At 68.7% G+C, this 56,558-nt stretch carries 54 protein-coding genes and 1 riboswitch (2 of these 55 running past the window's edge); of the genes, 24 read left to right on the forward strand and 30 right to left on the reverse strand.

From position 1 onward, the window contains the following. From NS4_RS03250 to NS4_RS03260, 3 genes are all read left to right on the forward strand, one after another. On the forward strand, window positions 1-3,251 hold the 3' portion of the coding sequence (locus NS4_RS03250; RefSeq protein ID WP_169811718.1) for a cation-translocating P-type ATPase. It extends 1,378 nt beyond the left edge of the window; only the last 3,251 of its 4,629 coding nucleotides appear in the window; its start codon lies beyond the left edge, outside the window; the stop codon is at window positions 3,249-3,251. Window positions 3,252-3,339: 88 nt separating this feature from the next. Then, complete coding sequence (locus tag NS4_RS03255) at window positions 3,340-5,007, forward strand: NAD(P)/FAD-dependent oxidoreductase (protein WP_063057978.1); 1,668 nt, start codon at window positions 3,340-3,342, stop codon at window positions 5,005-5,007. 12 nt (window positions 5,008-5,019) lie between these two features. Continuing rightward, window positions 5,020-6,477, forward strand: a complete 1,458-nt coding sequence (locus tag NS4_RS03260; RefSeq protein WP_063057979.1) for an ATP-binding protein — start codon at window positions 5,020-5,022, stop codon at window positions 6,475-6,477. 159 nt (window positions 6,478-6,636) lie between these two features. Here the strand turns inward: NS4_RS03260 and NS4_RS03265 are convergent, their stop codons facing one another. Continuing rightward, entirely contained in the window at window positions 6,637-7,782 is a 1,146-nt protein-coding gene (locus NS4_RS03265) for an FAD-dependent oxidoreductase (RefSeq protein ID WP_063057980.1), read from the reverse strand. 95 nt (window positions 7,783-7,877) lie between these two features. On the opposite strand from NS4_RS03265, the gene NS4_RS03270 reads away from it, so the two are divergent. After that, entirely contained in the window at window positions 7,878-8,450 is a 573-nt protein-coding gene (locus tag NS4_RS03270) for a TetR/AcrR family transcriptional regulator (RefSeq protein WP_063057981.1), read from the forward strand. A gap of 42 nt (window positions 8,451-8,492) precedes the next feature. On the opposite strand, the gene NS4_RS03275 is transcribed toward NS4_RS03270, so the two are convergent. Then, window positions 8,493-9,659, reverse strand: a complete 1,167-nt coding sequence (locus tag NS4_RS03275; protein ID WP_063057982.1) for an alpha/beta fold hydrolase — start codon at window positions 9,657-9,659, stop codon at window positions 8,493-8,495. 73 nt (window positions 9,660-9,732) lie between these two features. Then, entirely contained in the window at window positions 9,733-10,398 is a 666-nt protein-coding gene (locus NS4_RS03280; RefSeq protein WP_063057983.1) for a TetR/AcrR family transcriptional regulator, read from the reverse strand. A gap of 40 nt (window positions 10,399-10,438) precedes the next feature. Here NS4_RS03280 and NS4_RS03285 point away from each other — a divergent pair, with 40 nt between their 5' ends. Further along, entirely contained in the window at window positions 10,439-11,929 is a 1,491-nt protein-coding gene (locus tag NS4_RS03285) for a flavin-containing monooxygenase (RefSeq protein WP_063057984.1), read from the forward strand. Between the two features lie 473 nt (window positions 11,930-12,402). Beyond that, entirely contained in the window at window positions 12,403-13,566 is a 1,164-nt protein-coding gene (locus NS4_RS03290; protein ID WP_439955758.1) for a lipase family protein, read from the forward strand. Between the two features lie 221 nt (window positions 13,567-13,787). Here NS4_RS03290 and NS4_RS03295 read toward each other — a convergent pair whose 3' ends face one another. From NS4_RS03295 to NS4_RS03305, 3 genes are all read right to left on the reverse strand, one after another. Beyond that, window positions 13,788-14,351, reverse strand: coding sequence for a gluconokinase (locus NS4_RS03295; protein ID WP_063057985.1), 564 nt, complete (start codon window positions 14,349-14,351; stop codon window positions 13,788-13,790). Beyond that, window positions 14,348-14,698 carry a hypothetical protein gene (locus NS4_RS03300; protein ID WP_063057986.1) on the reverse strand — a complete coding sequence of 117 codons (351 nt, stop codon included), beginning with the start codon at window positions 14,696-14,698 and terminating at the stop codon, window positions 14,348-14,350. Before NS4_RS03300 ends, NS4_RS03295 begins: the two co-directional genes overlap by 4 nt. Before the next feature lie 103 nt (window positions 14,699-14,801). Continuing rightward, entirely contained in the window at window positions 14,802-15,263 is a 462-nt protein-coding gene (locus NS4_RS03305) for a VOC family protein (RefSeq protein ID WP_063057987.1), read from the reverse strand. A 404-nt stretch (window positions 15,264-15,667) separates the two neighbouring features. On the opposite strand from NS4_RS03305, the gene NS4_RS03310 reads away from it, so the two are divergent. From NS4_RS03310 to NS4_RS03320, 3 genes are all read left to right on the forward strand, one after another. Continuing rightward, on the forward strand, window positions 15,668-16,264 hold the full coding sequence (locus NS4_RS03310; protein WP_157105871.1) for a hypothetical protein: 597 nt from the start codon (window positions 15,668-15,670) through the stop codon (window positions 16,262-16,264). Between the two features lie 264 nt (window positions 16,265-16,528). Next, complete coding sequence (locus NS4_RS03315; RefSeq protein ID WP_063057989.1) at window positions 16,529-17,857, forward strand: alpha/beta hydrolase; 1,329 nt, start codon at window positions 16,529-16,531, stop codon at window positions 17,855-17,857. After that, the gene (locus tag NS4_RS03320; RefSeq protein WP_439955754.1) at window positions 17,854-20,340 is read left to right on the forward strand and encodes a bifunctional lysylphosphatidylglycerol flippase/synthetase MprF; all 2,487 of its coding nucleotides are present in this window, start codon (window positions 17,854-17,856) and stop codon (window positions 20,338-20,340) included. Before NS4_RS03315 ends, NS4_RS03320 begins: the two co-directional genes overlap by 4 nt. A 34-nt stretch (window positions 20,341-20,374) precedes the next feature. On the opposite strand, the gene NS4_RS03325 is transcribed toward NS4_RS03320, so the two are convergent. After that, window positions 20,375-21,295: an RNA polymerase sigma-70 factor gene (locus NS4_RS03325; RefSeq protein WP_063057991.1), complete on the reverse strand. Its 921-nt coding sequence runs from the start codon at window positions 21,293-21,295 to the stop codon at window positions 20,375-20,377. 165 nt (window positions 21,296-21,460) lie between these two features. On the opposite strand from NS4_RS03325, the gene NS4_RS03330 reads away from it, so the two are divergent. Next, window positions 21,461-21,946: a carboxymuconolactone decarboxylase family protein gene (locus NS4_RS03330; protein WP_063058368.1), complete on the forward strand. Its 486-nt coding sequence runs from the start codon at window positions 21,461-21,463 to the stop codon at window positions 21,944-21,946. Here NS4_RS03330 and NS4_RS03335 read toward each other — a convergent pair. The 3 genes from NS4_RS03335 to NS4_RS03345 are packed head-to-tail and all read right to left on the reverse strand — an operon-like array spanning window position 21,910 to window position 24,503. Then, window positions 21,910-22,968 (reverse strand): quinone oxidoreductase family protein, encoded by a 1,059-nt coding sequence (locus NS4_RS03335; RefSeq protein WP_084486631.1) that lies wholly within the window; start codon window positions 22,966-22,968, stop codon window positions 21,910-21,912. The genes NS4_RS03330 and NS4_RS03335 overlap by 37 nt on opposite strands. A 39-nt stretch (window positions 22,969-23,007) precedes the next feature. Further along, window positions 23,008-23,886, reverse strand: coding sequence for a helix-turn-helix transcriptional regulator (locus NS4_RS03340; RefSeq protein WP_063057992.1), 879 nt, complete (start codon window positions 23,884-23,886; stop codon window positions 23,008-23,010). Next, the gene (locus NS4_RS03345) at window positions 23,883-24,503 is read right to left on the reverse strand and encodes a TetR/AcrR family transcriptional regulator (RefSeq protein WP_063057993.1); all 621 of its coding nucleotides are present in this window, start codon (window positions 24,501-24,503) and stop codon (window positions 23,883-23,885) included. The genes NS4_RS03340 and NS4_RS03345 overlap by 4 nt, the downstream gene beginning before the upstream one ends. An 89-nt stretch (window positions 24,504-24,592) precedes the next feature. Between NS4_RS03345 and NS4_RS03350 the strand changes: the two genes are divergently transcribed. Then, window positions 24,593-25,330 carry an SDR family NAD(P)-dependent oxidoreductase gene (locus NS4_RS03350; RefSeq protein ID WP_063057994.1) on the forward strand — a complete coding sequence of 246 codons (738 nt, stop codon included), beginning with the start codon at window positions 24,593-24,595 and terminating at the stop codon, window positions 25,328-25,330. Between the two features lie 3 nt (window positions 25,331-25,333). Here the strand turns inward: NS4_RS03350 and NS4_RS03355 are convergent, their stop codons facing one another. From NS4_RS03355 to NS4_RS03380, 6 genes are all read right to left on the reverse strand, one after another. Next, complete coding sequence (locus NS4_RS03355; RefSeq protein ID WP_157105872.1) at window positions 25,334-26,107, reverse strand: ABC transporter ATP-binding protein; 774 nt, start codon at window positions 26,105-26,107, stop codon at window positions 25,334-25,336. Window positions 26,108-26,138: 31 nt separating this feature from the next. Then, window positions 26,139-27,167 carry an ABC transporter substrate-binding protein gene (locus NS4_RS03360; RefSeq protein WP_063057995.1) on the reverse strand — a complete coding sequence of 343 codons (1,029 nt, stop codon included), beginning with the start codon at window positions 27,165-27,167 and terminating at the stop codon, window positions 26,139-26,141. Between the two features lie 244 nt (window positions 27,168-27,411). Further along, window positions 27,412-28,266, reverse strand: coding sequence for an ABC transporter permease (locus NS4_RS03365; protein ID WP_063058370.1), 855 nt, complete (start codon window positions 28,264-28,266; stop codon window positions 27,412-27,414). Window positions 28,267-28,279: 13 nt separating this feature from the next. Next, a complete protein-coding gene (locus tag NS4_RS03370; RefSeq protein WP_063058371.1) occupies window positions 28,280-29,707 on the reverse strand; it encodes an LLM class flavin-dependent oxidoreductase in 1,428 nt (475 codons plus the stop codon). A 2-nt stretch (window positions 29,708-29,709) separates the two neighbouring features. Beyond that, a complete protein-coding gene (locus tag NS4_RS03375) occupies window positions 29,710-31,170 on the reverse strand; it encodes an NtaA/DmoA family FMN-dependent monooxygenase (RefSeq protein ID WP_063057996.1) in 1,461 nt (486 codons plus the stop codon). A gap of 32 nt (window positions 31,171-31,202) precedes the next feature. Beyond that, the gene (locus tag NS4_RS03380; RefSeq protein ID WP_084486811.1) at window positions 31,203-32,264 is read right to left on the reverse strand and encodes an aldo/keto reductase; all 1,062 of its coding nucleotides are present in this window, start codon (window positions 32,262-32,264) and stop codon (window positions 31,203-31,205) included. Between the two features lie 285 nt (window positions 32,265-32,549). Here NS4_RS03380 and NS4_RS03385 point away from each other — a divergent pair, with 285 nt between their 5' ends. Further along, window positions 32,550-33,317: an IclR family transcriptional regulator gene (locus NS4_RS03385; RefSeq protein WP_063057997.1), complete on the forward strand. Its 768-nt coding sequence runs from the start codon at window positions 32,550-32,552 to the stop codon at window positions 33,315-33,317. A 67-nt stretch (window positions 33,318-33,384) separates the two neighbouring features. Here NS4_RS03385 and NS4_RS03390 read toward each other — a convergent pair whose 3' ends face one another. Beyond that, a complete protein-coding gene (locus tag NS4_RS03390; protein ID WP_063057998.1) occupies window positions 33,385-33,996 on the reverse strand; it encodes a TetR/AcrR family transcriptional regulator in 612 nt (203 codons plus the stop codon). Window positions 33,997-34,093: 97 nt separating this feature from the next. Here NS4_RS03390 and NS4_RS03395 point away from each other — a divergent pair, with 97 nt between their 5' ends. The 7 genes from NS4_RS03395 to fadD11 are packed head-to-tail and all read left to right on the forward strand — an operon-like array spanning window position 34,094 to window position 41,639. Beyond that, window positions 34,094-34,975, forward strand: a complete 882-nt coding sequence (locus tag NS4_RS03395; RefSeq protein ID WP_063057999.1) for a metal-dependent hydrolase — start codon at window positions 34,094-34,096, stop codon at window positions 34,973-34,975. Continuing rightward, window positions 34,972-36,000 carry a PDR/VanB family oxidoreductase gene (locus NS4_RS03400; protein WP_063058000.1) on the forward strand — a complete coding sequence of 343 codons (1,029 nt, stop codon included), beginning with the start codon at window positions 34,972-34,974 and terminating at the stop codon, window positions 35,998-36,000. Before NS4_RS03395 ends, NS4_RS03400 begins: the two co-directional genes overlap by 4 nt. Window positions 36,001-36,021: 21 nt before the next feature. After that, window positions 36,022-36,528 (forward strand): SRPBCC family protein, encoded by a 507-nt coding sequence (locus tag NS4_RS03405; RefSeq protein WP_063058001.1) that lies wholly within the window; start codon window positions 36,022-36,024, stop codon window positions 36,526-36,528. Continuing rightward, entirely contained in the window at window positions 36,525-37,991 is a 1,467-nt protein-coding gene (locus NS4_RS03410) for a flavin-containing monooxygenase (RefSeq protein ID WP_063058002.1), read from the forward strand. The genes NS4_RS03405 and NS4_RS03410 overlap by 4 nt, the downstream gene beginning before the upstream one ends. Before the next feature lie 5 nt (window positions 37,992-37,996). Then, complete coding sequence (locus tag NS4_RS03415) at window positions 37,997-38,866, forward strand: short-chain dehydrogenase/reductase (protein ID WP_063058373.1); 870 nt, start codon at window positions 37,997-37,999, stop codon at window positions 38,864-38,866. Next, on the forward strand, window positions 38,863-39,795 hold the full coding sequence (locus tag NS4_RS33200; protein ID WP_063058003.1) for an alpha/beta hydrolase: 933 nt from the start codon (window positions 38,863-38,865) through the stop codon (window positions 39,793-39,795). The genes NS4_RS03415 and NS4_RS33200 overlap by 4 nt, the downstream gene beginning before the upstream one ends. A 17-nt stretch (window positions 39,796-39,812) precedes the next feature. Then, a complete protein-coding gene (gene fadD11, locus NS4_RS03425) occupies window positions 39,813-41,639 on the forward strand; it encodes a fatty acid--CoA ligase FadD11 (protein WP_063058004.1) in 1,827 nt (608 codons plus the stop codon). Window positions 41,640-41,658: 19 nt separating this feature from the next. Here fadD11 and NS4_RS03430 read toward each other — a convergent pair whose 3' ends face one another. The 4 genes from NS4_RS03430 to NS4_RS03445 are packed head-to-tail and all read right to left on the reverse strand — an operon-like array spanning window position 41,659 to window position 43,700. Next, window positions 41,659-42,030 (reverse strand): hypothetical protein, encoded by a 372-nt coding sequence (locus tag NS4_RS03430; protein ID WP_063058005.1) that lies wholly within the window; start codon window positions 42,028-42,030, stop codon window positions 41,659-41,661. 26 nt (window positions 42,031-42,056) lie between these two features. Then, window positions 42,057-42,527, reverse strand: a complete 471-nt coding sequence (locus tag NS4_RS03435; protein ID WP_245665042.1) for a roadblock/LC7 domain-containing protein — start codon at window positions 42,525-42,527, stop codon at window positions 42,057-42,059. Next, a complete protein-coding gene (locus NS4_RS03440; protein ID WP_063058006.1) occupies window positions 42,524-43,318 on the reverse strand; it encodes a hypothetical protein in 795 nt (264 codons plus the stop codon). Before NS4_RS03440 ends, NS4_RS03435 begins: the two co-directional genes overlap by 4 nt. Next, window positions 43,308-43,700 (reverse strand): hypothetical protein, encoded by a 393-nt coding sequence (locus NS4_RS03445; RefSeq protein WP_030519775.1) that lies wholly within the window; start codon window positions 43,698-43,700, stop codon window positions 43,308-43,310. Before NS4_RS03445 ends, NS4_RS03440 begins: the two co-directional genes overlap by 11 nt. Window positions 43,701-43,968: 268 nt before the next feature. Between NS4_RS03445 and NS4_RS03450 the strand changes: the two genes are divergently transcribed. Then, a complete protein-coding gene (locus tag NS4_RS03450) occupies window positions 43,969-44,898 on the forward strand; it encodes a DMT family transporter (RefSeq protein WP_063058007.1) in 930 nt (309 codons plus the stop codon). Between the two features lie 7 nt (window positions 44,899-44,905). Continuing rightward, the gene (locus NS4_RS03455) at window positions 44,906-45,337 is read left to right on the forward strand and encodes an MTH1187 family thiamine-binding protein (protein ID WP_369690198.1); all 432 of its coding nucleotides are present in this window, start codon (window positions 44,906-44,908) and stop codon (window positions 45,335-45,337) included. A gap of 13 nt (window positions 45,338-45,350) precedes the next feature. On the opposite strand, the gene NS4_RS03460 is transcribed toward NS4_RS03455, so the two are convergent. Together NS4_RS03460 and NS4_RS03465 are read right to left on the reverse strand one after the other, a co-directional pair. Then, on the reverse strand, window positions 45,351-45,938 hold the full coding sequence (locus NS4_RS03460; RefSeq protein ID WP_063058375.1) for a YdcF family protein: 588 nt from the start codon (window positions 45,936-45,938) through the stop codon (window positions 45,351-45,353). Window positions 45,939-46,023: 85 nt separating this feature from the next. Beyond that, the gene (locus NS4_RS03465; RefSeq protein WP_063058009.1) at window positions 46,024-46,398 is read right to left on the reverse strand and encodes a MerR family transcriptional regulator; all 375 of its coding nucleotides are present in this window, start codon (window positions 46,396-46,398) and stop codon (window positions 46,024-46,026) included. A 62-nt stretch (window positions 46,399-46,460) separates the two neighbouring features. Here NS4_RS03465 and NS4_RS03470 point away from each other — a divergent pair, with 62 nt between their 5' ends. Then, window positions 46,461-47,348 carry a polysaccharide deacetylase family protein gene (locus NS4_RS03470; protein WP_063058010.1) on the forward strand — a complete coding sequence of 296 codons (888 nt, stop codon included), beginning with the start codon at window positions 46,461-46,463 and terminating at the stop codon, window positions 47,346-47,348. On the opposite strand, the gene NS4_RS03475 is transcribed toward NS4_RS03470, so the two are convergent. Both NS4_RS03475 and NS4_RS03480 read right to left on the reverse strand, forming a co-directional pair. Then, a complete protein-coding gene (locus tag NS4_RS03475) occupies window positions 47,329-48,525 on the reverse strand; it encodes a GNAT family N-acetyltransferase (RefSeq protein ID WP_063058011.1) in 1,197 nt (398 codons plus the stop codon). The genes NS4_RS03470 and NS4_RS03475 overlap by 20 nt on opposite strands. 99 nt (window positions 48,526-48,624) lie before the next feature. Then, window positions 48,625-49,938, reverse strand: coding sequence for an aminotransferase class V-fold PLP-dependent enzyme (locus NS4_RS03480; protein WP_063058012.1), 1,314 nt, complete (start codon window positions 49,936-49,938; stop codon window positions 48,625-48,627). Between the two features lie 45 nt (window positions 49,939-49,983). Then, window positions 49,984-50,097: riboswitch (SAM riboswitch) on the reverse strand. 299 nt (window positions 50,098-50,396) lie between these two features. Between NS4_RS03480 and NS4_RS03485 the strand changes: the two genes are divergently transcribed. Next, complete coding sequence (locus tag NS4_RS03485; RefSeq protein ID WP_063058013.1) at window positions 50,397-51,479, forward strand: LLM class flavin-dependent oxidoreductase; 1,083 nt, start codon at window positions 50,397-50,399, stop codon at window positions 51,477-51,479. A gap of 15 nt (window positions 51,480-51,494) precedes the next feature. Here NS4_RS03485 and NS4_RS03490 read toward each other — a convergent pair whose 3' ends face one another. From NS4_RS03490 to NS4_RS03510, 5 genes are all read right to left on the reverse strand, one after another. Continuing rightward, window positions 51,495-52,526, reverse strand: a complete 1,032-nt coding sequence (locus tag NS4_RS03490; RefSeq protein WP_063058014.1) for an aldo/keto reductase — start codon at window positions 52,524-52,526, stop codon at window positions 51,495-51,497. A 191-nt stretch (window positions 52,527-52,717) separates the two neighbouring features. After that, window positions 52,718-53,455: an SDR family oxidoreductase gene (locus NS4_RS03495; RefSeq protein WP_084486823.1), complete on the reverse strand. Its 738-nt coding sequence runs from the start codon at window positions 53,453-53,455 to the stop codon at window positions 52,718-52,720. 323 nt (window positions 53,456-53,778) lie between these two features. Next, entirely contained in the window at window positions 53,779-54,603 is an 825-nt protein-coding gene (locus tag NS4_RS03500; protein WP_063058015.1) for an NADPH-dependent oxidoreductase, read from the reverse strand. Window positions 54,604-54,690: 87 nt separating this feature from the next. After that, window positions 54,691-55,329: a carboxymuconolactone decarboxylase family protein gene (locus NS4_RS03505; RefSeq protein ID WP_063058016.1), complete on the reverse strand. Its 639-nt coding sequence runs from the start codon at window positions 55,327-55,329 to the stop codon at window positions 54,691-54,693. An 18-nt stretch (window positions 55,330-55,347) separates the two neighbouring features. Continuing rightward, window positions 55,348-55,914, reverse strand: coding sequence for a VOC family protein (locus NS4_RS03510; RefSeq protein ID WP_063058017.1), 567 nt, complete (start codon window positions 55,912-55,914; stop codon window positions 55,348-55,350). Between the two features lie 108 nt (window positions 55,915-56,022). On the opposite strand from NS4_RS03510, the gene NS4_RS03515 reads away from it, so the two are divergent. Then, on the forward strand, window positions 56,023-56,558 hold the 5' portion of the coding sequence (locus NS4_RS03515) for a TetR/AcrR family transcriptional regulator (protein ID WP_063058018.1). The gene runs 97 nt beyond the window's last position; only the first 536 of its 633 coding nucleotides appear in the window; the start codon lies at window positions 56,023-56,025; its stop codon lies off the right edge, out of view.

Genomic DNA, 56,558 nt, shown 5'->3' on the forward strand with positions numbered 1-56,558 from the left:
AACTGCGCGAGGGTGAGCGAATACTCGGCCGTGTGCTGATCGGGCGGGAGCTCGACCCCCGGGCGCACGATGTGCTCGGCACAGCGCGGCGCGCCGGGCTGCGGGTGGTGCTCGCCGGCCACCGCGACGCCGGCGAACTCCGCAGTCTCGCCGACGAATTCGTGAACGCCCAGGGCTCGATCAGCTCCCATGTGCACCGTCTCCAGAAGCAGGGGCATGTGGTCGCGGTGCTGGCCACCCGCGCGCACAAGGCACTGGACCACGCCGATGTCGCGGTCGGCATCGTCGGCTGTGAAGGCGGCGCCATCCATGTGCCCTGGTCGGCCGATCTGCTGTGCCGGGACCTGGGGCAGGTGCAGCGCACGCTCGCCGTGGTGGGGCCCGCCCGGCAGGTCAGCGAACGCGGCCGCACTCTGGCACTGTCGGCGTGCAGCCTGACCGGGTTGCTGCTCGCGGCCTCGCCCGCCTCCCGCTCCAGGACCGCGCCCATGATCGCCGCGAATTTCGCCGGCCTGCTCAACGGCGCGGTGGCCGGTGCGCGGGCGGTCCGAGGGCGACCGTCCGTCGAGCACGCACCCCAGCTGCCCTGGCACGCATTGGAACCGGACGAGGTGCTGGCCCGGCTACCCGAGCCGGTACCGGCGGCCGAACGCAGCACCGACGAACCCGCGGACCGCGGCGCAGTCGCGGCCCGGATCTCGTCGCTGACAGATTTTCTCGGTCATATGCGCCGGGAGCTGGCCGATCCGCTGACTCCGATACTCGGTGTCGGCGCCGCGGCGACGGCGATCCTCGGCTCTCCCTCGGACGCGGTACTGCTGTCCTCGGTGCTCACCGTCAACGCGATGATCTCCGCGCGCCAGCGCCAGGCCGCCGAGAACGAGTTGTTCGACCTCATCGAGGGCGAACGATTGGCCGGTCGGGTGATCGCTCGCGCCGATATCGACGCCGAGGATCCCGCCACCGAGGAGGTCCCGGCCGACTGCCTACAGGTCGGCGATGTGTTCGCGATCCGGGCCGGTGAGGTGGTCCCCGCCGACGCCCGCCTGCTCAGCGCCGAGGACCTGGAAATGGACGAGTCCGGGCTCACCGGGGAGTCGGTGACGGTACCCAAACAGGTCGAGGCGACGCCGGGTGCGGCGCTCGGCGATCGCGCCTGCCTTGTATTCGAGGGCACCACGGTGGTGAGCGGGTCCGCGGTGGCCGTGGTCGTCGCGGTCGGCGCCGATACCCAGGCCGGGCGCGCCACCGCGGGCGCGGTGCCGCCGGAGAAAGGCGGCGTCCAGGCGCAACTGCGTGCCCTGACCGATCGCGCGCTGCCGCTCACCCTCTCCGGCGGCGCGATCGTGACCGCGCTCGGCGGTCTCCGCGGCCGCACGCTGCGAGCGGCGATCGCCGACGGGGTCGGTGTCGCGGTCGCAGCGGTACCCGAAGGGTTGCCCCTGGTCGCCACCGTGGCGCAGCTCGCCGCGGCACGGCGGCTGTCCCGCTACGGCGTTCTGGTCCGCGCCAACCGAGCGGTCGAGGCCCTGGGCCGGGTGGACACTCTGTGCTTCGACAAAACCGGCACCCTCACCGAGGGCCGGTTGCGGCTGACCGCGCTCGCCGATCTGGACGAGCAGTGGGAGCCCGGCAGCGACAGCGATGCCGCCCGGCGGCTGCTGCGGGCCGCTGCCCGGGCCTGCCCCGACCCGGACAACGGGCCGGTCCTGCACGCCACGGACCGGGCCGTGCTGGACGCTGCCGCCGAGATCCTGGGCGAGGACGCGCACCGATGGGACCCGATCGAGGAGATACCGTTCGAATCCAACCGCGGGTACGCGGCGGCATTCGGCCGGACATCGCACAAACTTCGCCTGGTGGTCAAGGGTGCGCCCGAGGTCGTACTGCCCCGGTGCACCCGGGTCCGCGGCGGCGCGTCCGGTAAAACGGACCAGGGGTTCACCGACGGCCGGCGTGAACGGGCCGAGGCCGCCGTGCACGATCTCGCAGAACAGGGTCTTCGGGTGCTGGTGGTCGCCCGGCGCGACCTGTCCGATCCGCCCGACGATGTCGAGGACGTGGTCGAGGGGCTGACCCTGATGGGATTCCTCGGTATCGCCGATACGCCCCGACCGCAGACTCCGTATCTGGTGCGCGCGCTCGAGGACAACGGTGTCGGGGTCCGGATGATCACCGGCGACCACCCGGTCACGGCGGCGGCCGTCGCGCGCCGGCTGGGCATCACCGTCGACACCGTCACCACAGGGGCCGACCTCGACGAACTCGACGACACCGCGCAGACCGAACTCATCGAACGCAGCACCGTGTTCGCCCGTGTCGATCCCGAGCAGAAGGTACGTATCGTGTCCGCGCTGCGCCGGACCGGACATGTCGTGGGTATGACCGGCGACGGCAGCAACGACGCCGCGGCCATCCGCACCGCCGATATCGGGATCGGGATCGCCGCACACGGTTCGGCCGCCGCACGCAACGCCGCGGATCTGGTCCTCACCGAACCCGACCCGCGGGCCCTGCTGCACGCGCTGGTCGAGGGCCGGAGTATGTGGCAGCGGGTGGCCGACGCGGTGGCCGTCCTCGTGGGCGGTAACGCGGGAGAGGTCGCGTTCACGCTGTTCGGTACCGCTGTCGGCGGCCGAGCCCCGCTGGGGACCCGCCAGTTCCTGCTGGTGAACCTGCTCACCGATATGTTCCCCGCGCTCGCCCTCGCACTGGCCGGCGACCAGGAAACCCCAGAGCCCGACAACGACCCACACTGGGTCGAGCAGCGCGCGGATCAGCTCGCCGCGATACCCCCGGCCAGTCTCGGCGCCGACCTGCTGCGCACCATCGGGGTCCGCGGTATCGCCACGGCCACCGGTGCCTCGGTCGCCTGGATGGCCGGTCGCTACACCGGTACCCAGCGCCGCGCGGACACCATCGGTCTGGTGGCGTTGATCGGCACCCAGCTCGGTCAGACACTGGTGGCGGGCTACCGCAGCCCGCTGGTCTGGCTCACCACCGCCGCCAGTGGCGGGGTGCTGGGGGTGATCGTGATGACACCCGGTCTGGGCACGTACTTCGGCTGCACTCCGCTGGGGCCGGTCGGGTGGACGATCGCGAACACCTCGGCGCTGGCCGCGACCGCGGGAGCGACGGTACTGCCGCGACTGCTGCCCGGGGTGGAACAGAACGGGCAGGCCGACGCGCTCCCGGCTCCCCGCGAGCTCGAGAAGTCTCCGACGGGCGCGCGGACACCCCAGTACGCCTGAGGTCTCGTGGCGCCGGACCCGGATGGTTGTTGCCGGCCATCGACCGCGCGCCGACGACGGCCGCGCGCCGACCCGGCATACTCGTCAGGTGAGCTCCCCCGCTGTCAGCAAGCCCGCCATCCTCAGTGTCGACGACGACCCCGGGGTGTCCCGGGCCGTCGTCCGTGATCTGCGGCGCCGGTACGGCGCCGAGTACCGGATCTTGCGCGCCGAGTCCGGTCCGCAGGCGCTCGAGGTGCTGCGCGAGATGAAACTGCGCGGCCAGCCCGTCGCCATACTCATCGCCGATTTCCGGATGCCGGGTATGGACGGTATCGAGTTCCTCGAACAGGCGATGGACCTCGACCCCTATGCCCGCCGGGTGTTGCTCACCGCCTACGCCGATACCAACGCCGCCATCGATGCGATCAATGTCGTCGATCTCGATCACTACCTGCTCAAACCGTGGGACCCGCCGGAAGAGAAGCTGTACCCGGTGCTGGACGGCCTGCTGGATGCCTGGCGCAGCAGCGAGCACCGGCCGGTGCACGGTACCAAGGTCGTCGGCAACCGGTGGTCACCGCGATCGTCGCAGGTCAGGGAGTTTCTGGCTCGCAACCAGCTGCCCTACCGCTGGTTCCTGGCCGACGAACCGGAAGGCGCGCGCCTGCTCGAGGCCGCCGGTGCCGACCCGCGGCGCTGCCCGGTGGTGATCACCGAGGGCGGGCAGGCGCTGGTCCAGCCCAGCGACGGGGAGCTGGCCGCGGGTGTGGGGCTGAGCACAGAACCGGCCGGCGACTTCTACGATCTCATCGTCGTCGGCGGCGGGCCGGCCGGCCTCGGCGCCGCAGTGTACGGCGCCTCCGAAGGGCTGCGCACCGTACTGGTCGAACGCACGGCCACCGGCGGCCAGGCGGGACAGAGCTCGCGTATCGAGAACTACCTGGGATTCCCGGACGGATTGTCCGGGGCCCAGCTGGCCGACCGGGCGCGCCGCCAGGCGGCGAAATTCGGGGCCGAGGTCGTCACCACGCGCGAGGTCGTCGGGCTGGAGGTGAACGGGTCGGCCAGGACCGTGCGGTTCGCCGACGGCGGCGCCCTGTCCGCTCATACGGTCCTCATCGCGACCGGCGTGGACTACCGGCGCCATCCGGCGACCGGTGTCGACGAGTACACCGGACGGGGGGTCTATTACGGATCGGCCATGACCGAGGCCGCCGAATGCGCCGGACACGACGTCTATATCGTCGGCGGCGCGAATTCGGCCGGTCAGGCGGCGATGTTCCTGTCCCGCAACGCGCGCACGGTGCACCTGGTGGTGCGCGCAGACGCGCTGGAGAAGTCCATGTCGCACTATTTGATTCAGCAGATCGCCCAGGTTCCCAATATCCGGGTGCACACCGAGACCGAGGTCGTCGCGGTGGACGGCGACGACCATCTGGACACGCTGGTCCTGCGCGACAACCGATCCGGCGCCGAGGAGAAAGTGCCCGCCGAACGGCTGTTCCTGTTCATCGGCGCCGCCCCGCAAACCGATTGGCTCGACGGCGTGGTGCACCGCGACGCCGCGGGCTACGTCCTGGCGGGCCCGGATCTGCTGGTCGACGGTGACCGGCCCAAGGGATGGGAACTCTCACGGCCGCCGCACCATCTGGAGACCAGCGTGCCGGGAGTTTTCGTAGCCGGGGACGTCCACGCCGAATCCGCCAAGCGGGTGGCCTCCGCGGTCGGCGAGGGTGCCATGGCCGTCATGCTCGTGCACCGTTACCTGGCATAGAGGAGACCGAGAATGAGCATCTGCGATCCCGCCGAACTGCGGTCGCTGTTCCTGTTCGAGAAACTCGACGATCGGCAGCTCGACTGGTTGTGCGCCGACGGCCGCATCGAAACCGTCGAGCCGGGCCCGGTGTACCAGGAAGGCGATCCGGCGACCTGCTTCTATGTGCTCATGGACGGTGAGGTGCGGCTCACCAAACTGTCCGGGGGCCGGGAGATCGAGATGGTGCACACCGACCATCGCGGCTCCTACGCGGGAGCGTGGACGGCGTATCTCGGCGAGCGGGCCGACACCCATTACAGCAGCTCGCTCTATGTGACCCGTACGTCGCGGTTCTATGTGCTGGACGCGCAAATCTTCGCCCGGATGATGCATACCTGGTTCCCGATGGCGGTCCATCTGCTCGAGGGCGCGTTCTTCGGTAACCGCAACACCAACGCGCGGATAGCCCAGCGGGAGCGACTGCTCGCCCTCGGCTCGCTGTCTGCGGGGCTGACCCACGAACTGAACAATCCGGCCGCGGCCGCGGTCCGGGCGACGTCGGGCCTGCGCGACCGGATCGCGGGGATGCGGCACAAACTCGCCATGATGGCGCAGGGCAAATTCGATACCGCGGTCCTGGAAACCCTGGTCCGACTGCAGGAGGAGGCGGCCGCCCAGGTCGCCAAGGCACCTGAACTGTCGGCGCTCGAGGCCGCCGACCGGGAGGACCTGCTCGGCGAATGGCTCGAGGACCACGGAATCCGCGACGGCTGGGAACTGGCGCCTAACTATGTCCAGGCCGGCTTCGACACGGATTGGCTCGAGCGGGTGGCCGCCACCCTCGAGGGCTGTCCGCCCCCGGTCCTCGAGGGGGCGTTCCGCTGGCTGAACTACACCATCGAGACCGAACTACTGATGAACGAGATCGCCGATTCCACCACGCGTATCTCGACCTTGGTGGACGCGGCCAAACAGTACTCCCAGATGGACCGGGCCCCGTTCCAGGTGGTGGACCTGCACGAACTCCTCGACAGCACGCTGGTGATGCTCAGCCGCAAGATCGGTGACTCGATCGAGGTGGTCAAGGACTACGACCGCACCCTGCCCCAGGTACCCTGCTACGCCGCCGAACTCAATCAGGTGTGGACGAACCTGATCGACAACGCGGTGTACGCGATGGCGGGCCGCGGGAGGTTGACCCTGAGCACCCGCCTCGAGAACGACTGCGCGGTCGTCGTGGTCGCCGATACCGGGCCCGGTATTCCGGCCGAGGTGCAAAGTCGCATCTTCGAACCGTTCTTCACCACCAAACCGGTCGGTGAGGGCACCGGGCTCGGCCTCGATATCTCGTTCCGCATCGTCGTCGACAAGCACGACGGAGACATCCGGGTCGATTCGCGGCCCGGCGATACCCGTTTCACGGTGTGGCTTCCGCTCACCCGCGCCGAGGACGAGTCCTCGGAGACCGCCGACCCGGACGGCGAATGAACCCACGGCCCGTGGCTCGTGGTCGGCACCGAAGTCCGGTCGCCGGTCGCGGTGCGGGGACTTCGGTCGTTACGCCGACGCCGTGTTCTGTCCATGAGCGGTCCGCCGGGCCGTTCGGTGCGCCCGGCGGACGGATGTCTGGCCGAAAGAGCCCGCGGGTCAGCGACGGTCGAGACCGGACAACCGCCAGGCCAGCTTGTTACGCACCAGCGCCGTCCGGCCCGCGAGGCGCATGGCGATATTGCGGATCGGGCGCACCGCGGCCGGCAGCGTCGCCAGCGAGGTGAGCCGGCCGGCGATCGCGACCACCGACTCCGTATTGCGCCGCCGCTTCGCGGCGTGCTCGTCGAGCAGTTGCGGTGACTCGCCGCGCAGTACCCGGGAGAGGGTCGTCGCGGCGGTGACCGCGTCCTCGATCCCCAGATTCATCCCCTGTCCACCGGCCGGCGAGTGCACATGGGCGGCGTCGCCCGCCAGCAGAATGCGACCGTCGCGGAAACGATCGGCTATACGGTGGTGCACGCGGAAGCGTGAGCCCCAGACCACTTCCTCGACCACCGCCGGTTGCGCCTTCGGGCCGCGTTCGTCCAGTAGTCGTTGCACGAAGGCGACATCGGGCTCGTGCGGGGCCTCGTCCACGGTGGCCACGATCCGGTACATATCGTCCGGCAGCGGTGCCACGACGACCAGCCCGGCCGGGGAGAAGTACAGGATCACCTCGTCCTTGGGGACCCCACCGGAGGCCCGCACATCTGCCAGACTGAACGATTCGGCGTAACTGCCGCCGGTGAATCCGATACCGGCCTGTTCGCGCACCGTGCTGTGCATTCCGTCGGCGCCGATCAGGTAGCGGGCGCGGATCTGCTCTCCGCCGGAGAGGGTGGCCGTCACCAGGTCGGTGTCCTGTACCACCGTGGTCACCTCGACGGGGCGCCGCACCGGTACGCCGAGCGCGGTCAGCCGTTGCAGGATGAATTCCTCGGTATCGGCCTGGGAGATCATCAGCGTGTAGGGATAGGCGGTGGGGAGTCCGTCGAAGGGTACAGCGATAAGCACCTGGTCCCGGTCCCGGATGGTGAAGTCGGGGGTGTGCAGACCGCGATCGACCAACGGCCGCGTCACCCCGTAGGGCTCCAGCAGCTCGAGGGTGCGGGAGTGGACCACCGCCGCCCGGGAGGTGTTCGCGCCTTCGGCCTGGCTGTCGACGATCACCACCTCGTGCCCGAGCCGGGTCAGTACGACGGCGGCGGTCAGACCGACCGGGCCCGCGCCGACAATCAGGACATCTGCGATTTCGGTGGTCATCGTTCTACCTGCTCTCGGTAGGTCAACACTTGTTGGCATCGAGACTATGCCCGGGCCACACCCTTGTCAACAACCGTTGGCCTACACTTGTTGACATGAAGAGGTCCTCGGAAGAGACGAAAGCGGTCATCCTCACCGCGGCCCGCGAACGCTTCGCCGCCGACGGGTACGACCGGGCGACGATCCGGGCGATCGCCGCCGACGCCGGAATCGACCCGGCCATGGTGATGCGGTACTTCGGCAACAAGGAACGACTGTTCGCGGCGGCGGCCGAATTCGACCTGGAACTACCGAATCTGACAGATGTGCCACGCGAGCGGATCGGCCCCGCCCTGGTGGCCCACTTCCTGGACCGCTGGGAGCGTGACGAAACCCTGCTGATCCTGTTACGGGCCGGAGTCACCAATCCGGCAGCGGCCGACCGGATGCGCTCGATCTTCGCGACGCAGCTGGGTCCGGTGATCGCGAAAGCAGGCGACGACCCCCAAGAGGCACCCACCCGCGCGGGTCTGGCGGCGTCCCAGATCCTCGGCATGGCACTGTGCCGTTTCGTCCTCGCGTTTCCGCCGGTGGCCGCCATGACCGAACGGGAGGTCACCGCATGGCTGGGTCCGACGATCCAGCGTTACCTGACCGGGCCGGTCCCGGAAACCGTGCCGGTGCGGTGAGCACCGGTCGCGTCCGGACGAGTGACCGGTACCGCCCGAGCGTTACCGGTGCCAGGCCGGTACCGCACCGGCGACACTGTTGATCTGCGCCTGGTATCGCTCCACAAACGGCAGCACCTGCTGCGCGATCACCTTGTTGTATTCGGCGGGGCGCTGCCGCGGATTCGCGTGCCCGGTGCCCCGCGGTTTGACCACCAGCAAGTTCCCGTCCACTCCCCCGACCTTGTCGATCAGGACCTGCTGGGTGCGCGCGACATCCACCACTCGATCCCGGCTCCCGTCGTGCGGGCGGATGAAAACGATGGCCGGCCGCGGTTTGCCGTGCGCCGGCTTCGACACCGCGCGCAGATCGTCGGTCGCGCCACCGGCCACGATTGCCAGGAACTGGGCCTCGATCAGGCCGTTGCTGGCGGCGTCGGCGTTGAATATCTTATCCCGCAGCACCTGTCCCACCGCTTTCCGGAACTCTGCGAAGCGGATGCCCGGGACACCACCGTGGTCGAGGAAACTCTCCCGGCGCGCATAGGTTTCCACCGCGGTGCGCAATCCCCGGCTCTCCCGGGCGCCGGGGAGCCAGCCCATCCAGCGCACCATGTCCTCACCCAGGCCGCGGCTCTCCGGGCGGACCGCGTCGAGGTCCAGCGGTGTGCAGTCCAGCAGTACACCCACCAATCTCCGGTCGCTACCGAGATGGATGTGCTCGGCGACCTCGAGTGCGATCACCCCACCCATACTGTGCCCGGTCAGCACGATATTGCGCACTCCCGACATGACCGCGGCCCGGATGATCAAATCGGCGATCACTTCCGTGTCGATACCGCGGTTGTCGTAGCGGATCGCCCAGACCGCCCCCATCGCGCGTAGCGCGGGCAGCGCGGCGGCCGTATCGCTGGCATTGAGATTGCCGAGTCCCACGAGATCCACCACGGCGGTATCGCGTTTGCCCGGGTCCGCCGGTTCGGCGATCGGTAACAGTGCGGGTTCGGTCAGCGCGAGACGCATGCGCTCCGGCTCGATATCGTGCTCCCAGTACTGCGCGAACACGACCCCGACGATCATCAGCAGTGCGGCTACCCGAAACAACGCCAGTCTGGTGCGGCGCAACGTCTTCCATCCGTGACCCGGCCGTGTCTCGCGCAATCTGGCCCGGCGACGTTCGTCACTCCAGTCCGCGACGGTGGACGGATGCCATTCGTCCAACGGCGACATGTTTCCACTGTATGTGCCCGCGCGCCGGCTCTCCGGGCGGCGCCGCGGTGAGAATCACCGCACCGCCGCGATATCAGTCCTTGCGGACACCGTCGACCAGCAGTCGCCGGATCGCCCGGGTCAACGCGGCGATGGCCGCCTCGTCCGGATCGCGCAGCCCGTGCACCACCCCGGCGAGCAGCATCCCCGTCACCGCCCGGGCGGTATTGACCGTGTCGAGATCCGCGCGCAGATAGCCCAGTTCGACGCCGTGGTCGAGATATCCGGCGGTCAGCGTGTCGGCGGTGTCGAGCAACCCGTAGAGACGCTGGGTGAGTTCGTCGTCGATGCCGGTGGCGTGGAACAGCAGCAGCTGTGCGACGCGCCGATCCTCCAGGAGGATGCGGCTCAGCGCGGCACCGATCCGGTCGATCTGCTCCCGGTACTGATCCAGGGTGGCCGCGGCGTCGGGCGCGTTGTCGGTCCCCAGCGCGTCGATGATCCGGGCCGCCAGATCATCGATCACATGGTCGATGATGTCGCGCTTGTTGCTGAAGTAGCGGTAGAAGGTGCCGTGGCCGATACCCAGCGCGGTCGCGATATCGGCGATCCCGGTCGCGTGGTAGCCCTTCTCGGCGAAACAGACGAAGGCGGTATCGATGATCTCCTGGCGCAGCTCGGCCTTGCGGCGTTCTGCCCTCGTGGATGGCTTCGTCACGCTCCCGATGATACTGTCATCACAAGCGGAATGATGCGTCATTCTGTGATAGACCGTTCAGCAGAGCAGCAGGAGGTTCGGCGTGGCACCTCGATACGACGCCGTGGTGGTCGGCGCGGGGTTCGGTGGTATGGGGGCCGGAATCCAGCTCGACCGCCTCGGCCTGCACAATTACGTGATCCTCGAACGGGAGTCCGATCTCGGTGGCACCTGGCACGTCAACCGGTACCCCGGTCTGGCCGTCGATATCGCCTCGGTGACCTACTCCTACTCCTTCGAACCCAACCCGAACTGGTCGCGCCTGTTCGCACCGGGCACGGAACTGAAGAAGTACGCCGAACACGTCGCCGACAAATACGGCCTGCGCCAGCGGATGCGTTTCGGTACCTCCGTCGACAGCGCCCGCTGGGACGCCGAGCACCAGTTCTGGGTGGTCACCGTCGCCGGTGGCGAAACACTGACCGCGCGCTACCTGCTGACCGCCACCGGTTTCCTGTCCCAGCCCTACACCCCGCCGTTCCCGGGTATCGACACCTTCGCCGGCAAGGTCATCCACACGACGGCCTGGGACGATACCTACGACCTCACCGACCGCCGGGTCGCGATCGTGGGCACCGGCGCCACCAGCGTGCAACTCGTCCCCGAGGTCGCGGACCGGGCGCGCGAACTCACCGTGTTCCAGCGCACCCCGATCTGGGTGGTGCCCAAGGTCGATATGCCGATCCCGTCCGCGGTACAGCGCCTGTTCGCCCGGGTCCCGGCCACCCAGAAGGTCGCGCGGCTGGCCAATACCACCGCGCTGGAAGCGCTGATGGTGATCGGAGTCCTGCACTACAAGCAGGCCAAACCCCTCAACAAGGCGGCGGCCCTGCTGGCCAAGGCACATCTGCGCGCCCAGGTCCACGACAAGCGGACACGGGATCAGCTCACCCCCGACTACGATTTCGGCTGTAAACGTCCGACCTTTTCCAACCGCTACTTCGCCACCTTCAACGAACCGCACGTCCGGCTGGAGACCAGCGGTATAGAACGAATCGAACCGGACGGGATCGTCACCGCCGCGGGCACGAGAACCGAGATCGACACCCTAGTGCTGGCCACCGGATTCAACCTCTGGGATGTGAACTTCCCGGCCATCGAGATCATCGGCCGCGACGGGGTCGACCTCGGTAAATTCTGGCGGGACAACCGGTTCCAGGCCTACGAGGGCATCACCGTGCCGAAGTTCCCGAATTTCCTCAGCCTCAACAGCCCCTACTCCTACAGCGGCCTGTCCTACTTCACCACCATCGAGGCACAGATGAAACATATGGCCAGGCTCTTCGGGGAGCTGGCCCGCCGCGGCGAGACCACCTTCGAGGTCACCGAACGCGCCAACGCCGAATTCCTCGACCGGGTAACCGGCAAACTCGGATCATCGGTGTTCTACGGCGGCGACTGCGCCACCGCACGCAGTTACTACTTCAACCAGCACGGCGAGGCCGCGCTACTGCGCCCGACCAGTACGGTCAACGCGCACCGCGAGGCGGTGCGATTCCCGCTCGACGACTACCGTTACGGCCACACAGCCTGAACCACGACGATTGCGCGGTGGGACGCGCCGCGATCCGCACTGTGCGCACGCGCACGCCCGAGCAGCCACGGGCCGCCGATTCCTACCACATGCCTCGATCGTGAACACCGCGAATCATCAGCCCGGCCGCTGTGACGGCTCCAGTAGCAGCCGGCATTCGTTATGAGTTCACGCAGAATCTCGCGTGTTCATTGCACGAGATCACACTTTTCGCCCGCGGACGTCGTATTGTTGCTCGTCGAGCCGAACTCGGATGCGGTCACAAGCCGGAGCAGACGTTCGTTCGAGCGATCGATCCGCCCGCGCGGGTCGTCGCCGCGGTACACCTGTACGACAGCGACCGGAGCCGTTCGCTGCCACACCGCGCACCCTCCACACGGCGACGGCCGCCGCGGCATCACCAATGCCGGGCCGGGCGCCGGTTGATTCCCGCTGTCCGAAAGAAGAACGTGTCCAGAGTTTCCACCCGCGTCCTGGTCCTGCTGTTGACCCTCGTATCGGTCGGGATTCTCGGCGGTGGCGCCAACGCCGAACCGCTCTACCCGCAACCGGATCCGGACCCCTTCTACACCGCGCCCCCAGAACTCGCCGAGCTGCAGCCGGGCGAGGTGGTGCGCACCCGCAAGATCGATACCGGAATGTACGTGGGCACCGAAGGCTGGCAGGTAGCCTTCCGCTCCACCAACTCCCTCGGTAACCCGATCATGGGTGTGACCACGGTGCTGCTGCCCGCCGGCGTGAAGAACCCGCCGCTGGTCTCCTATCAGGCTCTGATCAATTCGCTCGGCACCCGATGCAATCCGTCGCGATCGCTGTTCAACGGTGAACTGCAGGACGCGGTCGGCGCGATGCTGCCGATCGGACGCGGCTGGGCCATCTCGGTGCCCGACTATCTGGGACCGAATGTCGCCTATGCCGCCGGGCGGCTCAGTGGAATGGTCACCCTCGACAGTGTCCGCGCCGTACAGCGGGTCACCGAACTCGGCCTCGCGGCCTCCCCTGTCGCCCTGGCCGGTTATTCCGGGGGTGGGCTGGCCACCGGATGGGCCGCGGCCCTGCAACCTTCCTACGCGCCCGAGCTGAAGATCGCCGGTATCGCCGCGGGCGGTATCCCGGCCGATCTGGAACAGATGGCGCTGGGCCTCGGTTTCGCCCCGCACCCGGGTTTCGGCCTGGCCTTCGCCGCGGCCATGGGCCTCGAGCGGGAGTACCCGGACCGGCTGCCGATCTCCGACCAGCTCAACGAGAACGGTCTGTGGTTCCGGGAGTTCACCCATGACGCCTGCCGACGGTTCTTGCTATTCCACGGCGCTTTCCGCAGCGCGGAACAGATGGCCGCGTCCAAGAGCCTGATGGACAGCCCCGAAGCGCACCAGGTCCTGCGGGAGAACAGCCTGCGCTACTTCGACGGGGTGCCGACCGCGCCGACCTACCTGTGGCACGGCCGCTTCGACGAGCTCACCCCCTATGACGGGGTGGCCGAGTTCGCCGATCGTTACTGCCGCGCGGGCGCGCCGGTGAAACTGACCACCTACGACATCGCCGAACATATGACCGCCGCCGCCGCGGGGTTCGCCGACGCCTGGAATTTCGTAGAGGCCAGGTTTCGTGGTGAACCGATGGCCAAGGGCTGCTGACCAGCGACCACGCCGGTGATATGCGGCCCGTCCGGTGAGCCCACCGGACGGGCCGCACCGGTACGGGGGCCGGCAGGCAGCGATTCGGATGCCGCCGGTGCAGCCGTCCGCGTTCCACCAGCCGTGGACGGGTCGGGGTGATCGGCGAATCGCATACTGTGTCCCGAGCCGCCGTTGCGTTGTCCTGCCCGGCCGGCGACCGGCTCGAGTGGAACCGCGGCTCATCGGTCCGGACGGTGCCGCGCGGCGTGCTCCCGCAGCGACCGCATCACCACCTCCACCGCGTGCTGAGCATTGCGGCTGCCGTGCAGGGCGACACCCTGTTCCCCCGGCTGCAAGGGTTCGAGAGTGGCGAGCTGGGAATCCAGCAGCGCCGCAGGCATGAAATGTCCGGTCCGACCCGTTATCCGTGCCAGTAGCTCCTCGCGGTCCGCGGTCAGGAGCAGGAAGTATGCACCGGGCGCCCCTGTCCTCAGCAGGTCGCGATAGCGGCGTTTGAGGGCCGAGCAGGCCATTACGCCGCCGGTCCCCTCGGCGGCGCGTGCCCGCAACCAGTCGGCGACCGCGGCGAGCCACGGCTCCCGGTCGCTGTCGTCGAGCGGGAGCCCGGACGCCATCTTGTCGATGTTGGCCCGGGGGTGCAGATCATCCGCGTCGGCGAAGGGCACTGCGAGTCGCCGGGCCAACAGCCGGGCCGTGGTGGTCTTTCCGGTCCCCGAAACCCCCATCACCACGACGCACGGGGCGTGGGAAATGGGCAGTTGTGTCGATTCCACGACCGTCATCGATCCCTGTCGATCCCGGGCGGCCCGAGCGAAACCGCCGGGTACTGTTCCAGCGGAACGAGGTCGCGCGCCCAACTACCGCTGCGCAATACGAACGAGGCACCCGGCCATCGCCAGTTGCCGAGGGCCGATTCGATCTCGGCGAAAATTTCGATCCGCCGCTGCGGCTCCACCCCGGCTTCGTCTACACAGGACGGCACCGCCCGCTGCCCGACGGTTCCCGCGCAGTACCGTCCCCGCCTGATGCGCAACGGTATATCGGCATCGGCCAGGGAACGCACCGACCGCGGCACATCGACCTTGCGATCGCGCAGGTCGCGTTCGGAGAGACTGATCGGAGGTTCCATCGGTTTCAACGTAACAGCAGGTCCGGTGACCGTGCGGGACCGCGGCCGGGAGGCATGCGGTCCCGACGAGCCGCGACGGTCCCTACTCTGAGCACGCGGCCGGTCAATCCAGGCAGAACTCATTGCCTTCGGGGTCTGCCATCACGATGAAGCCGGTCTCCAACGGGGGCGCGGGCTCGTGGCGACGGATCCGGGTTCCGCCCAGCGCCAGGAGCCGGTCGCATTCGGCCTCGAGCGCGGCCATGCGTTCCGGCCCCTCGAGCCCCGGCGCCACCCGGACATCGAGATGGACGCGGTTCTTGACGACCTTGCCCTCGGGCACCCGCTGGAAAAACAATCGTGGGCCGTTCCCGTCCGGGTCCTCGAGGGCCGACATCGAATTGCGCTGCTGCTCCGGGACGCCGATTCCGGCGAGAAAGTCGTCCCACGCGGCAATCGGATCGGCGCCCGCCGGCAACTCGGCCCCCGGCGGACCGGGGTGGATGTAGCCCAGAACCGCACGCCAGAACGACGACAGCGCCTGCGGGTCGTGGGCATCGAAAGTGACCTGGACACCGCGGCTCATCGGACTTCTCCGTTCGCAGAGATATGAGTGTGCACCATGGGCCCAGTCTGGCAGGACGGGCGGACAGAATCGGTCCGAAATACCGTACGGCCCGGGCGCCGGACGTGACGGATTTTTCCGGTCCGGCCCCCGGCCGGACAGGTCCGCAGCTGCTCGGGCCACCACAGCGACCCTGGTTCGGTCCCGAGCGCGCCGCCCCGTCCGGTCGGTGCGGCGCGATCACCCCGCCGAGTTTCCGGCCCAGCGGTCCGACGCCCTGAATTCGTTGGCGCGAAACATGTTCGGTGTTTCCTTTCGGATTCGATGCGGGAATTGCGGTTCCGGCCGGCGCACCCGATGAGGACAGAACGGCCGGGCAATGGTTCAATTCCCGGCGTACGACCCGGAGTGCAGGAGGAAATCGAATGGCAGTGCGTTACTCGAAAAGAGAACAGACCAAACTCGTCAACAGAGTGAAAAAACTCCTCGCTCAGGGCAAATCGCTCAATGCCGCGTGCACGCAGGTCTCCGAGCGCGAAGGCGGGCTTCCCGCGACGAACACACTCGCCAATTGGGTCCGCGCCGCGGGACTTCCCGAAAGCGCCGACACCACACCGGTCGCGGACACTCCCGCGCCCCCGAAACCCCGGCGCCGTACCCGCGGTAGCGGCACAGCGACCGCGAAACCGGTTGCCACCACCGAGGCCGAGGAGGCACAGGCCACTGCGGACCCGGCGGAGAGCATCGCCGAGGCCGTGGCGGCCGAGCCCGCCGAAGCGGCACCGGAAACGGCCGGACCCGCACCGGAAATCACCGCCGAAACCACTGAACCGGCACCGGAGACCACCGCCGAGCCCACGGCCGAACTCGTCCGGGTGCGCCCTGCGGAAACTGCCGTGGATTCCGCACACGAACTCGACGACCTGCTCGACGAGAACCACCGGTTACGCACCGCGTTGAACGAGGCCAACCGGGAGATCCGCGCCATGCGCGACCTTCTCGTCGTGTACGCGAGCCGGTAGACCGGCAGGCCGGGCTCTGCGGCCGCGGTCGCAGAGCCCAAGGCACCCCCGGCGAAGCCGGGTGCGGTGAGCACTCCGGCCCGAACGCCACACCGATAGCCCGGATGTGGTGCGCGCAGCCGCGAGCGATCGGTCCGCCCACCTCCCCACGGCCCGACCTCGCGGGTACGCCCCGCGGCCACGGCCCCGACGCCTGTCACCTCCGGTGTCCGGGGCGGGCGCGCGTCCCCCTCACCGGCCCAGAAGGCCTGCATACTGGACGTCATGCCGTGGTCCGGGCTCGTCGAAACTGTGCTCGACCTGCATGTCACGACGACCGCGGCGACTTTCGTATTCGCCGCCGTCACGGCGGTGTGCCTGGCGACGCTGGTGGTCCGCCTGCACCGTCGCTGGTTGCGCACCGGGGTCGCCGTCGTGGTGGCGGCGGCCGTGCTGTCGGTGATACTCGCCGCGGTCCTCATCGAGAAGGTCTGGCGGCCCTTTCCCGATCCCCTGCCCCTGTCGGTCTACGTCTGGTCGGGGCTGGCGATTCTGGCGGTGGCTCTGACCGTCGGCCGCGGGTTCGTCCGGCGCCGGGACCGGTCGCGGCCGCTGGTGGCGACCGGACTCGTCGCGGCGGCCGTCGCGGTCGTGCTCTGTGCCGCCGGCGGGATCAACGCGGGGTTCGACGCATACCCGACGGTGCGGACCGCGCTCGGCATGACCGACTACCGGACCGTGCCGTTCGATACCGCGCTGGCACCTTCGGTGCCCGGCGGATCTCCGTCACCGGCGAACTGGGCCCCGCCCGCCGATATGCCCCAGACCGGCGCGGTGACCCGGGCCGCCGTTCCCGGTGCCGTGTCCGGGTTCCCCGCCCGTGACGCGCGGATCTATCTGCCTCCGGCGTACTTCACCGAGCCGCGGCCCGCTCTCCCGGTGCTGGTTCTGCTCGCCGGGCAGCCGGGCACCACCGAGGACTGGCTCGTCGGCGGCCGACTCGCCGGCATCATGGATGCCTACGCCGCCGAGCACCGAGGGCTCGCGCCGGTCGTGGTGCTCGCCGACGGAACCGGCGGCCGGCTGGCCAACCCACTGTGTGTGGACTCGCGGCTCGGTAACGCCGCGACCTACCTGGCCGTGGACGTACCGAATTGGATACGCATCCATCTGCAGGTGAACCCGGATCCGCGCGGCTGGGCGGTGGGTGGGCTGTCCTACGGCGGCACCTGCGCGCTACAACTCGCCACCACCCGGCCCGAGGTCTATCCCACCTTCCTCGATCTGTCCGGGCAGGCCGAACCGACCCTCGGCGACCGCACGACCACGATCCGGGAGGTCTTCGGCGGCGACGCCGATGCCTTCGCCCGGAACAATCCCGCCGATCTGCTGGCTCGCCATCGCTACCCCGATTCGGCCGGAGCGTTCGTCGTGGGTCTCGGCGACACCGGATACCGCGCCGCGATCGAACGGCTGGCCGACGCCGCGCGCGCAGCCGGAATGGATGTCCACCTCACCGAACTGCCCGGCGGGCACAGCTTCGCCGTGTGGTCCGCCGGTCTGGAGAAGGAGCTGCCATGGCTCGGACACCGTCTCGGTCTGGACGCGTCGTGACGACCCGCGTCCTGGCGGGCCTCTCCCGCGCGCCCGTATCTCTCGGTTTACTGGCGGTGATCTGGATTCTCGCGGTGATCACCGGGGCGTGGGCGAAGGGCTCGTCGCACGAGTTGGCTGCGCGCGTTTCCCTCGGGCTCCCGACCCTGGACACAGGGTACGTCTGGACCCTGTGGACCTCGGGACTGTTCGCCTCCGGGACGGGTGGCTATCTGGTGGCGACTGTATTCGTGCTCGCTGTCGCGGTGCCGGTGGAACAGCGCATCGGCAGCCGGCGTTTCGCGATCGCGGTATTCGCCGCCCAGGGCGCGGGCGCCGCGCTGGCGCTCGCCGCGGCGAGGCTCGCGTCGACGGTGCCGAACTCCTGGGGTCTGGAACTGCACGGCCACCTGACGGCGGATCCGCTGCCGTGGGTCTTCGGGGCACTGCTCGCCGCCAGCGCGGCGATGCACACCCTGTGGCGCCGGCGTATCCGCGCGCTGCTACTGGTGATCCTGGTGACCACGGCCCTGTTCGCCGGACATCTGTCGGATGTGACGCGATTATGTGTCGCGCTGGCGGGTCTGTTCATCGGACCACTGCTGTTCGGGCGTTCCGCGCGCGGCCCGGTGCTCGGCGGAACGATACGGGAGCGGCGCACACTCGTCGCTCTCGTCGTCGCGGCCAGTGTCCTCGGCCCGATCTTCGCCACGTTCTCCCCGCATGCCATCGGCCCCCTGTCGTCCCTGCGTGAACTGTTCGATCAGGTGCCCTACAGTGCGCGCGAGCTGGTCGACATCTGCGCCGATCCGGCCCTGCGCGACGAGTGCCGCAAAGGGCAGCAGGCACTGCGCCTGTCCGGTATCGGACCGCTGACCATGAACATCCTGCCGTCGATGCTGCTGCTCGTCGGAGCCGAGGGACTGCGTCGCGGCCGGCGCGCGGCCTGGCTGCTCTCGGTCGGCGGGCATATCGTGCTCCTCGCCCTCGCCGGCATCAGTGTGATCGTGCGGACTATCGAACAGGACGAGGCGCGCTGGGTGCTCTACGGCATCCACCGGCACAGCACGGTGTACCGGGATTTCGCTCCGCTGCTCGCCCTGATCGCGGTCCTCGTGCTGTTACTGGCCGCCCGGCGGCTCTTCGATGTGCGCGCCGCGGGCGGGACGTATCGCCGGGTCTGGCTGGGTACGCTCGCGGCGGCGGTGGCCGCGCTCGCGATCTATGTGGTGGCCGGGACACTGCTCGCCGGCGGTTTCGATCGCGACCCCGGGGCCGGCACTCTGCTGCGCGATGCCCCGTTGCGGTTGCTACCGCCGGTGTACCTCCAGCTCTTCGAACCGCCGGTCCTGCCGCTGACCCCGGCGGCGACCCTGCTGTTCGAGTGGGTCGGCGTGCTCGTCTGGGGGACGTTGTGCCTGTTGATGCTGCGCAGTTTCTTCACCCCGCCGGCCGGGTACGACCTCGGCGGTGAGCGCCGCGTGCGGGAGCTGCTGCACAACCCCGGCGGCGGTTCCCTGTCGTGGATGACCACCTGGGCCGGCAACAGGTACTGGTTCAGCGGCGACGACCGGCACGCGGTGGCTTATCGGGTGCACTCCGGTGTCGCGCTGACCACGACGGACCCGATCGGTGAGCGCCGCGGTCTGGCCGCGGCGGCCGACGAGTTCGCGGCCTGGTGTCTGGGCAACGGGTGGACTCCGTGCTTCTACTCCGTCGGTCCCGATACCGCGGCCCTCGCCCGGGAACACGGCTGGAGCTGCCTGCAGGTCGCCGAGGAGACGATCGTCGAACTGGCCGGTCTCGCGTTCAAAGGCAAGAAATTCCAGGATGTGCGGACCGCCCTGAATCGGGCGGGTAAGGAGGGAATCGAGGCGAGGTGGACAACGTTCGCCGAGGCGCCGCTGGCGGTGATCGAGCAGATCGTCGAGATTTCCGAGGAGTGGGTCGCGGACAAGGGATTGCCAGAGATGGGTTTCACCCTCGGGGGTCTGGCCGAACTGCAGGACCCCGAGGTCCGGCTGCTGCTGGCCGTCGACCGCGACGACCACGTCCACGCCGTCACCTCCTGGATGCCGGTGTACCGGAACGGCGCCCTCGTGGGCCTCACCCTGGATTTCATGCGGCGCCGCGCCGACGGATTCCGGGTGGCGATGGAGTTCCTCATCGCCTCGGCGGCATTGTCGGCCCAGGAGCAGGGGCTCGAGTTCCTCAGTCTGTCCGGGGCCCCGCTGGCCGGCGCCGACAGCACCGAACCCGGCCTCGACCGGAGTGCCCTCGACGGTCTGCTCGATCTGCTGGGCCGCACCCTGGAACCGGTCTACGGCTTCCGGTCGCTGCTCGCCTTCAAGGCGAAATTCCAGCCGCGGCACCGGCCCGTGTACATGGTGTTCCCCGATGCCGCGGCTCTGCCGGCCATCGGGATCGCCGTCGGCCGGGCGTATCTACCGCATCTGTCGCTCGAGGAAACCGGGCAGTTGCTGACCCACCTGCTTCGCCGCTGAACCACCGCGCCGGGGCCGGGAAAGCGACCGGCTGTCAGCGACGCAGGGAGGTCTCGCGATCCAGGCGCGCGAGCTTGACCGGGCTCCGGACCGCGTACAGCCCCGTGATCAGTCCCTCGTCGAGACGGATCGCCACGACGGTGTCGGCCTTACCGTCGAGTTCGATGATCAGCGCCGGATGGCCGTTGATTCCGGCCGGGCGCAGGACCGCGGCACCCGCGATCCGGCCCAGCACCTCGGCGACCGGCCCGGAGCCCACCACCGGCGTCGACGCCGCCCGCACGACACCGCCTCCATCGGTCAGAAGTACTACATCGGGGGCCAGGATATCGAGCAGATTCCGCAGATCGCCCGTATCGACCGCCCGCTGGAAAGCCGTGAGGGCGGCGCGGGTCTCGGCCGCCGAAACCGCGCCGCGGGGACGTCGCGCCGCGATATGGGAGCGGGCTCGGTAGGCGATCTGGCGGACCGCCGCCGGGGTCTTGTCGACAGCCTCGGCGATCTCCGCGTGGTCCAGTCCGAACACTTCGTGCAGTACGAACACCGCCCGCTCCACGGGGGCGAGCGTCTCCAGCACCAGCAGCATCGCCATCGACACGCTGTCGGCCAGTTCGACATCCTCGGCCACATCGGGTGTGGTCAGCAGCGGCTCGGGTAGCCATGGGCCGACATAGGACTCCCGGCGACGGCCGAGCGCCCGCAGACGGTCGAGCGCCCGCCGCGTGGTGATCCGCACCAGGTAGGCACGGTGATCCCGGATCGCGCCGAGGTCGACGCCGACCCACCGCAACCAGGTCTCCTGGAGCACGTCCTCGGCGTCGGCGGCCGAGCCGAGCATTTCGTAGGCGACGGTGAAGAGTAGGTTGCGGTGGGCCACGAAGAGTTCGGTGGCGGGGTCGGGCCCGTCGGCGGCGGCCGAATCGTCGGCGGGCGTGATCTGTGCTGAACCGTCCATGGGTGCTCCTGCTTCCTCTCGACAGTCTCATCAACAGACGCCGCTCGCAGCTGGGCCGTAACACCGGTCGGCAGTGATCCATGCCACGCCACCGGGTTGTTACGCGGGCCCGGAGCCCACCGTCTCATGGTCGTTCGAATGCACTCGACCAGTGAGGACCCGATGATGGAACCCCGTTTCGACCTGAACTCCAACGAACTCGCCGCCAAGATCGGCCGGCGATTCGCCGCCACCAGCCTGGCGATCATGCAGTCCGGGCTCCCGAAGGCGACCCTCGAGTTGGTGGAACTGCGTGCCAGTCAGATCAACGGCTGCGGTTTCTGCGTCGACGCCCACGCCAAGGAGCTGGCGGCGGCGGGAGAAGCCGCTGTCCGGATCAACCTCGTCGCCGCGTGGCGCGAGTCCACGGTGTTCACCGCGGCCGAGCGGGCCGCCCTGGCGCTCGCCGAAGAGGGCACCCGGATCGCCGACGCGCAGCCGGGGGTCTGCGACGAGACCTGGGCCCGGGTGCGCGAGCACTACGACGACGACCAGATCGCTGCCCTGGTGTACTTGGTCGCCATGATCAACGCGGCCAACCGGCTCGGTGTGATCCTGCATCAGAAGGGCGGTTCCTACGAGGCCGGCATGTTCGCGGCCATGGCGGACTGATCGGCCCGCGCGCCCCGTCCCGGCCCGGGCCCGCGCGACCCGGACCGGGAGGGCGCGACCTCCAAGACCAGTTTTCCTGTGGTGGCACCCGATTCGATACGCCGGTGCGCCTCCGCCGCCCGGTCCAGGGCCAGTGTGGCCACCTGAACGATCAGTTCCCCCGCGGTCACCGCGCCGACCGCCCGCCGCATCGCGGCGCCGGTTTCCACGGGGTGGGCGGCGGCGAAGGCGGCCAGATTGAAACCGGAGACCGTCCTATTGGTGAACCACAGCTCATTGGCGGACAGACCCACATCGGCGGCGCCGGACGCATTGCCCATCACCACCATCCGGCCCATCGGCGCCAGCCGGTCCAGGCTCGCGCGGCGGGTGGGGCCGCCGACCATATCGACGACGATATCGAACTCGCCCGCGGCGGCGAGCTCCTCACGCAGGATCACCTCGTCGTAACCGAACTGCCGGGCGATCTCCTTCTTGGCGGGACTGCCGACCGTGCCGACCACCCGGCCCGCACCCAGGAGCCGGGCGGCCCGGCCGAGCTGGCTACCCACTCCCCCGGCAGCCGCGTGCACCAGCACGCTCTCGCCCGGCTCGATCCGGGCGACCCGGTCCAGCACCAGGAACGCGGTCGTGCTGTTGGACGGCACCGCCGCGGCCACGGCCGGGCTCAGGCGCGTCTCGTCGAACGGGACCACCAGGTCGGCGGCGGTGACCACCACCTCGGCGTATCCGCCACTGTCGACGATGGTCAGGGCGGCGACGGGGTCGCCCACCGCCGGCCCCTCGACTCCCGCTCCCAGCGCGCGGACCCGGCCGGATACCTCGATCCCCGGGACGAAGGGCAGCGCGACGTCCACCACGCCCTGCCGGTACAGGATCTCGGCGAAATTCGCGCCCGCGTAGGCCACATCGATGGCGATCTGTCCTGGTCCGGGCTCGGGGACGGCGACGGTCGTCGGCCGAAGCACCTCGGCCGGGCCGAATTCGGGAATGACCATTGCGCTCATCTGCTCGTTGCTCATGACAACGATCCTGCGGGCATCCGGAACCGGGAGGCAGTGTCAGTTCATGGGGGGTGTGGCACCACCAGGCCGAGCGCGCATCAACTCGTCGAGCCGATCGCCGGTGCCGGTCCCGGCGACCGGGTTGTGCAGGATCAGGTGGTGGCCGGGAAACTCGGGCAGCGGGAAGAGGGTGGCCTCGAAGGTCAACGGGCCGGCCTCAGGGTGTGCGACGGCCTTGATCGCGGTGGTGTGCTCGGCCGCGTCGTGGCGTGCCCACAGTTCGGCGAACTCCGGGCTGACCAGCGCCAGGTCCCCGGCGAGGCGGTCGAACTCCGGGTCTTCGGGATAGCGCGCCGAGTCGGCCCGGAAACCCGCGACGGTTTCGGGCGCGATGCGCTCCCAGTGCTGGTTCAGCGCCCGGAATCGCGCATTGGTGAAGTAGGAGACCAGACAGTTGTGGTCGGTGTCGCCGTAGCCGAACACCACGCGCGCCGCATCGTTGACCGCGGTGAAATTCCAGTGCCGGTCCCGGATATACGCCGGCCGGGGCGCCCAGGTCGCCAGCAACCGCCGCAGCTGTGGCGAGGCCGGGATCGAGGCGGCGGCCTGCCGCTGCGGCGGCTCGAGCCCCGCCAGCCGGTACAGATGGGCGCGCTCCACCTCGTCGAGGCGCAACGCTCGCGCCACCGCGTTCAGTACGTCGTCGGACACCTTGATATCGCGACCCTGTTCCAGCCATGTGTACCAGGACACCCCCACCCCGGCCAGCACCGCGACCTCTTCGCGGCGCAACCCGGGCGTCCGGCGCCGGCCGGTATCGAGCAGCCCGACCGCCGCGGGGGTAAGCCGTTCCCGGCGGCTGCGCAGGAACTCACGGAGTTCCGCTCGCCGCCGATCACGAGCGGCCGCGGGCCGCGGCCGGTCATCGGTACTCATTTCTCCACGATAGATCGGCCGGGAGCCGGGGCGGCGACACTGTCCCAGGCGTGCATCGCATGGTCCACCACCCGCTGGGCGTCCGCACGCGAACAGCCGTCGCGGGTGCGGATCGCCAGGCCGTGCAGGACGGTCAGATAGAACGAAGCCATGGCTTCGATATCCGCACCGGCCGGTATGTCACCGTCGGCGCGCCCGCGCTCGAGCCGGGCGAGGAGTTCGGCACGGTCGCGGGCCCGCAGTTCCGCCAGCAGGTCTCGGACATGGGTGTTGTCCGGGGTGACATTGGTCGCCGCCAGTACCACCATGCAGCCCAGCGGCGTCGCCGGGTCGAGGTTGGCGTCCACCCGCTGCCGCAGCATCGCCTCGACCGCTTCCCGCGCGGTGCGCAGCCGGTCCATCGGGCGAGGGGTCGCGCTCCCGTAGAGCTCGACGGCTGCACGGAACAGCTCCTCTTTCGAGCCGAAGGCGGTGTACAGGCTGCGCGCACCGATACCCATCGCGGCGGTGAGATCGCTGATCGAGACGCCCTCGTACCCGTGTTCCCAGAACAGGTACATGGCGGCGCGCAGCGCGGCGTCCCGATCGAAGCCACGCGGGCGGCCAGGACCCGGCATCACACCTCCACTCTGCGTTGTTGACATGCCCATGCTATCCACGGTACCTATTTGTGCAACGATCACTGCACAAATATCAGGAGCTTGAAATGGGTCTAAACGGAAAAGTGGCACTGGTGACGGGCGGGAGCCGGGGTATCGGCGCCGCGATCGCGCAGCGACTGGCCGCCGACGGCGCGGATATCGTGCTCACCTACAACACCGCGGCCGGCCCCGCCGACGAGGTGGTCGCGCGGATCCGCGATACCGGCCGGCGCGCGCTGGCCGTGCCCGCGCCCGCCACGGACCCGGAGGCGGTCCCCGCGGCGGTGGACCGGACCGTGGCCGAGTTCGGCAGACTCGACATCGTGGTCAACAACGCGGGCATCTTCCCCTACGGCACCATCGACGAACTGACCATGGAACAGTTCGACGAGACCATGAACCTGCACGTCCGCGCCGCGTTCGCGGCCGCGCGGGCGGCGAGCCCGCATCTCGGCGAAGGCGGTCGCATCATCAGTATCGGAAGCAATCTCGCCGAACGGGCCACCCGCCCGGGTCTGAGCCTGTACTCGATGAGCAAGGCCGCGCTGATCGGTTTCACCAAAGGACTCGCCCGCGATCTGGGCCCGCGCGGTATCACGGTCAATGTGGTGCAGCCGGGTTCGACCGATACCGAGATGAATCCCGCCGACAGTGCGCCCGCCGACGCCCAGCGGGCGGCCACCGCGCTCGGCCGGTACGCGGCGGCCACCGAGATCGCCGCCGCCGTCGCCTATCTGGCGGGCGAAGGGGGCGCCTTCGTCACCGGCAGCACCCTCACGGTCGACGGCGGCGCCAACGCCTAGAGTTCACCACCCCGCCGCCGCCTGCTCCTCGATCCGGCTCAGCGCCTGATAGATCTCGCTCTCCAGCGCGAGTAGTTCGATATCGCCCTTACGGCGCGGCCGCGGCACATCGATGGAGAACTCGCGGTACACCCGGCCCGGCCGCGGCGACAACAGGATCACGCGGTCGGCCAGGTACACCGCCTCACCCACATCGTGGGTGACGAAGACGACCGTCCGGCGGCGGCTCTCCCACAGCGCCAGCAGATCCCGTTGCAGCTGGATCCGGGTCAGGTGGTCGACGGCGCCGAACGGTTCGTCCATGAGCAGAACCGCGGGTTCGGTCGCCAGGGTCCGGGCGATTCCGGCCCGCTGCCGCATACCCCCGGAGAGTTGGTGCGGATACTTCCGTTCGAAACCGGCCAATCCGACCTGGGCCAGGTATTCCGCCGCGGCCGCGCGCCGCTGCGCGCGGGGCACCCCGCGGAACTCCAGGCCCAGCTCGACATTGCGGGCCACGGTGCGCCACGGATACAGCGAGGCATCCTGGAACACCACGCCGATCCGGCTGTTCGTCCCGGCGACCGGTTCGCCCTCGAACAGCACCTCGCCCTCGGTCGTGTCCTGGAGCCCGGACAGGATGTCGAGCAGTGTGCTCTTGCCGCAGCCGCTGGGGCCCAGGAGGACGACGAATTCTCCTTCGCCGATGGTCAGGTCGATTCCATCGAGCGCCCGCACCGGCGGGTCGGTGGGAAATTCTCTGCCCACACCGCGTACTTCGAAGGTTGCCACGGACATACCTCGCTGATCGTGTCGTGCCGTCGCGGGGTCAGCGCGCGGGCCGCGGGTAGGTGAAATCCTTCACGTACTCCTGCGGGATGAACTGCGTATCGATGTACTTGTCGGCGTCGTAGCGCACATCCTGCAGGCCCATTTCGATTTCGATGTCCTGGGTGTCGCGGATGGCCACCGGATCGACGGCCGGGTTGTTGTCCCAGATGTCGTCCTCCTGCCGCAGGGCGAGTTCCACCGCCTTCGGATCGATGGTGCCGAGCTTGGCTTTCAGCCACGGCAGGTACTCGTCGTAGTGCTCTTTCGCGTAGGTGTAGGCCTTGAAGTAGGCACGCAGGCTCCGGCGCAACAGGTCCGGATCGTTATTGATCACTTCGTTTCCGGCGATCAGCACGCCGGTGTGATAGGTCGGCAGATAGTCCCAGCCGCGGGCCAGTGTTACCGATTTGCCCTGGAGTTCGCCCAGCGCGGGGAACGGCTGGTGGATGACGGTCGCGTCCACCTGACCGCTGGTGAGGGTGCCGTAGGCCTGCTCGTTCACGCCGTTGGCGATGAAGCTCACCTCGTCGGGATCGACACCGTTGGCGGTGAGGATCTTGCGCGTGTAGGTCTCCATACTGCTACCGGCCGTGGCGATCCCGATGGTTTTGCCGCGCAGATCGGCGAAGGATTTGATCTCGGGGCGCGCGATGAGGAAGAACGGCCCCTTGCTCCGGAAGGCCGAGCTGATGATCTTGATCGGTGCGCCCTTCTCGGCCGCCCGCAGATAGTTGCTGGTCGGGCCGAAGGCGAAGGTCAGCTCCCCGGTCGCGACACCGGTCACCGCATCCTGGACCTGGGTGAATTTCACCTCGAGGTTCTCGGCGTCGAAGAAACCCTTCTCGACACCGAAGCGGATCGGCAACTGCGTATAGGAGGTGCTGTCCTGCAGGGTCAGCACGCTGCGGCCGTCGGCGGCGGAACCTCCCTCCCCCGCGAGCGATTCGACGGTACCGGAGCAGCCGGTCGCCGCCAGGACCAGCGCCACCACGCCGGCGAGAACGGCCAGAGATCTCTTCTTGAACACAGTTGTTCCCTAAGTTTGTAGGTGTCTGGGGTTGGTGCCCTGGATGCCCAGGGCGGTGGGGTGTAGCTGATAGTTGTTTGCCTCTGTCGAGGCTCCGAAGGACTGGCTGCCCCGCCGCGCTGGACGCTCCGGCTGCTGATTGAGAGCTTGTTGCGGTCGTCGCTGGTCAGGGATCTGACGGCGGGGTTGTCCACGGGCTCGAACTGCAAGGTCCTTCGATATGCGAGTCGGCGATTGCCGGAGGTCAGGCGTACTTCCAGCGGAGAAGGACTTTCTTCTCGAGCAGATTCACGGCCGCGATGATGAGAACCGAGAACACCGTGATGGACAGGACCAGCGCGAACAGGGTCGCGGTGTCGTAGACGCCGATAGCGCGGTTGAGCATATTGCCCAATCCCGCCTTGGAGGCGATGATCTCCGCGAACAGGGCCGCCACCAGTGCGGTGCCCGCCTCGATCCGCAGCGCGGCGACGATGCTCGGCGACGCGGACGGCAGGATCACCTTGACGATCGTCTGCCACCGGGAGGCCCCGTTCGCCCGGGCGACCTTGAGATGGCTCTCCTGGACCTGTTTGATCCCGGCGATCGTGTTGAACACGAACAGGAAGTAGCCGAAGAGGAAGACGATCACGATCTTGTGGTTGACGCCCACCCCCAGGTACAGGGTGAGCAGCGGGATGATGGTGACCTTCGGGACGGCCATGGCGCCGCCGATGAACGGGTTGAGGAACCGCTCGGCGATACGCGACAGCCCCATATAGATACCGGTCGCCACCCCGAACACGAACGCCAGCGCCGTCCCGACGACCGCCTCGTACAAGGTGATCAGCAGATTACCGAAGAGGTGCTCCTCGGTGATGAGCCGCGGGAACACACCGAGCACCTGGGTCGGCGAGGCCAGATAGATCGATTCCACCCGCCCCGAATCCACCAGCCACTGCAGGATCGCCAGCACCACGGCGACGACCGCGAGCTGGCCGGCGGCGACGGCGAGATTCCTCGGGGACATTGCCGCACGCAGTCGCCGGCCCGCCGACTGCTTCCGGGGCCGCACTGCGGCCGGGCGTACGACTACTGCCTCGGCTTGGTCGAGAGCCACCGTCATGGTCCTTTCAGTTCGGTTCCGACAGCAGCGGGCGCCGGTCGACGTGCCGGTTGCCGGGACGTTCGAGGCTCAGGTGATCGCGGAATGTCGTGCCCGCGTATTCGGTACGGAACAGGCCGCGCCGCTGCAGTTCGGGTACCACCAGTTCGGTGAACGCCTGCACCGAGCCCGGCACGAAATCGGGGAAGATATTGAACCCGTCGGCCGCGCCTTCCTCGAACCAGCGCTGGATGTGGTCGGCCACCTCGACGGGGTTCCCGACCACGGTCCGGGAGCCGACGGTGATGCCGTTGATCAGGTCGAAATAGGTGATCGGCGCCGCGCCCTCGACGGTGCGCCGGGTCGTCTCGGTGATACCCGCGAAGACCTTGCGGCCCGCCGGAGCCGAGGAGTCGAACACCTCCCGAGACACCGGGTCGTCGATGCCGTATCCGGTCACATCCACCTCGAGCACCTGGGAGACCGAGGCGAGGTTGCGTTTCAAGCCCTGCCCGAGACCGCCGAAACGCACCGAATCGACGGTTTCGTGTGCGGGATCCAGCGGCACCAGCGAATTCAGCCGGTCGTAGATCCGCACGGCCTGCGCGGTGGTGGGGGCCACCACCACGCTCAGCCCGGGCAGAATCTGGATCTCGTCGGCGCTGCGGCCGTATCGGGCCGCGCGCGCCTTCACATCGGCGTAGTACTCCTTGGCCGACTCCAGATCGGGCTGGCCGGCGAAGATCACATCGGCTTCCCGGGCGCCCAGTTCCCGCGACCGGTCCGACGTGCCCGCGTGCAACAGGATCACCTGCCCCTGCGGCGGCCGCGCCACATTCAGCGGTCCCTTGACCGAGAAGTGTTCTCCCACATGGTCGATGGTGTGCAGTTTGGTCTCGTCGATATAGCGCCCACCGGCCTTGTCCCGGGTGAACGCGTCGTCCTCCCAGCTGTCCCACAGCGCGCGTACCACCGCCACGAACTCGTCGGCCCAGTCGTAGCGCTTCTCGGTATCCCAATGACCGTCGCGGCCGAAGTTGTACGCCGCGGCGCCGTCGGCGCCGGTGACCAGGTTCCACGCCGCCCGGCCCCGGCTGAGATGGTCCAGCGAGGCGGTGAGCCGGGCGACGGTGTAGGGGTCGTAGTAGGTCGGGTTCGCGGTGACCGCGATCCCGATATGCGAGGTCGCGGCCGCGATGGCGGAGGCGACGGTGAACGGTTCCATCCGCGACATCTGGGCCGGGTTGGTCTTGGCCAGCGCCGGATCGGTGGCCAGCCGGTCCCCGAGGAACAGGAAATCGAATTTCGCCGCTTCCACCAGCCGGGTCACCTGCTGGATGAACTCGATATCGAAGGCGCCGTCGGCGCGAGCGCCGGGATACCGCCATCCGGCGGTATGGGTGCCGGTGGCCCAGAACATGAGCCCCAGATGCAGTTCTCTGCGTGTACCGGACATGGTCACTGCCCTCCCGCTCGGGTGTTCTCGTGGGCCCAGCGGTTATCAGGCCGGTTCAGGCCGAGGTGTTCGCGCAGGGTCCGGCCGGTGTAGTCGGTACGGAACAGTCCGCGCCGACGCAGTTCGGGGACGACGAGACGGACGAAGGTCTCGAACTGTTCGGTGAGGTAGGCGGACTGGATATTGAAGCCGTCGGAAGCGCCCGATTCGAACCACGCCTGGATGTAGTCGGCGATATCGGCCGGGCCGCCCACCACCACGTGACCGCCCACGATATGAGTGTTGAGCAGATCGCGAACGGTCAGCGGATCGTCGCCGCCCACCCCACGGCCGGTCCGGGCCGCGGCGGTGCGCACCAGGGCCCGGCCTGCCGGGGTGAACCGCGCGGCGGTCGCGTCGTCCAGCGGATCGGTCAGATCGCGGGCGGTGAGATCGACACCCACACGCTGCGACAGCGCCCCGAGGTTCCGCAGACCCGGCCCCTGCGCCTCGCGCGGCGCGGCGCTGCCCACACCCCACTGTTCGGGCTCGCGGCCCCCGTAACGGATATCGTCGTCGAGCACGAGCAGGTCGTTGAGCCGGTCGTAAAGAGCGCGGGCGGCCTGCCGCGTCTCGGCCACGATGGGAGTGAGGCCGGGCAAGATCGCGATCGACGACCGCGCCCGGCCGAAACCGGCCGCGCGCCGCCGGATCTCCTCGGCGTAGGCCTTGCCCTGCTCGATCGTGGCGGCGGCGGCGAAGATGACATCCGCCTCGCGCGCGCCGAGATCGCGGGAGCGGTCGGAGGTACCCGCGTGCAGGATCACCGGCTGGCCCTGCGGCGGCCGGGCCATGTTCAGCGGGCCCCGGATCCGGAAGGAACGCCCGCGGTGGTTCACCGGATGGATACGGTCGGCGACCACGAACTCGCCGGTTTCCTTGTTACGGACGAAGGCGTCGTCCTCCCAGCTGTCCCACAGATCGCGGACCACGCCGACGAATTCGTCGGCCCGGTCGTACCGGGCCGACGCGTCGCCGTGTTCGGTGCGGGTGTAGTTGGCCGCGGCCCGGTGATCGGCGCCGGTCACGATATTCCACGAGGCCCGCCCCGCCGAGATGTGATCGAGCGAGGCGGTGAGCCGGGCCAGATTGAACGGTTCGTAGTAGGTCGGATTCGCGGTGACCACGATCCCGATCCGGCTGGTCGCCGTGGCGATATAGCCAGCCGCCGTGAACGGTTCGATCCGCGCCAGCACCGAGGTGTTGGTGTACTGATACTCCGGCCCGGTGGCGAGCCGGTCACCGAAGAAGAAGAAATCGAACTTCGCGGATTCCGCGAGCTGCGCCAGTTCGACGAGGTATCCCCCGTCGAAACCCCGGTCGTGCACGGCCTCGGGCAGGCGCCAGCCCGCCGGATGGGTGCCATTGGACCAGTACATGTAACCGAGGTGCAGCTGCCGGTCGGCGCCGGATTCATCGGACATATCCGCCTCTGCGTGGATCGAAGGGATGGTGCTCAGGGCCGGGTCGCGGTACCGGTGACCTGTCCGGGCGCTCCGCTGAGGTCGCCGGCGAACAACGCCGTGAGTTCGGCGAATTCGGCCGGGGTGGGCCGCCAGCGGGAGGCCGCGAGATTGTCGTCGAGCTGGTCCGGCTCGGTCACCCCGGCGATCACGCTGGATACCGGGTCGTGGGCGAGCAACCAGCCGAAGGCCAGCGCGGTCGGCGTGACCTCGCGGGCCCGGGCGAACTCGGCGTATCGCTCCAGCGCCTCCCACGGCGCGGCGTCGAGCAGATGTTTCTTGAGGTTGGTGATCTTGCGGCCGGCCGGTACGGCATCGCGCCGGTACTTTCCGGTGAGCAGTCCGTTCTGCAGCGGGAAGTACGGGAAGAAGCCCAGCCCGTAGGCGGCGAGCGCGGGGAGCAGTTCCTTGGCCGGCTCCCGCCACAGCAGGTTGTACTCGTTGGTCGCCGAGATGAACCGAGTGTGCCCGTTGATCCGGGCGAGGTGTTCGGCGTCGGCCACCTGCCAGCCGGCGAAATTCGACGTGCCGAGGTAGCGGACCTTTCCCTCACGGACCAGGTCGTCGAGCACCGACAGGGTCTCCTCGATGGGGGTGACCGGGTCGGGCGTGTGGATCTGGTAGAGGTCGATCCAGTCGGTCCGCAGCCGGCGCAGCGACGCCTCCACCGCGAGACGGATGTAGCGGCGCGAACCGCGCACTCCCCAGTCGGGGCCGTTGAGTCCCGCGAGCCCGATACCGAACTTCGTACCGATGACGACCCGGTCGCGCCGGTTGCCCAGCGCCGCGCCCAGCATGGTCTCGCTCTGCCCCGGCCGGTCGCCGTAGACATCGGCGACATCGAAATAGGTGATCCCGAGATCGAGTGCCCGCCCGACGATCCGGTCGACCGCCTCCTGTGTATCGGCGATCATCCCGGTCCGGCCGAAGGTACTGGCCCCGATCCCGACTTCCGACACCACCAGTCCCGAACGGCCGACGCTGCGGAAACCCTCCGGCAGCGCACTGCGCACCGGGGCGCCGGGCAGGGAGGTACTGGTGACGGCTGTGGTCATGGTCTTCTTTCCCACGATCCGGAGCACGGGGCCCGGCGGCCCGCGAACTGTCCCGGAACTGACTTTTCGAACACCGTCACGCTAAGAGCGCAGACAACTTCGAGCAACACATCTCGTTCCACAAAGCGGAATAATTGACGGAGACAGAAATTCGTGATTATGCAGGTAGAAGCGCCAAGGATTCGATTTCACTCCCAGTCGCCCCCTGTCGACAGCGGCTAGTATTCCGGCTATCGGAATCTGGGCCCCTCCCATTCCAGGGCAGCCGGCCGGAAAGGACACCACGTGGCGGTCAATCAGTCCGGGCTGCAGACGGTCTCGCGCGCACTCGCGGTACTGCGATGTTTCCAAGGAGATGTCGAGCTGGGCGTCACCGAGATAGCCCGGGCGCAGAACCTGCCGATGAGCACCACCCACCGGCTGCTGCAGGCGCTACTCGAATCCGGGTTCGTCGAACAGGACGAGCGGACGGGCCGCTATCGGCTCGGCGTCGCGCTGGCCGAGTACGGCCAGCTCTCCTATCGGCGCCATCTGGTCTATCTCGCCGAACCCCATATCGAGCAACTCGCTGCCGAGACCGGCACCGCCGTCTCGCTGGCGACCCGGCACGGGGGCGACGCCGTCAACCTCGTGTTCACCCGCTGGCGTGAGGCCCACGGGCACAATCTTTCCGAGGTCCGCTTCCCGCTGCACGCCAGCGCGATCGGCAAGGCGCTGCTCGCCTGGTCGCCGGTGACACGGGAGGAACTCGAGGCGCTCCCCTACCATCACGGCACCGACCGCACACCCGCGGACGCAGAGTCGCTCACCGCCGAACTCGAGCTCGCCCGCAAAGCCGGATACACGATCAACGACGAGCAGACCGAATGGGGCTACCGCATCATCGGGGTCCCGGTTCTGGACCGAAACGGTCATGCGCGGTTCGCCCTCGGCATCCGGGGAACCACCCAGCTCATGATCCCCGAGCGGATCCCATTCCTCGCCGATCTCGGGCGCGTCACCGCCACCGCGATCGCCGCCACACTGTTCCGGGACACGGCGCACAACCATTGACCCGGCGCAGCCACCTGCGTCCGCTGCAGTCACCACGATGCGCCGGGTTCCCGACCGCGGTGGATCCTCAGCCGACGATCAGCGGCGCGATGTAGGAGTGCGCGAATGCGGTGAGTTGTTCCTCGGATCCGAGGTCCAGCGCGCTGACGGGTTGCAGGACCAGGGAGTGGACCACCCGGCTCGCGATCTCGACCCGTGTGGTGAGGTCGGGAACCTCGGGGAGTCCCCGCTGCCGCATCGCCTCGGCGAGGAGGGTGGTGGCCACACTCACGGCCATGGTGAAGAAGGCGCCCCCCTCGGTGGTCACCTGGGGCAGCAGCCGGCCGGGCTCGAGGGCCAGCACCCGCTTGATCATGCCGTGGGTTCGCCAGCGGGTGATCACCGTGACGAAGATATCTGCGACGATGGCCTCGAGTCCTTCGTGGCGTGCGGGAATGCCCTCGAGTTCCGCGAGCAGTGTGCCCACCTCCCGCGCGCTCACCGCGCGGACGAGCTCGTCGCGGGAACCGATCCTCCGATAGATGGTGCCGCGATCGACCTCCGCCTGTCGCGCGACATCCCCGATGGTCGTCTTCTTCACCCCGTACGTCTCGAACTGCGCACGCGCGGCGTCGAGTATGCGGGTTTCGATACCGTCGGCGGTGGACCGGTCTTGCGAGGTAGCGGCAGGGGCGGACACAGGACCACGCTAGCAGCGATCAGTAATTCTGCAACAATCTCAAAGAATTTGTTGCGACAACATTGCAAGGCAATCTGTTGCATTGTACGGTCGTCGTATGGCTGACGACAGTGCCACCACGAGCACCTACCGGGAAGAAGCCCACGCGATCCATGCCCGCGATGTGAGCTTCGACTTCTCGACGGTCCCCATGCACTACATCCCCGGGGAAGTGCTGGCGACCCATGTGACCAATGTGATGCACCTGGTACTGCCGGAAGGAGAGCGGGCCATGGCCGCGTGCCTGGCCGAAGCGCTACCCGCGATCGACGACGAACGCCTGCGCGAAGAGGTGATCGGGTTCATCGGCCAGGAGTCGATGCACGCCAGTAGCCACGAGGGCGCCCGCCAACACCTGCAGTCGATAGGGCTCGATGTCGACTCCTATGTCGAGAAGATCGCCTGGTTGGTCGACCGGGTACTGGGCGAGCACGGACTGAGCGGCCGCGCCGAAGAGGAATGGCTCAAGGAACGCCTGGGGCTGTTCGCGGGAATGGAACATTTCACCGCGGTGATCGGCGAGTGGCTGCTCGAATCGAAGGTGCTCGAGGAACTCGGTATGCATCCGACGATGCTCGATCTGGTGCGGTGGCACGGCGCGGAAGAGGTCGAGCATCGCAGCGTGGTCTTCGACGCCTATATGCACGTCGACGGCGGGTACGCCCGGCGCGTACGCACCGGTCTGCTCGCCAGCGGACTGCTGCTGCCCCTGTTCGTGATCTCCACCGCCTACCTGTACCGCAAGGATCCGAGCCCGGCCAAGGGCCGGTTCTGGGGTCAGCAGTTCATCAGCGCCACGCTGCGCGGCGTGATTCCCAGTTTCACCACCTTCTTCACCGAGATGCCGCGCTACCTGCGGCCGAGTTTCCATCCCTCCCAGCTCGGGTCCATGGACAACGCCCTGCGCTATCTGGCGCACTCCCCCGCGGCGCGCTCATGACCACCGCGCACCCCGCGCCCCCGGGTCTGCGGATGATCGGCCTGGCGGTGGACGTGTACAAAAAGGTGTTCACCAATCCCGCGCTCTCGCCGCCGAACCCGGTGCGCCGCAGCGGCTTCGACCTCGACGTCGTCGTGGATGGGATCCGGGAGGAGGCGTTCGATGTGGCGTCGCTGACCCTGGCCCGGACAGACGGTGAGCAGTTGCCGTCGTGGCGGCCCGGCTCCCACATCGACGTCTTCCTGCCGTCGGGGCGGCAACGCCAGTACTCGTTGTGCGGCGACCCCGCCGACCGCGACCGCTACCGGATCGCGGTCCGCCGGATACCGGACGGCGGCGGTGGCTCGCTCGAGGTCCACGACCTGCGACCCGGTGACACCCTGCGGATCCGCGGACCGCGCAACGCCTTCACCTACGTCGATTCCGCACCGTCCTACCTGTTCCTGGCCGCCGGTATCGGCATCACCCCCATCCTGCCGATGGCGCGGGCGGCCGGGGACCGCGGGCGACTGATCTATCTCGGCCGCTCCCGGGAGACCATGCCGTTCCTCGGTGAACTGCCCCCCGGCACCGATATCCGCCCCGACGACGAGGCCGGCCCACCCGATATCCCGGCACTCCTGGCGACTGCCCGGCCCGGCGCGGCGGTGTACGTCTGCGGACCGCCGCCGGTCCTCGAGGCCGCCCAGCGTTCCCTGTTCGCGCTTAACCCGAGCGGATCGCTGCACACCGAACGGTTCTCGGCGCCGCCGGTGCGCGACGGACGCGAATTCGACCTCACCCTTGCCAGATCCGGGCGTCAGGTCCGGGTCGGCGCCACCGAAACGACCCTCGACGCCATCCGCCGGGTCGAGCCCGGTGTCGTCTACTCCTGCCGCCAGGGTTTCTGCGGCACCTGCAAGATCGGCGTCGCGGCCGGTTCGGTCGACCACCGCGACCACCTGCTGAGCGACAGCGAACGCGCCGGCCACATGCTCACCTGTGTCTCCCGGTCGGCCGGCGGACCGCTGGTACTCGATCTCTGATCCCGAAAGGCCCTCAGCCTCATGAGCCCACGATTCGCGCTGTCCCCCTCCGACGACGCCTTCCTGGACACCGCCCCGCACCGCTACACCCATATCGTCGACATCCCGGCCCCGGCGCAGCAGGTGTGGGACACGCTGGTCGCCGACGACGCGCTGGTGTCGTGGTCGCCGGTCGTCACGGCGGCGAGGTGGACCTCACCACGTCCGTTCGGTGTCGGCACCACCCGCGATGTCACCCTCGGTGGCCTGATCCGGCTGGCGGAACGTTTCTACCGCTGGGACGAGGGTTCCCGGATGACGTTCACCGTGGACGCCGCCTCGGTGCCCGGGCTGAACCGCTTCGCCGAGGACATCACCTTGCTCCCGCTGGCCACCGGTACCCGGCTCGTCTGGACCTTCGCCCTCGAGGGCAGCGCGGTACTGCGCCCGCTGCTGGCCGCGGCGAGCCCGGTGAACCGTTTTGTCACCAAGACCATCGCCGCCGGCACCGGCCGCCGGGTCCGTATCGAGACAGTGGGGGCGCGATGAACGACCGCACACCGGAACACCACAGCATCGTCGTACTCGGCGCCGGATTCGGCGGGATCGGGCTGGCGATCAAATTGCGCGAGGCCGGTTTCGACGATCTGGTACTGATCGAACGCGCCGACGATCTCGGCGGCACCTGGCAGGCCAACACCTATCCCGGCTGCGCCTGCGATGTCCCGTCCCAGCTCTACAGCTACTCGTTCGCGCCGAACCCGGACTGGTCACGCACCTACGGTAAACAGCGCGAAATCCTGGAGTACCTGCGCCGGGTCGCCATCGACCACGATGTGGTGCGGCATATCCGGCTGGGCACCGAACTGACCGAGGCCCGCTGGGACGAAGGCGCCCAGCTGTGGCGGATCCAGACCTCGCGCGGTCCGCTCACGGCCGATTTCTTCATCTCGGCCGCCGGTGTCTTCGCCGAAGCCAAATACCCCGAACTCCCTGGTATCGACACCTTCGAGGGCACCGCGTTCCATTCGCTGCACTGGGACCACGAGCACGACCTCACCGGTAAGCGGGTGGCGGTCATCGGCACCGGCGCCTCCGCGGTGCAATTCATACCCGAGATCGCGCCGCGGGTGGCCGCGCTGACGGTGTTCCAGCGGTCCGCGCCGTGGATCGTGCCGCGAATGGATCGCCCGACGTCGAATGTCGAGCGCACCCTGCTGCGCCGTCTCCCGCTCGCGCAGAAGGCGATCCGCGGTACCTGGTACACCCTGATCGAAGGGTTCGGCCTGGTGGGTTTCGTCGACAATCGCTTCCGTCATCCGTACGAGATGCTCGGCCGGCTCCAGTTGCTGCGCCAGATCCGCGATCCCGAGCTGCGCCGCAAGGCCACCCCCGATTACGTCATCGGCTGTAAACGCGCGATCTTCTCCGACGCCTACCTGCCGGCGCTGGACCGGGCGAACGTCGAAGTGGTCACCGACGGTATCGCCGAGGTGCGCCCGCACTCCATCCTGACCCGCGCGGGTGTGGAGATCCCGGTCGACACCCTCATCTACGGCACCGGGTTCACTCCCATCCCGACCGCTTTCGAGCGGATCGTCGGCCGCGACGATGTCTCGATCGCCGACCTGTACCACAAGCGGCCGCAGACCTATCTGGGTGCGGCGATGGCCGGCTTTCCGAATTTCTTCTGCACGCTCGGCCCCTTCGGCGCCGCCGGTAACCAATCCGCCATCTTCATGCTCGAATCGCAGATCGCCTACATCGTCGACGCGCTGCAGACCCTGCGCGCCCGCGGCGCCCGCCGGGTGGAGGTGCGACAGGAAACCCAGGATGCCTTCGTCGAGGAGATGGCCCGGCGCAGCGCCGACACGGTCTGGCTGACCGGCGGCTGCCAGAGCTACTACACCACTCCCGACGGCGGCAATGCGGGTCTCTACCCGAACTGGAGTTTCGAATACCGGTGGCGCACCAAACAGTTCGACGTCGAATCCTATGAGGTGACCCGGTGAAACCCATGCTCCCCGACCCGCTGGGCTGGCTTTCGCGCTCCACGACCTTCGACGTGAAAGGTAAAACGGTGCTGGTCACCGGTGCGGGCCAGGGCATCGGGCTCGAACTGGTCACCCTCCTGCACCGGCGCGGCGCGGTGGTGGTCGTGGTCGATATCGACGAGGCGGCCGCCGAGCGTACGGCGCGCGACCTGGGTTCGCGCGCCTACGGTTTCCCCGGGGATGTCGCCGACCGCAGCCGGATGGAAGAGGTGATCACCGAGGTCGCCGAGCGGTTCGGTGGTCTCGATGTGGTAGTGGCCAATGCCGGGGTCACCCCGGTACCCGCGACCATCCGGAGCATGGATCCGGCCGATTTCGATCGGGTCATGAGCATCAACCTGACCGGGGTGTTCAACACCGTGCACCCGGCACTCGACCATATCGTGCGGTCCCGGGGTCACGTGGTCGTCGTCTCTTCCTGTGCGGCTTTCGCACCGGGTATGGGCGGCTCGCCCTATATGGTCAGCAAGGCCGCGGTGGAACAGCTCGGCCGGGCACTGCGGGTGGAGCTCGGCGCCTCCGGCGCCACCGCCGGCATCGCCTACTTCGGGGTCGTGGAGACCGCGATGACCCATGACATGCTCGACGCCGACGATCTCGGCCGCCGGATCAACGATCTGCTGCCGTGGCCGCTGAATGTGCGGATCACCGCCGAAGAGGCCGCCCGGACCATCGCCGACGGTATCGCGCGCCGCGCCGCGCGCACCATCGCGCCCAGCGGCTGGCAGCCCTACGCATTGCTGCGCGGAGCGATCAACACCGTGCTCGACCGGCGGCTCGCCGCCGATTCCACAGTGCACGAACTGGTCCGCGCGATCGAGCGGCGCCGATGAGCGAACCGGCGCGCGGATCGCTGCGGGCCCGGTACGTCCGGCAACTGTCCGCGCTCACCGCGCGCCGCCTGGCGCAGTTCACACCGGTGAACGCCTACACCCTGCCCGCCGCCCGGGCCCTGATCGACCAGACCCTGCGCGCGGCCGCACCCACGCTGCGCGGCACCGCGGTCGATCGGGTGCGGCACGGCACGATCGCCGGCGAATGGGTCCGTGGTCCGCGGGCGGTCCGGACCGATGCCGTGATCCTCTACGTCCACGGCGGCGGATTCGTGGCCGGATCCGCCGCCGGGTATCGCGGGGTGGCGGCGCGGCTGTCCACCGCGACCCGGTTTCCGGTGTTCACCCTCGATTACCGGCTCGCGCCCGAACATCCGTATCCGGCGGCGCCCGAAGACGTCGCCGCCGCCTTCCGGTGGCTGGTGTCGCGGGGGCACCGTCCCGGCCGGATCGTGGTCGCGGGCGATTCGGCCGGCGGCTTCCTCGCCGCCGATTTCGCCATCTCCCACGCGCGCGAGGGGTCCGCCCCGCCCGCGGGCCTGGTTCTCTTCTCGCCGATGACGGATCTGAGTCTCGCGCTCGCGGCCGGATTCGCGGGGGCGGCGGCCGAGGGGCTGTTGTCTCCGGAGCTGTCGCGACGTGCGGTCGCGCATTTCACTCCGGCTCCCTACGATCTGCGCCCCGTGCGCGGAATGCCGCTGCCTCCGGCGCTGATCCACACCAGCGATTCCGAATTCTTCGGCGGCGACGGCGTCAGCCTCGCCGAACGTTGGACCGACGCCGGCGCCGGCTGCGAACTGCAGGTATGGCGCGACCAGATGCACGCCTTCCAGGTGCTGCCCGCCCTCGTCCCCGAATCGCGCCTCGCCTATCGGGCGGCGGCCCGCTTCGTCTCCTCGGTCCTCGACACCACCGCCGCCGCGGTCTGATCCGGAAAGGCCCAGCTGTGAGCACAGCACGCTTCCCCACCCTCCCTGCCGCGTTCCAGCACATCGCCGCTGTGGAACCCGCCGCTGTCGCGCTGCGGACCCCGGGTGACGCGCAGACCCTGACCTGGTCCGATTATGCCGCCCAGGTCCGTGCGTTCGCCGCGGGCCTCGACGGACTGGGTGTGCGCCGAGGCGACACCGTGGCCTTGATGATGGGCAACCGGATCGAGTTCTACCCGCTCGAGGTCGCCGCCCAGCATCTCGGTGCGACCTCGTTCTCGGTCTACAACACCCTGCCCGCCGATCAGCTGAACCATGTACTCGGTAATGCCGGAGCCCGGGTGGTGATCTGCGAACCGCAGTACGTGGCCCGGTTGCGCTCCTGCGGGGTGGAACTCGACCATATCGTCTGTCTGGACGAGGCCCCCACGGGAGCCCTCTCGGTATCCGACGTGATCGCAGCGGCGCGAACCGGTTTCGACTTCGATGCCGCCTGGCGTGGGGTGCGCGGCGACGATGTGGCCACACTCATCTACACCTCCGGCACCACCGGCAGCCCCAAAGGTGTGGAGACCACCCACGCCAACCTGCTGTTCCAGGTCTACGGGATCGCCGAGGTGCTGGGTATCGAATTCGGCGACACCATCACCTCGTTCATGCCCAGTGCCCATATCGCCGACCGGCTGACCGCCCTCTACGTGCAGGAAGTTCTCGGCACCCAGGTCACCTGTGTCGCCGATCCCAAGCTCATCGCGCCGGCGCTGGCGGATCTGCGACCGACCCTGTGGGGTGCGGTACCCCGGGTCTGGGAGAAATTGCGTGCCGCCATCGAGTACAAGATCGCCGCGGAACCCGACGCGCAGCGGCGGGCGGCGTTGCAGTGGGCGCTGTCGGTCGCCACCGCCCGGGGCGAACACGAACTGGCCGGTACCCCACTGCCCGGCGACCTCGCCGCCGAATGGCAGCGCGCCGACGAACTGGTGCTGGGCGGTCTGCGCGCGGCGCTGGGGTTCGACCGGATGCGCTGGGCGCTCTCGGGCGCCGCCCCCATACCCCCCGCGACCCTTGCGTTCTTCGCCGGACTCGGTGTCCCGATCACCGAGATCTGGGGGATGTCGGAACTGTCGTGTATCTGCAGCGTCAGCCCGCCGGCCGAGGTGCGGCTGGGCACGGTCGGGAAGCTGCTGCCGGGAATGGAGTACCGGACCGCACCCGACGGTGAGTTCCTGGTCCGGGGTCCGCTGGTGATGAAGAGTTACCGGGGGCAGCCGGACAAGACCGCCGAGGCCATCGACGCCGAGGGCTGGCTGCACACCGGCGATATCGTGACGGTCGACGAGGACGGCTATCTCAGGGTCGTCGACCGCAAGAAAGAGATCATCATCAATGCCTCCGGCAAGAACATGTCGCCGACGCATATCGAGAACACCATCAAGGCGGCGACCCCGCTGATCGGCGCCATGTCGGTGATCGGGGACGGCCGCCCGTACAACACCGCACTCATCGTGCTCGACGCCGAGACCGCCGGCCCCTATGCGAAACAGCACGGACTGGCCGACGATTCGGCCGCCACCCTGGCCGCCGATCCGTCCGTGATCGCCGCGATCCGGACCGGCGTGGCCGCCGGTAACGCTCACCTGGCCCGCGTGGAACAAGTGAAACGCTTTCTCGTACTGCCGGTTTTCTGGGAGGCCGGCGGCGACGAGGTCACGCTCACCATGAAACTCAAGCGCAAGGTCGTCGCGGAGAAGTACGCGGCGCGGATCGCCGACCTCTATCGGGATCCGCCGGCCGGCGATATCCACGAACCCGCCGAGGGGCCGCAGCTCGCCGCGGCTACCTGACGCGGGCGTCCGGCCCGGCTCAGACTTCGAGCTCCTCCTCGATCCCCCGCAGCCGGTGCCGGGCCAGCGCAAGGTTCGCCCGGCCGCGGTCGAGGGCCAGGTACAGGAACAGCCCCCTCGACTTGCGGCCGGTCATGGGCCGGATCAGGTGATATTGGCTGCTGAGGGAGATCAGGACATCCTCGATGTCCTCCTGCAGGCCGAGCTGTTCGATGGTACGCAGTTTTGCGCGCACCACCTCGGTGTTGCCGGCGGCGGCCACGTTCAGGTCCAGCGCCTTCGAGCTCCCGAGCGTGCCCAGGGCCATACCGCTGTTGTAATCCACGACGGCCGCGCCGAGGGCGCCGTCGATCGACATCATGTCCTCGAGTGCCAAATCCATATCGGACACAGGTCGTTCCTCTCGGTGGTTTTCGTTTACTGCGTTCTTCCGTTCCCGCCGGGGTTCTTCGCCACGGCGGACAGATGTTCGGCGATCCGGCGTGCCACCGGACGGGACTCCAGGTGCAGCCGGCCGATATTGACCTCGGGAGCCGCGAGTACGGTCAACGATGCCCAGCCGGCCGCGTAGATCACCACGTGTCCCCCGGTGCCGTCCACCACGACTTCTTGGAAACCGCCGCCCTGCGCCGTGTGGGCGAGCCGATCCGACAGCGACAGCTGAGCCGCCGCCAGCGCGGCCATCCCGGTCGGTTCGATATGCGCGGGTAGATCGTGGGTCACCAGCAGGCCGTCGCTGGATGCCACGAGCGCCCCGGTCAACCGGGGTACGCGTTCGCGCAGCGCCCGGAGTTCCGCTGTCACCGCGGCGTGGGGATCGGAAACGGTCATCGGCACCTTGGTAAGCCTTCCCATCAGTTCACCGAGCAGATTCTTACGCGCCGTCACGCGAGGTCCTCCAGAGCCGCTCGAAGTCGGGTGAGCAGTTCGTGGTCCACCGGTTCCCACTCGTCTCCGTCGGGCACCGGTGTGGCGTTGCGGACGCGGCGACGCAGCGGCGGCTCCGTGCCGGTGTCCGGCTCGGCGGCAGGCCAACGGGATTCCGAAGCCGAGGCGCCCTCGGGTGGTTCGATCAACCCGGCCACGGTCAGATCCCGCACGGCCTCCAGACAGCCGTAGGCGGTGCGGCCCAGGTCCCGGGCGATTCCGGTGATGCTGCGACGGTTGTCGGCGGCGGCCAGCACCTCGGCTTGACTGCCGGTGAGCAGCACCCGTCGCCGCCGGATCCGGCGCACCGGGACCACCGCGGCGCGGTCGACCAGTTCCGCCGGCCACGGCCCCGCGTCCGGGTCACCGCGACGCGCGCATTCGCGGACCAGTGCCCGCGGCCGGATAGTGCAAACGGCCGACAGCCAGTGTGCCGGGGCCGGCCTGAACTCCGGTTCCGCCGGCATGGGCAGCAGAAAATAGGCAGCATCGAAAACGGCGAGCAACGCCAGGCTTTCCAGCAGGGGCCGGCCCAGCAGCGGACCCGGGTCACCGGTACCCGCTCGCTCCCAGTCCTCGGCACTGGCCACCCCGGCCTCGACCACCAGCCGATCCAGCCCGGTGGTGCGCGAGCAGGTGGCGGAGGCGATGGCGCCGTCGGCGAGATGGAACTCCCCGTCACCTACGCGCAGGACGCCGGTCCGGCCTTCGTCTTCCAATCGCTGCAGTTCGTCGGCGAGTTCAACGCGCATGACCGTCCTCGGCCAGTTCGGCGAGGATGCCGCGTAGCCGGAATCGGGCCATCGCCAGATTCCCGGACTCCTCGTCGAACAGGACATGGACGAAGAGGCGGCCGCCGAAATCACCGTCCACCAGATTGAGCAGGTGGTATCCCCCGGTTCCGCAGACGATGATCTCGTCGACGTCGTCCCCGGTCGGACCCGTGGTCAGCGCCGGGCAGTCGAGCACCGCGCGTACCACATCGGTGGTGGTCGCCGCGTCCTCGTGCTGATCGACCACATCGTGGCGACCCGCCGCGGCCACCGCCAGCCCACTCGCCCCGTCCACCAGTGTCACGCTGCGCGCACCGGGGATGTCCATGATTCGTTCCAGACATCCATCGATTCCGCTCATGCGCCCTGCCCGTTCATGCGTGTTTCAGATCTCTGGAGACACTACACATACAAGGCGTTCGCTGCCGACTGAACGCATGACCTGGTCGGTTACCCGGGTGGCCGGAGGCCGAAACGATTCCGCGACCGTATACGAAAAACGCAGCGCGGCAGCACAGTTGGCAGCCTGGGCCCGGGCCGGTGCCCGCCGACCGATGTTTTCTCAAACTTGCGCTCGCACGCGGGAAACTGTCTGGATCGAACGAGGTCGGGCGAACTACGTTCGACACATGACCGAGTTGTCTCCCGGACGGGGGCGTGCACTGCTCGCCGCGGCCGTCACCGTCGTACTGTGGGCGTCGGCGTTCGTTGTCATCCGCACCGCCGGAACGGATTTCTCGCCGGGAGCGCTGGCGCTGGGCCGATTGGCCTCGGGCTCGGTGGTATTGGTGGCGCTGCTGCTGTCGACCGGTACCGGCCTGCCCCCACGATCGGTACTGCGCGGGATCATCGTATCCGGAGTGCTGTGGTTCGGGCTCTACATGGTGGCCTTGAACTGGGCCGAGCAGTACGTCGACGCGGGCACCGCGGCGCTGGTGATCAACACCGGACCGGTCCTGATCGCACTGCTCGGCGGGCTCTTCCTCGGCGAAGGTTTCCCGAAACGGCTCATGGCCGGTATCGCGGTGGCATTCACCGGAGCGGCCGTGGTGGGGTTGTCCAGTTCCGAGGGCCCGGCCACCGTAGCCGGAGTCGTGCTGTGTGTGGTGGCGGCCGCCGCCTGGGCGGTGGCCGTGCTCGTTCAGAAACCGGCGCTGGCCCATGCCTCGGCCCTGCAGGTGACCACCGGCGGATGCGTGGTGGGCACGATCGCGTGCCTGCCGTTCGCCGGGCAGCTGATCGGTGAGGCGGCCGCGGCACCGCTGCCCGCCACCCTCGGCCTGGTCTACCTCGGCGTATTTCCGACCGCCATCGCCTTCACCACCTGGGCCTATGCCCTGGCCCGGATGACCGCGGGGCAGGTGGGCGCCACCACCTACGCGGTACCGGCACTCGTGGTCGTGATGTCCTGGCTCTTCCTCGGCGAAGTGCCCGGCCCGACGGCGCTGGCCGGCGGCGTGCTGTGCCTGGCGGGAGTAGCGATCACCCGATGGCGAACGCGCGCATGCCGAGGCCCGGCCGCGCGCCCCGGCGGCGACCTCGAGGCCGATCCGGTATGAGGTCGATATGTCGCAGGCCGATTCGCCGCGTCGTGCCGGCCGGCGGGCCGACCCGCCACAGAATAGCGGGGTAGTTCGCGCAGACCTGCGTACGGTGAAGGAGATCAGCTCAGCCATCCTCCGAGACGAACAAGGAGAGTGCCCTATGCTCGCAGCCTTTTCGATCACTCCCATCGGTACCGGCGAGAGCGTCGGAGATCAGGTCGCCACCGCGGTGCGGGTCATCCGGGACAGCGGCATCACGTACCGGACCGGCGCCAGCTTCACCGAGATCGAGGGCGAGTGGGACCAGGTCATGGGTGTCATCAAGGCTGCGACCGATGCGGTTTTGACCGAATCCGATCGGTGCAGCATCGTCCTCAAGGCCGATATCCGGCCCGGTCGGACGAATACGCTGAACACCGAGATCGAATCGCTCGAACGACGCCTCGCCGAGTGAACTCGACCCGGAGTCACCGCGCCGGCGACACCGGCGCCCTGCCCCGCTGCCTGTACCCGAGGACAGCGAACAGCGGCTTGACCAAGGTCCACTCGCCGAATCGGTACTCCGCGCCGCGCACCAGCCGGGCCGCGAGGTCGGGGCGCATGACCGCCAGGTAGCGGCGGGCCTGCTCCGCATGCAGCGGGTTGGATACGATCTTGATCCGGTCGGCGGTTCCCATCAGCGCGATGGCGTTCTCGACGTTCTCCCAGGTGCTCCGCGAGGCGGTATCCAGCGCGACCGGACCGGACCAGCCGCGTTCCCGCGCATAGGCGGCCATCAATTCGGCTTCGGGCCGTGAACCCCGGACCGCGCCGCCGCAGAAGATCATCCGGGTGTCGAGCCGGGGATCGCAGGAACGCAGTCCGGCGCGCACCCGCCACCTGTTGAGCGCGTTGGCCGACGGCGCCGGATTACCGAACCCGAGTACGACGACCACTTCGCTCGCGCCGGTCACCGACCCGACGAGCCGCCGCGACGACCGCCAGTTCACCCACTCGCCCCACGCCAGCACGGCCACGCCGGCGACGAGCAGTATCCGTGACGTCCGCACAAGCATCGGAGCGTACCCGTACGCGCGGCAGGCGCTGTGCGATACGCGCACACGACAATCCTCGACCGATCGAAGGGGCACCGCGCAGCTGTCATGCTCCCCGCTCACCGTATTCCCGTACCGCGCAGAGGTATTCGGTGATGGCGTCCCGGTTGCGCTCCAGGCAGCGGATCCGCTCGTTCATCCGGTCCCGTTCGCCCTCGAGGGTCGCGAGCATCTCGGGCGTGGCGTCCGGGAAGTAGATGGACCTCGGCTTGTCCAGGCACGGGAGAATTTGTTTGATGATCCGAGTCGGCAACCCGGCGTCGAGCAGTCCCCGGATCTGCAGTACGCGATCGACGAAGCGCGGGTCGTAGTCGCGGTAGCCGTTCGCGCACCGCTGGGCGGTGATCAGGCCCTGCTCCTCGTAATAGCGCAGCAACCGGCGTGAGGTGCCGGTGCGCCGTGACAATTCCCCGATTCGCATTCCACCGACCTCGCCAGAACGATTTGACCTTCACATCTGTGTGAAGCTTCGACCATAGCCGAATGGACAATGAACTGATCGACTACAGTGCCATCGTCGACCGCGACCCGATCCGGTGGCCCGGCGGTGCGCGCGTCGCTTTCTACGTAGGGCTCAATATCGAGCACTACCGCGTGGACCGGCCCTCCACCAGTATCTTCGCCGGGACCGCCGGGCAGGTCCCGGATCCGCTCAACTACGGCTGGCGCGATTACGGTCCCCGGGTGGGGTTCTGGCGGATCCTGGAATCGCTGGACCGCCACGGCATCCGGGCCAGCGCACTGCTCAACTCCGATGTGGTCGAACGTTACCCGCGCATCGTCGCCGCGGGCCGGGAACGCGACTGGGCCTGGCTGGCCCACGGCCGGAACAATTCCGTCCTGCAGGCCGAGATCGCCGCGGCGGACGAGCGCGCCTACCTCGCGGACGTGCTCACCACCATCGAACGCGGCACCGGGAAAAGACCGCGCGGATGGATGGGCCCCGCTCTTTCCGAAAGTTTCCGCACCCCGCGGCTGTTGCGCGAACTCGGCGTCGACTATGTCCTGGACTGGACCAATGACGACCAGCCCTATCCGCTGCGCGTGCCCGGCCTGTTCAGCGTGCCGTACTCGGTGGAGTTGAACGACAACACCCTGTTCCTCGGCACCGGGCTCACCGGCCCGGATTTCGTGCAGCTCGTGCGGGACCAGCTCGACCGGCTGTGGGCGGACTCCGAAACGAGCGGCCGCGTCCTCGCTCTGGCCCTGCATCCCTTCGTCACTGGGCAGGCGTTCCGGGCCCGCTACCTAGACGAGGCACTGGCATACATCGTCGAGCATCCCGGCGTATGGGTCACCACCAGCGACGAGATCGCGGCGCACTACGCGGGCACCCGAACCGGAGAGGCGGTCAGAAGTACGTTCCGCTGAACGGGTACTCGTCCACCTCGAACAGCGCGTCCGCCGTCGCCGCGGCGCCGGGCCGGTACTCGGTGGCCCGGCCCGCGAGCACCAGGTGGCGCCAGCGGGTGCCGCCGAGGTAGGCGGCCGCCAGGGCTGCGACGTCGGTGCCGAGGTCCGCCGGCTCGTCCACCCGGGTGACCCCGCCGTCCTCGATCCGATAATTGCCGGTGTTGGCGGACAGGATCGGGTCGGTGACGGCGAGTACCAGCGGCCGGCCGGGTCGATAGGCGCGCCGGGCCAACGCTGCGGGAACATCGATGAGCCGCAACCAGGTCTCGTCGTGAACATCGGTGACCCGCGCCGCTCGCTCGTCGGCCAGCAGATGCCGTAGCGGGCTGTCGGGCGAGATCGCGGACAGTACGACCACATCGACGATATCGGCGCTGAGCAGATGGCGGACGAGACCCACGAAGGCGGCGGGAGTCGTGGCGACGAGATCGTCGACCACCACGGTCCGGCGCGGACCGCGCACCCATTCCAGGGATTCGGCGGCGTGGTAGCGCACGAACCCGTCCTCCGCGCCGGGCTCCCCGTGCACGGCGACATGGCCCTGGGCCCGCAACAACCCCTGCAACCGCCACCAGTACGAGGGGCGATCGACCGCCGCGGTCCACGTCACATCCGCTGTCGCGTAGATCTTGGCGGGCACCTCCCAGCCGTCCGCGGGCGGCAGCAGCCGGACCGGACCCGCGGCCGGTACGGTTTCGCGGAAGCGGGCCCGATGCACATCGATCTCGCAGCGCGCCGACGAACCGGCGACGCCGTACCCGAAACGCTCATAGACACCACCCTGGGTTGCGCGCAGCGACGCGACGACCTCCCCGCGTGCGGCGATATCGGTGAGCTGCCGGCGCAGCAGCGCGGCCGCGATCCCCCGACGCGCGTGGGTGGGCAGGACACCGACATGCGTCACCGCGGCGTGCGGCAGGCGAGCGCCGCCCGGGGCGATCAGCCAGCTGGTGTAGGAATTCACTGTCCCGACCAGCTCACCGCCGATACGGGCACCGAGTGTGCGTCCGGGTTCGTTCAACCCGTCCGCGGCTTCGGCCGAGATCGGCGGGCCTCCGACCATCGCGGTACGGAACACCTGCTGCGCGGCGCGCGCATCTGCCGCGTCGGTCAGAATGTCGATTTCGACGGTCATCTCGGCTCACTCCGGAGGTTCGGGATCGGTGCGGGGGTCCGGCGAAGCCGCACGGCGTCACGGGATACGAATAATTTCTCTCATATGACGCACGCTACGTCACACCGTGCACAGTGCGGCCCCGGTGTCCGGCCCGGCGATCAGGCCGGGGCGGGTCTCCGGTACCGGGTCCCAACGGCCGTTCGAGCAGGCATACTCCCACTGCGCTCCGGCCACCACCAGGGTCCGTACAGCATCGAGCAGTCGATCCACGTCACCGGCGGTGGTACCGAGCCCGATACTGGCGCGCAGGGCGGCGTCGAGCCCGAACCGGTCCAGCAGCGGATGGGCGCAGAAGCGGCCGTCACGTACGCCGATCGCGTGCTCGGCGGACAGATACGCCGCGACCCGGCCCGGTTCGAAACCGTCCACGGTGAAGGCGACGATGCCCACGCAGTCGGCGCTGTCGGCCCAGATCCGGAGGCAGCGGACACCGGTGACCCCCTCCAGGCCGGTGCGCAACCGGTCGGTGAGCTCCCGTTCGTGCACCTCGGCGGGAATGACGAGTTCGGTGAGAGCCTCGCAGGCGGCCGCCAACGCCACGGCGCCCAGCACATTGGGTGAACCGGCTTCGTGCCGATGCGGTGCCGCCGCCCAGGCCGCGGTTTCCGAGGTGACCTCGGTGACCGCGCCCCCGCCGGCCAGGTACGGCGGCGCGGCGTCGAGCCAGTCACGGCGCCCGGCCAGCACTCCGGCGCCGTACGGTGCGTACAACTTGTGCCCGGAGAAGACCACATAGTCGATACCGGTAGCGCACAGGTCGATACGGCGGTGTGGCGCCAGTTGGGCCGCGTCCACCAGAATCCGTGCACCGTGACGATGGGCGAGTGCGGCCAGCTCTGTCAGCGGCAGCACCTCGCCGGTGACATTGGACGCGCCTGTGATCGCAAGCAAAGCCGCGGGTTTCGCGGCCAGTTCGGCGGCGAGACGGTCGACGGTCTCGGTGAGCGTGCGGGCGGTCGGCACCACCCGGCGGCCGCGTCCGGACCAGGGCAGGAAGTTCGCGTGGTGTTCGATATCGAGGACCACGGTGTCGCCGGGGACGCAGGTAGCGAGCAGGTTGAGCGCGTCGGTGGTGTTCCGGGTGAACACCACCTCCTGGTCGGCGGCGCAGCGCAAAAAATCGCGTACCGATTCGCGGGCCGCCTCGTAGCAGTGGGTGGAGATACGCGAGGCGTACCCGGCGCCGCGGTGCACGCTCGCGTAGTAGGGCAGCAGCTCGGCCACCCGCGCGGCGACCTGCACGAGGGCCGGGGCGCTGGCCGCGTAGTCGAAATTGGCGTAGGTGCAGGTACCGCCCTGTACCAGCGGCACCCGCAGATCGCCGCCGGAGATCCGGGCGGGGGCACAGTCGGGGTCGAGTACAGCGGTCATCACGCAATCCCTTCGATCGAGGGACTCCGGGTTTCGATTCGACGGAGTCCGCGCTTGCCGCGCTCGATCGAGCGACGGCCGGGTCGTCACCCGGGGCACCCCACCGCGGAGGAGGGTTGCCGGCCAGCAAGCCGGGGCTGCGCGCTGACACTCATGACCTGGTGCGAGGGTGGCAGACGACCATCGGCTTGTCAACTCGCCCCCTCCGGATCCGCTTCCGGCGGATTCGGCACATCTGCGCTGCTCCCGGAAACCGCCTGCCGTGCACGGCCGGGTAGACCGGCTGCGCTTACCCTGATCCCGTATCGAAAGGCTACTGGGGGCAGTGGTTTCGAATCATCGTGATCCGGTCCATGGCCCGCGAACCGATAGCGGCGCAAGGTGTCTGTCCGGGCGATCACCTCGGCAGACCCGGTGCGCGCCTACCCCGATCCACGCGGCCCGAACGGAGACCTTCGATGCCCGACCGAACAGGAGCCGCCACCCCGACGGCCGAATATCTCTGGTACATCCCGAATCAGGTGAATCCCGGGCATCGCGGTGATGCCGTGACCGCCGATCACAACAGTCTGGAGACGCTGACCGCTCAGGCGCAAGCGCTCGAGGAATACGGCTGGCGGGGCGCGCTGCTCGGCACCGGCTGGGGACGGCCGGATACCTTCACCGTCGCGACCGCCCTCGCGGCGCGGACGAACACGTTCGAACCGCTGGTGGCGATCCGGCCCGGCTATTGGCGGCCCGCCCATTTCGCCTCCGCGGCGGCCGGCCTGGACCACCTGACCGGCGGCCGGCTGCGGATCAATATCGTCTCCGGCAAGGACGACGTCGCGGCATACGGCGAGGCCGAAGAGGACCAGACCGAACGGTACGCCCGCACCCGGGAGTTCCTCCGGCTGGTCCGCCGGCTCTGGACCGAGGAAAACGTCACCTACCTGGGCGAGCACTACCGGGTCACCAATTCCACCGTCACGCCGCGGATCGCCGTGCGCGAGGGCCGCACCCACCCGCTGCTCTACTTCGGTGGCGCGTCCGCGGCCGCCGAACGAGTCGCCGCGACCGAAGCCGATGTCCAGCTCTTCTGGGGTGAGCCGCTGGCGGGCGTGCGGGAACGCATCGAACGATTGCGCGCGCTCGGTGACGAACTCGGCCGGGCCCTACCGCCGCTGCAATTCGGCCTGCGGATCACCACCTTCGTCCGCGATACCACCGAACAGGCGTGGGCCGACGCCGAGGCCAAGGTCGCCGAGATGGCGAAAACACACGATCGGAGCGCACCCCGGCGTGCGGCGGTCGGGCAGCAGCGCCTGCTCGACCTGGCGGCGCGCGGCGAAGTGCTCGACGACAACCTCTACACCACCCCGGGCACCGTCGGCGGCGGTGGTGCGGGTACCACGTGGCTGGTGGGTTCCGCCGAGGACGTCGCGAAATCACTGCGCCGGTACCAGGATCTCGGCATCACCCATTTCGTGCTGTCCGATACCCCCTACCTGCCCGAGATCCGGCGCCAGGGCGCCCAGCTCCTGCCGCTGCTCCGCGACTGAGCCGGGCGCACCGGATCAGAGATTCAGCCCGGTTCCGTGGATGCCGTGCTCGTCGATGAGGGCGAGCTCGTCGTCGGTGAGTTCCGGGAACTCGAGCGCCGCGAGATTGTGGTCGAGCTGGGCCGTGCTGCTCGCCCCGATCAGCGCCGAGGTGACCTCGGGCCGCCGCAGCACCCACTGCAGCGCGAGCTGGGCCAGCGACTGTCCCCGGGCCGCGGCGATCTTGTTGAGTTCGGCGGTACGCCGCCGATAGGTTTCGTCGATGGCATCCGGCGACAGGAAGGTGCTGTCGGCCGCCCGGGTGCCCTCGGGGATGCGCTCGAGGTACTTGTCGGTCAGCAACCCCTGCGCGAGCGGCGAATAGACGATGGCGCCGAACCCGTCGCGCCGCGCGGTGTCCAGCAGCCCGTTCTGTTCGGGACGGCGGTCGTAGATCGAATACCGGGCCTGATGGATGAGCAAGGGCACGCCCGCGGCCCGGAGCAGTTCGGCGGCCGCGTGGGCGCGGTCGGGCAGATAGTTGGAGATGCCGACATACAGCGCTTTACCCTGCTGGACCGCGCTGACCAGCGCACCCACCGTTTCCTCCAGCGGAGTCCCGAGGTCGGGGCTGTGGTGGTAGAAGATATCGACGTAATCGGTGCCCAGATCACGCAGACTGTGGTCCAGCGAGGTGAGCAGCGATTTCCGGGAGCCGCCCTTCAGATACGGGCTCGGGCCGATCGGGTTTCCGGCTTTGGTCGACAGGATGAGCTCGTCCCGGTAGGGCGCGAGATCCTTGGCGAGCACCCGGCCGAAGTTCTTCTGCGCCGCCCGATGCGGCGGACCGTAGCGATCGGCATTGTCGAAATGGGTGATACCCAGGTCGAAGGCGTGCAGGACGATCTCACGCTGGGTCGCGAAGGGGTAGTCGGTACCGAATTTCTGCCACAGTCCGAACGAGAACGCGGGCAGGTCGAGGCCGGAGTTGCCGCTGCGCCGGTACGGGACTTTCTCGTAACGCTGCTCGGCGGCGGTGTAGGTCAGGTCGTAGGGGCCATAGCTCATCCGGACAGTTGACCATCCGCGCGGCACCGGGTGCGACGGGTCCGCTCGGCCTGATCGAAATCGTGCGCCGGAACACCCGGACCGCCGGTCTCCCGGCGGCTCGTCACCGAGGTAGCGAACGGGAAGCCCGGACGCGCCTCCCCGGTCCGGTCAGCGCACCTCGCCGGGCTTCGCGCACCGCGCCGGCAGGTTCAGGCGACCCCGCCGTTCACATACAGGACCTGCCCGTTCACCCAGCGGGCCGGTCCGGCCAGGAAGGCCACCATTTCGGCGATATCGGCCGGTTCGCCCAGTCGTTCCAGCGGAGACATCCGGGCGAGCCGGTCGACGGTGTCCGCGTCCTTGCCGTCGAGGAACAGCGGCGTCGCGGTCGGGCCCGGGGCGACCACGTTCACAGTCACCTCGCGCCCCCGCAGCTCGCGCGCCAGAATGAGCGTCATCGCCTCGACCGCGCCCTTGGTGGCCGCATAGGCGGCATAGCCCGGCTGCTGGAGCCGAAGTACCGAGGTCGAGAAATTGATCAGCGCGCCACCGGGGTTCAGTGTGCGAGCGGCCAACTGCGACACGACGAAGGTGCCGCGGACATTGGTGCGGTGCATCCGGTCGAACGCGTCGAGCTCGAATTCGGTCACCGGGCCGAGCAGCATGATGCCCGCGGTATTGACCACCACGTCGAGCCCACCGAACCGTTCGGTGATCTCGGTGAACAGCTCCGCCATCCGGTCGGGATCGGCCACATCTCCGCCCAGCGCGACCGCGTTTCCGCCGCGGCCGGTGATGGCGGAGACGACGTCCTCGGCCCGGCCGGCGTTTCCGGCGTAGTGCACCACCACTGTCATCCCGGCGGCGGCGAGGCGCTCGCCCACGGCCCGTCCGATACCACCGGAACCCCCGGTGACCAGAGCGATGCGATCGGACGACGCGGCCACCCGGACCTCCTGGAGCGACACCGGCGGCGCCCCGGCGGCCCCGCACGAATTCCCTTGTCGATCTTCGCACCGGTCATCGCGAGCGGGCCGCGACACGCAGGCAGGCGCCGGTGACGTCCGAAGCGTGCGCGGGCGTGGCCCGTATCCGCCATCGTGGCCGGGTACGGACCACGGGTGCACACCGGGCACCGAGGCCTTGTCCGGGCCGGCCCGCGACCTTCGCTCATCGTCACTGTGCGACGCCCATGGGAGAAGGCCGCAGCGCCGGCCCGCGAACCGGTCCCGGGTTTCCGTTCGCGGAACTCCGCTACGGCTGTGTCGAGTCAGTGCAGCGGGAAGCCCTGTGCCGCCAGCGATTCGCGCAGCCGGTCGCGACCATTGAGCGCTTTCGCCGACCCCAGCCGGGCCAGGACCCGATCGATCCACGAATGCGCCAGGTCCTGTTCGGCGTAGAACTGCGCGATGCGCTGCTCGTAGTCGTCGATATCGACGAGCCGGGCGGGCGTGTAGGTCTCCTCGTGCAGTACCGCGGCCTGCGGCAGGCGCGGTTTGACCCGGGCGTTCTCCGCCGGATCGGGCCGGCCCACCACCAGACCGACCACCGCGAACACCCCGGACGGCAGTTCCAGTTCCGCGGCCACCTGCTCCGGATTGTTGCGGATCGCGCCGATGTAGACGGTGCCCAGCCCCAGCGATTCCGCCGCGACCAGCGCGTTCTGTGCTGCCAGCGCCGCGTCCAGGAACGCGACATAACTGGATTCCAGGTAGTCGGCCCCGTCCAGTGACGCGCCGCGCTCGGCGGCCAGACCGCGCAGCCGGGCCAGGTCGGCGGTCCACACCAGCAGCAACGGGGCCTGCCGGATCTGCTCCTGGTCACCGGCGAGCGCGGCAAGGCGGGCTTTGCGCTGCGGATCGCGGACCGCGACCACACTCCACACCTGCAGATTGGAGGAGGTGGGGGCGGACTGGGCGGCCGAGATCAGCAGCTCCAGCACGCCGTCCGGCAGCGGATCGGGCAGATAGCGGCGTACCGATCGGTGTTCGTGCAGCACCTGCAGTACCGGATTCCACTCGGCCGGGGCCGCCGGTGCGGGATCACGGTAGCGTTGTGCCACCACCTGGTCCGGAGACGGTGCGGTCTGGGTCATGCTGCCATCGTCGCCGCCGGGGCGCGCCCGGTCAGCGGTTGGCCGCAGCTCGAGCCGAAAACCCGGCCGCACCCGTGCACCCGTCGCTCAGGCCCCGGACAGATCCGCGGAGAGGTCCCTGGCCTCGACACCCTCCGGCAGCTGCACCTCTTCGATCAACTCCGGCCGATCGTCGTACTCGAGCCGCAGGGCCCGGCAGATCGTCGCGTGCATGTCGTAGAGCGCGGTGATGTAGGTGAGTTCGAGGATCTCCTGATCGCTCAGCGCCCCGCGCAGCACCTCGAATACCTCGTCGGGGACCCGGCCGCCGTCGTAGACCAGCCCGTCGGTGTAGGCCAGCACCGCCCGTTCGAGCGGGGAGAAGACATCGCTGATCTGCCAATGCGGTATGGCCGTGATCTTCTCCTCGGGCACCCCCAGCGAGCGCATCTGCTTACAGTGCTGGGAGAACACGAACTGACTGCCGCGGGCGAAACCGGCCCGGCTCTGACCGAGTTCGCGCAGGGCCGGGTCCAGCGTCGCGTTGCGGTAGACGGCGAAACCCCGGACCGCGTGCCGGAACACGTCGGGTGACTGGGCGAACACGGTCCACCAGTCACCGGGGGTGGCATGGACGGTGCCGTGGTCGACGGCCGGATCCTTGTCCGGCCCGAAGAGCCGGTCGTAATAGAACAGGATCCGCTCGTCGGTGACTTCGGCACGGGGTACTTCACGCAACCTGGGCACGGTGGCGCTCCTTTCGGCTCAGTGCGACGCGGGGACGCGGCGGTCGGCGGCGGTCTTCGGTTCGTGCGAGACATCGGCCTCGGTGAAGGTCCGTGTCCAGCAGGCGAATTCAAGCAGTACGCCGTCGGGGTCCTGGAAGTAGAACGAGCGCACGAAGGTGCCCGGGTGCACCTCTCGGGAGACCCCCGCGCGGCTGTCGTCGTGATTGAGCACGCGACTGACCTCGATGCCTTCCGCCCGCAACCGTTCGTAGTACTCGTCGAACTTCTCCGGGGGTACGGCGAAGGCGACGTGGTTCATCGAACCCACCGCGCTCACGAGTTCGCCGGCGTCGGGCAGGCCCTTGGGCGCCGCCACGCCCGGCGCGGCGTCGGGTGCGTCGGCGAGCCAGAAGAAGGCGAGCGTATTGCCGTTGCCGCAGTCGAAGAAGAAGTGCTGCCCCAGATCCCCGGGCAGTTCGATGGTCTTGATCAGCGGCATACCGAGTACACCCGTATAGAAATCGATGGTTCGGCGCATATCGGAGCACACCAGCGCCAGATGGTTGATCCCGCGTAGTTCGTACCTCGGGTCGGTGTCGTTCATCGCAATCCTTCCTATGGGCGACAATGTCGCGTGAGCGGCCGTTGCGCGGTCGCCGCAGGAGCAAAACATGACTTGACAGTCATGTCAGCTTCGGGAATAGTCTGTCCCGTGGCGAAGTCATCTGTCAACAGTTCCCCCGCCTCGGTCGACACCTTGACCCCGCGGGGACGCAAGACGCGTGACGCTCTGCTGGACGCGGCCCGCCGCGTCTTCGAGACGGTGGGATTCCTGGACGCACGGGTGGAACTGATCGCCCAGGAGGCCGGGGTCTCCTACGGCACCTTCTACCGGTACTTCGAATCGAAGGACGATGTCTTCGGAGAACTGAGCAACCGGCTCTTCGAGGATATGCACCGGCGCGAGCCCGCGGCGGCCGATCTCTCCCCCGCCGAACGGCTGATCGCCTCGAACCGGTCCTACTACCAGGCCTATCGGCGCAACGCGCCCATGATGGCGATCATCGAACAGGTCGCGACCTTCAACGAGGAGTTCCGCCGGCTCCGGCACGAGCACCGCCGCCAACTGATCGACCGCACGGCCCGCGCGATCGCCCGCTGGCAGTCCGACGGCCTGGTCCCCGCCGGCCTCGACCCCGAACTGGCCGCCCGCGCCATGTCCGCCATGGTGGACCACACCCTGTACCT

Source organism: Nocardia sienata NBRC 100364, from assembly GCF_001613205.1.
GTDB classification, from domain to species: Bacteria; Actinomycetota; Actinomycetes; order Mycobacteriales; family Mycobacteriaceae; genus Nocardia; species Nocardia sienata.

Coding starts and splice junctions, on each gene's coding strand:
- NS4_RS03260 (WP_063057979.1), top strand. CDS start 5,020: ATGAGCATCTGCGATCCCGCCGAACTGCGGTCGCTGTTCCTGTTCGAG.
- NS4_RS03265 (WP_063057980.1), bottom strand. CDS start 7,782: ATGACCACCGAAATCGCAGATGTCCTGATTGTCGGCGCGGGCCCGGTC.
- NS4_RS03270 (WP_063057981.1), top strand. CDS start 7,878: ATGAAGAGGTCCTCGGAAGAGACGAAAGCGGTCATCCTCACCGCGGCC.
- NS4_RS03275 (WP_063057982.1), bottom strand. CDS start 9,659: ATGTCGCCGTTGGACGAATGGCATCCGTCCACCGTCGCGGACTGGAGT.
- NS4_RS03280 (WP_063057983.1), bottom strand. CDS start 10,398: ATGACGCATCATTCCGCTTGTGATGACAGTATCATCGGGAGCGTGACG.
- NS4_RS03295 (WP_063057985.1), bottom strand. CDS start 14,351: ATGACGGTCGTGGAATCGACACAACTGCCCATTTCCCACGCCCCGTGC.
- NS4_RS03300 (WP_063057986.1), bottom strand. CDS start 14,698: ATGGAACCTCCGATCAGTCTCTCCGAACGCGACCTGCGCGATCGCAAG.
- NS4_RS03305 (WP_063057987.1), bottom strand. CDS start 15,263: ATGAGCCGCGGTGTCCAGGTCACTTTCGATGCCCACGACCCGCAGGCG.
- NS4_RS03310 (WP_157105871.1), top strand. CDS start 15,668: ATGGCAGTGCGTTACTCGAAAAGAGAACAGACCAAACTCGTCAACAGA.
- NS4_RS03315 (WP_063057989.1), top strand. CDS start 16,529: ATGCCGTGGTCCGGGCTCGTCGAAACTGTGCTCGACCTGCATGTCACG.
- NS4_RS03325 (WP_063057991.1), bottom strand. CDS start 21,295: ATGGACGGTTCAGCACAGATCACGCCCGCCGACGATTCGGCCGCCGCC.
- NS4_RS03330 (WP_063058368.1), top strand. CDS start 21,461: ATGGAACCCCGTTTCGACCTGAACTCCAACGAACTCGCCGCCAAGATC.
- NS4_RS03335 (WP_084486631.1), bottom strand. CDS start 22,968: ATGAGCAACGAGCAGATGAGCGCAATGGTCATTCCCGAATTCGGCCCG.
- NS4_RS03340 (WP_063057992.1), bottom strand. CDS start 23,886: ATGAGTACCGATGACCGGCCGCGGCCCGCGGCCGCTCGTGATCGGCGG.
- NS4_RS03345 (WP_063057993.1), bottom strand. CDS start 24,503: ATGCCGGGTCCTGGCCGCCCGCGTGGCTTCGATCGGGACGCCGCGCTG.
- NS4_RS03350 (WP_063057994.1), top strand. CDS start 24,593: ATGGGTCTAAACGGAAAAGTGGCACTGGTGACGGGCGGGAGCCGGGGT.
- NS4_RS03355 (WP_157105872.1), bottom strand. CDS start 26,107: ATGTCCGTGGCAACCTTCGAAGTACGCGGTGTGGGCAGAGAATTTCCC.
- NS4_RS03370 (WP_063058371.1), bottom strand. CDS start 29,707: ATGTCCGGTACACGCAGAGAACTGCATCTGGGGCTCATGTTCTGGGCC.
- NS4_RS03375 (WP_063057996.1), bottom strand. CDS start 31,170: ATGTCCGATGAATCCGGCGCCGACCGGCAGCTGCACCTCGGTTACATG.
- NS4_RS03380 (WP_084486811.1), bottom strand. CDS start 32,264: ATGACCACAGCCGTCACCAGTACCTCCCTGCCCGGCGCCCCGGTGCGC.
- NS4_RS03395 (WP_063057999.1), top strand. CDS start 34,094: ATGGCTGACGACAGTGCCACCACGAGCACCTACCGGGAAGAAGCCCAC.
- NS4_RS03400 (WP_063058000.1), top strand. CDS start 34,972: ATGACCACCGCGCACCCCGCGCCCCCGGGTCTGCGGATGATCGGCCTG.
- NS4_RS03405 (WP_063058001.1), top strand. CDS start 36,022: ATGAGCCCACGATTCGCGCTGTCCCCCTCCGACGACGCCTTCCTGGAC.
- NS4_RS03410 (WP_063058002.1), top strand. CDS start 36,525: ATGAACGACCGCACACCGGAACACCACAGCATCGTCGTACTCGGCGCC.
- NS4_RS03415 (WP_063058373.1), top strand. CDS start 37,997: ATGCTCCCCGACCCGCTGGGCTGGCTTTCGCGCTCCACGACCTTCGAC.
- NS4_RS33200 (WP_063058003.1), top strand. CDS start 38,863: ATGAGCGAACCGGCGCGCGGATCGCTGCGGGCCCGGTACGTCCGGCAA.
- NS4_RS03440 (WP_063058006.1), bottom strand. CDS start 43,318: ATGCGCGTTGAACTCGCCGACGAACTGCAGCGATTGGAAGACGAAGGC.
- NS4_RS03445 (WP_030519775.1), bottom strand. CDS start 43,700: ATGAGCGGAATCGATGGATGTCTGGAACGAATCATGGACATCCCCGGT.
- NS4_RS03450 (WP_063058007.1), top strand. CDS start 43,969: ATGACCGAGTTGTCTCCCGGACGGGGGCGTGCACTGCTCGCCGCGGCC.
- NS4_RS03455 (WP_369690198.1), top strand. CDS start 44,906: ATGTCGCAGGCCGATTCGCCGCGTCGTGCCGGCCGGCGGGCCGACCCG.
- NS4_RS03460 (WP_063058375.1), bottom strand. CDS start 45,938: ATGCTTGTGCGGACGTCACGGATACTGCTCGTCGCCGGCGTGGCCGTG.
- NS4_RS03465 (WP_063058009.1), bottom strand. CDS start 46,398: ATGCGAATCGGGGAATTGTCACGGCGCACCGGCACCTCACGCCGGTTG.
- NS4_RS03470 (WP_063058010.1), top strand. CDS start 46,461: ATGGACAATGAACTGATCGACTACAGTGCCATCGTCGACCGCGACCCG.
- NS4_RS03475 (WP_063058011.1), bottom strand. CDS start 48,525: ATGACCGTCGAAATCGACATTCTGACCGACGCGGCAGATGCGCGCGCC.
- NS4_RS03480 (WP_063058012.1), bottom strand. CDS start 49,938: ATGACCGCTGTACTCGACCCCGACTGTGCCCCCGCCCGGATCTCCGGC.
- NS4_RS03485 (WP_063058013.1), top strand. CDS start 50,397: ATGCCCGACCGAACAGGAGCCGCCACCCCGACGGCCGAATATCTCTGG.
- NS4_RS03490 (WP_063058014.1), bottom strand. CDS start 52,526: ATGAGCTATGGCCCCTACGACCTGACCTACACCGCCGCCGAGCAGCGT.
- NS4_RS03500 (WP_063058015.1), bottom strand. CDS start 54,603: ATGACCCAGACCGCACCGTCTCCGGACCAGGTGGTGGCACAACGCTAC.
- NS4_RS03510 (WP_063058017.1), bottom strand. CDS start 55,914: ATGAACGACACCGACCCGAGGTACGAACTACGCGGGATCAACCATCTG.